The sequence below is a fragment of the Microbacterium oryzae genome (assembly GCF_030406385.1).
GTDB classification, from domain to species: domain Bacteria; phylum Actinomycetota; class Actinomycetes; order Actinomycetales; family Microbacteriaceae; genus Microbacterium; species Microbacterium oryzae_A.
On sequence record NZ_JAUEPM010000003.1, the window covers coordinates 1 to 57,671 of the forward strand.

The 57,671-nt window shown below is 72.0% G+C and carries 51 protein-coding genes; 4 read left to right on the forward strand and 47 right to left on the reverse strand.

All coding sequences use genetic code 11. The annotated features are described in order from the left end of the window. Positions 1-298: 298 nt before the first annotated feature. The 25 genes from rpoZ to QWJ90_RS06100 all read right to left on the reverse strand — a co-directional run bounded on the left by rpoZ (position 299) and on the right by QWJ90_RS06100 (position 27,794). Positions 299-553: a DNA-directed RNA polymerase subunit omega gene (rpoZ, locus tag QWJ90_RS05980; RefSeq protein WP_156241330.1), complete on the reverse strand. Its 255-nt coding sequence runs from the start codon at positions 551-553 to the stop codon at positions 299-301. 67 nt (positions 554-620) lie between these two features. Next, entirely contained in the window at positions 621-1,550 is a 930-nt protein-coding gene (gmk, locus tag QWJ90_RS05985; protein WP_290106785.1) for a guanylate kinase, read from the reverse strand. After that, entirely contained in the window at positions 1,543-2,391 is an 849-nt protein-coding gene (gene pyrF / locus QWJ90_RS05990) for an orotidine-5'-phosphate decarboxylase (RefSeq protein WP_290106786.1), read from the reverse strand. The genes gmk and pyrF overlap by 8 nt, the downstream gene beginning before the upstream one ends. Next, a complete protein-coding gene (gene carB / locus QWJ90_RS05995; protein WP_290106787.1) occupies positions 2,391-5,693 on the reverse strand; it encodes a carbamoyl-phosphate synthase large subunit in 3,303 nt (1,100 codons plus the stop codon). The genes pyrF and carB overlap by 1 nt, the downstream gene beginning before the upstream one ends. Beyond that, positions 5,686-6,867 carry a glutamine-hydrolyzing carbamoyl-phosphate synthase small subunit gene (gene carA, locus QWJ90_RS06000; RefSeq protein ID WP_290106788.1) on the reverse strand — a complete coding sequence of 394 codons (1,182 nt, stop codon included), beginning with the start codon at positions 6,865-6,867 and terminating at the stop codon, positions 5,686-5,688. Before carA ends, carB begins: the two co-directional genes overlap by 8 nt. Next, complete coding sequence (locus QWJ90_RS06005; RefSeq protein WP_290106789.1) at positions 6,864-7,373, reverse strand: PH-like domain-containing protein; 510 nt, start codon at positions 7,371-7,373, stop codon at positions 6,864-6,866. The genes carA and QWJ90_RS06005 overlap by 4 nt, the downstream gene beginning before the upstream one ends. Continuing rightward, on the reverse strand, positions 7,370-8,686 hold the full coding sequence (locus QWJ90_RS06010; protein WP_290106790.1) for a dihydroorotase: 1,317 nt from the start codon (positions 8,684-8,686) through the stop codon (positions 7,370-7,372). The genes QWJ90_RS06005 and QWJ90_RS06010 overlap by 4 nt, the downstream gene beginning before the upstream one ends. After that, positions 8,683-9,642, reverse strand: coding sequence for an aspartate carbamoyltransferase catalytic subunit (locus tag QWJ90_RS06015; RefSeq protein WP_290107079.1), 960 nt, complete (start codon positions 9,640-9,642; stop codon positions 8,683-8,685). The genes QWJ90_RS06010 and QWJ90_RS06015 overlap by 4 nt, the downstream gene beginning before the upstream one ends. After that, positions 9,642-10,178, reverse strand: coding sequence for a bifunctional pyr operon transcriptional regulator/uracil phosphoribosyltransferase PyrR (gene pyrR / locus QWJ90_RS06020; RefSeq protein WP_290106791.1), 537 nt, complete (start codon positions 10,176-10,178; stop codon positions 9,642-9,644). The genes QWJ90_RS06015 and pyrR overlap by 1 nt, the downstream gene beginning before the upstream one ends. A 70-nt stretch (positions 10,179-10,248) precedes the next feature. Next, a complete protein-coding gene (locus QWJ90_RS06025; RefSeq protein ID WP_436836693.1) occupies positions 10,249-13,488 on the reverse strand; it encodes an SNF2-related protein in 3,240 nt (1,079 codons plus the stop codon). A 53-nt stretch (positions 13,489-13,541) separates the two neighbouring features. Then, positions 13,542-13,952, reverse strand: a complete 411-nt coding sequence (gene nusB / locus QWJ90_RS06030) for a transcription antitermination factor NusB (protein ID WP_290106793.1) — start codon at positions 13,950-13,952, stop codon at positions 13,542-13,544. A 9-nt stretch (positions 13,953-13,961) separates the two neighbouring features. Next, positions 13,962-14,522, reverse strand: a complete 561-nt coding sequence (gene efp, locus QWJ90_RS06035) for an elongation factor P (RefSeq protein ID WP_156241345.1) — start codon at positions 14,520-14,522, stop codon at positions 13,962-13,964. A 72-nt stretch (positions 14,523-14,594) separates the two neighbouring features. Beyond that, positions 14,595-15,374, reverse strand: coding sequence for an amino acid ABC transporter ATP-binding protein (locus QWJ90_RS06040; RefSeq protein ID WP_290106794.1), 780 nt, complete (start codon positions 15,372-15,374; stop codon positions 14,595-14,597). Between the two features lie 17 nt (positions 15,375-15,391). Then, entirely contained in the window at positions 15,392-16,186 is a 795-nt protein-coding gene (locus tag QWJ90_RS06045) for an amino acid ABC transporter permease (RefSeq protein ID WP_290106795.1), read from the reverse strand. Positions 16,187-16,196: 10 nt separating this feature from the next. Then, the gene (locus tag QWJ90_RS06050) at positions 16,197-16,988 is read right to left on the reverse strand and encodes an ABC transporter substrate-binding protein (RefSeq protein WP_290106796.1); all 792 of its coding nucleotides are present in this window, start codon (positions 16,986-16,988) and stop codon (positions 16,197-16,199) included. A gap of 38 nt (positions 16,989-17,026) precedes the next feature. Beyond that, positions 17,027-18,142, reverse strand: a complete 1,116-nt coding sequence (gene aroB / locus QWJ90_RS06055; RefSeq protein WP_290106797.1) for a 3-dehydroquinate synthase — start codon at positions 18,140-18,142, stop codon at positions 17,027-17,029. Next, positions 18,139-18,714, reverse strand: coding sequence for a shikimate kinase (locus QWJ90_RS06060; protein WP_290106798.1), 576 nt, complete (start codon positions 18,712-18,714; stop codon positions 18,139-18,141). The genes aroB and QWJ90_RS06060 overlap by 4 nt, the downstream gene beginning before the upstream one ends. Next, positions 18,698-19,909, reverse strand: a complete 1,212-nt coding sequence (gene aroC / locus QWJ90_RS06065; RefSeq protein ID WP_290106799.1) for a chorismate synthase — start codon at positions 19,907-19,909, stop codon at positions 18,698-18,700. Before aroC ends, QWJ90_RS06060 begins: the two co-directional genes overlap by 17 nt. Before the next feature lie 5 nt (positions 19,910-19,914). After that, positions 19,915-20,754 (reverse strand): shikimate dehydrogenase family protein, encoded by an 840-nt coding sequence (locus QWJ90_RS06070; protein ID WP_354670420.1) that lies wholly within the window; start codon positions 20,752-20,754, stop codon positions 19,915-19,917. Continuing rightward, on the reverse strand, positions 20,747-22,069 hold the full coding sequence (mltG, locus tag QWJ90_RS06075; RefSeq protein ID WP_290106801.1) for an endolytic transglycosylase MltG: 1,323 nt from the start codon (positions 22,067-22,069) through the stop codon (positions 20,747-20,749). Before mltG ends, QWJ90_RS06070 begins: the two co-directional genes overlap by 8 nt. 9 nt (positions 22,070-22,078) lie before the next feature. Continuing rightward, positions 22,079-22,546: a Holliday junction resolvase RuvX gene (gene ruvX / locus QWJ90_RS06080; protein ID WP_290106802.1), complete on the reverse strand. Its 468-nt coding sequence runs from the start codon at positions 22,544-22,546 to the stop codon at positions 22,079-22,081. After that, positions 22,543-25,203: an alanine--tRNA ligase gene (alaS, locus tag QWJ90_RS06085; protein ID WP_290106803.1), complete on the reverse strand. Its 2,661-nt coding sequence runs from the start codon at positions 25,201-25,203 to the stop codon at positions 22,543-22,545. Before alaS ends, ruvX begins: the two co-directional genes overlap by 4 nt. Positions 25,204-25,273: 70 nt before the next feature. Further along, positions 25,274-25,462: a hypothetical protein gene (locus QWJ90_RS06090; RefSeq protein WP_290106804.1), complete on the reverse strand. Its 189-nt coding sequence runs from the start codon at positions 25,460-25,462 to the stop codon at positions 25,274-25,276. A 147-nt stretch (positions 25,463-25,609) separates the two neighbouring features. Then, complete coding sequence (gene rpsD, locus QWJ90_RS06095) at positions 25,610-26,239, reverse strand: 30S ribosomal protein S4 (protein WP_156241366.1); 630 nt, start codon at positions 26,237-26,239, stop codon at positions 25,610-25,612. Positions 26,240-26,447: 208 nt separating this feature from the next. Then, the gene (locus QWJ90_RS06100) at positions 26,448-27,794 is read right to left on the reverse strand and encodes a replication-associated recombination protein A (RefSeq protein ID WP_290106805.1); all 1,347 of its coding nucleotides are present in this window, start codon (positions 27,792-27,794) and stop codon (positions 26,448-26,450) included. A gap of 178 nt (positions 27,795-27,972) precedes the next feature. On the opposite strand from QWJ90_RS06100, the gene QWJ90_RS06105 reads away from it, so the two are divergent. Together QWJ90_RS06105 and QWJ90_RS06110 are read left to right on the forward strand one after the other, a co-directional pair. Then, a complete protein-coding gene (locus tag QWJ90_RS06105; RefSeq protein ID WP_290106806.1) occupies positions 27,973-29,619 on the forward strand; it encodes a DUF349 domain-containing protein in 1,647 nt (548 codons plus the stop codon). A 100-nt stretch (positions 29,620-29,719) separates the two neighbouring features. Next, on the forward strand, positions 29,720-30,310 hold the full coding sequence (locus QWJ90_RS06110; RefSeq protein WP_290106807.1) for a hypothetical protein: 591 nt from the start codon (positions 29,720-29,722) through the stop codon (positions 30,308-30,310). Here QWJ90_RS06110 and QWJ90_RS06115 read toward each other — a convergent pair. From QWJ90_RS06115 to gatC, 11 genes are all read right to left on the reverse strand, one after another. Next, positions 30,289-32,520: a RelA/SpoT family protein gene (locus tag QWJ90_RS06115; protein WP_290106808.1), complete on the reverse strand. Its 2,232-nt coding sequence runs from the start codon at positions 32,518-32,520 to the stop codon at positions 30,289-30,291. The two genes, QWJ90_RS06110 and QWJ90_RS06115, sit on opposite strands and share 22 nt — an antisense overlap. Positions 32,521-32,590: 70 nt before the next feature. After that, on the reverse strand, positions 32,591-33,562 hold the full coding sequence (gene secF / locus QWJ90_RS06120; RefSeq protein WP_290106809.1) for a protein translocase subunit SecF: 972 nt from the start codon (positions 33,560-33,562) through the stop codon (positions 32,591-32,593). After that, entirely contained in the window at positions 33,562-35,259 is a 1,698-nt protein-coding gene (secD, locus tag QWJ90_RS06125; protein WP_290106810.1) for a protein translocase subunit SecD, read from the reverse strand. The genes secF and secD overlap by 1 nt, the downstream gene beginning before the upstream one ends. 47 nt (positions 35,260-35,306) lie before the next feature. After that, positions 35,307-35,759 (reverse strand): preprotein translocase subunit YajC, encoded by a 453-nt coding sequence (locus QWJ90_RS06130; protein WP_290106811.1) that lies wholly within the window; start codon positions 35,757-35,759, stop codon positions 35,307-35,309. 84 nt (positions 35,760-35,843) lie between these two features. Then, positions 35,844-36,884: a Holliday junction branch migration DNA helicase RuvB gene (gene ruvB, locus QWJ90_RS06135; RefSeq protein ID WP_290106812.1), complete on the reverse strand. Its 1,041-nt coding sequence runs from the start codon at positions 36,882-36,884 to the stop codon at positions 35,844-35,846. After that, entirely contained in the window at positions 36,877-37,500 is a 624-nt protein-coding gene (gene ruvA / locus QWJ90_RS06140; protein WP_290106813.1) for a Holliday junction branch migration protein RuvA, read from the reverse strand. Before ruvA ends, ruvB begins: the two co-directional genes overlap by 8 nt. A 47-nt stretch (positions 37,501-37,547) precedes the next feature. Further along, positions 37,548-38,117, reverse strand: a complete 570-nt coding sequence (gene ruvC, locus QWJ90_RS06145; RefSeq protein ID WP_290106814.1) for a crossover junction endodeoxyribonuclease RuvC — start codon at positions 38,115-38,117, stop codon at positions 37,548-37,550. Positions 38,118-38,633: 516 nt separating this feature from the next. Further along, positions 38,634-39,611, reverse strand: coding sequence for a hypothetical protein (locus QWJ90_RS06150; RefSeq protein ID WP_290106815.1), 978 nt, complete (start codon positions 39,609-39,611; stop codon positions 38,634-38,636). A 281-nt stretch (positions 39,612-39,892) separates the two neighbouring features. Next, on the reverse strand, positions 39,893-41,407 hold the full coding sequence (gene gatB, locus QWJ90_RS06155; RefSeq protein ID WP_290106816.1) for an Asp-tRNA(Asn)/Glu-tRNA(Gln) amidotransferase subunit GatB: 1,515 nt from the start codon (positions 41,405-41,407) through the stop codon (positions 39,893-39,895). Next, positions 41,407-42,930 carry an Asp-tRNA(Asn)/Glu-tRNA(Gln) amidotransferase subunit GatA gene (gene gatA / locus QWJ90_RS06160; RefSeq protein ID WP_290106817.1) on the reverse strand — a complete coding sequence of 508 codons (1,524 nt, stop codon included), beginning with the start codon at positions 42,928-42,930 and terminating at the stop codon, positions 41,407-41,409. Before gatA ends, gatB begins: the two co-directional genes overlap by 1 nt. After that, a complete protein-coding gene (gatC, locus tag QWJ90_RS06165; RefSeq protein WP_290106818.1) occupies positions 42,927-43,229 on the reverse strand; it encodes an Asp-tRNA(Asn)/Glu-tRNA(Gln) amidotransferase subunit GatC in 303 nt (100 codons plus the stop codon). The genes gatA and gatC overlap by 4 nt, the downstream gene beginning before the upstream one ends. Before the next feature lie 58 nt (positions 43,230-43,287). On the opposite strand from gatC, the gene QWJ90_RS06170 reads away from it, so the two are divergent. Beyond that, positions 43,288-44,985, forward strand: coding sequence for a long-chain-fatty-acid--CoA ligase (locus QWJ90_RS06170; RefSeq protein WP_290106819.1), 1,698 nt, complete (start codon positions 43,288-43,290; stop codon positions 44,983-44,985). 72 nt (positions 44,986-45,057) lie between these two features. Here the strand turns inward: QWJ90_RS06170 and ligA are convergent, their stop codons facing one another. Genes ligA through QWJ90_RS06195 form a run of 5 tightly spaced genes read right to left on the reverse strand, consistent with a single transcriptional unit; the run spans position 45,058 to position 52,470 of the window. Then, positions 45,058-47,364 (reverse strand): NAD-dependent DNA ligase LigA, encoded by a 2,307-nt coding sequence (gene ligA / locus QWJ90_RS06175; RefSeq protein ID WP_290106820.1) that lies wholly within the window; start codon positions 47,362-47,364, stop codon positions 45,058-45,060. 38 nt (positions 47,365-47,402) lie between these two features. Further along, positions 47,403-48,506, reverse strand: coding sequence for a tRNA 2-thiouridine(34) synthase MnmA (gene mnmA / locus QWJ90_RS06180; protein ID WP_290106821.1), 1,104 nt, complete (start codon positions 48,504-48,506; stop codon positions 47,403-47,405). Positions 48,507-48,515: 9 nt separating this feature from the next. Then, positions 48,516-49,706, reverse strand: coding sequence for a cysteine desulfurase family protein (locus QWJ90_RS06185; RefSeq protein WP_290106822.1), 1,191 nt, complete (start codon positions 49,704-49,706; stop codon positions 48,516-48,518). A 5-nt stretch (positions 49,707-49,711) separates the two neighbouring features. Then, positions 49,712-50,653, reverse strand: coding sequence for a tetratricopeptide repeat protein (locus QWJ90_RS06190; RefSeq protein ID WP_290106823.1), 942 nt, complete (start codon positions 50,651-50,653; stop codon positions 49,712-49,714). Between the two features lie 35 nt (positions 50,654-50,688). Further along, a complete protein-coding gene (locus QWJ90_RS06195) occupies positions 50,689-52,470 on the reverse strand; it encodes a glycosyl transferase (RefSeq protein WP_290106824.1) in 1,782 nt (593 codons plus the stop codon). Between the two features lie 176 nt (positions 52,471-52,646). Here QWJ90_RS06195 and QWJ90_RS06200 point away from each other — a divergent pair, with 176 nt between their 5' ends. Then, entirely contained in the window at positions 52,647-53,696 is a 1,050-nt protein-coding gene (locus tag QWJ90_RS06200; RefSeq protein WP_290106825.1) for an AI-2E family transporter, read from the forward strand. On the opposite strand, the gene QWJ90_RS06205 is transcribed toward QWJ90_RS06200, so the two are convergent. The 6 genes from QWJ90_RS06205 to frr all read right to left on the reverse strand — a co-directional run bounded on the left by QWJ90_RS06205 (position 53,697) and on the right by frr (position 57,607). Further along, a complete protein-coding gene (locus tag QWJ90_RS06205; protein WP_290106826.1) occupies positions 53,697-54,410 on the reverse strand; it encodes an alpha/beta hydrolase in 714 nt (237 codons plus the stop codon). Between the two features lie 10 nt (positions 54,411-54,420). Then, positions 54,421-54,705, reverse strand: a complete 285-nt coding sequence (locus QWJ90_RS06210) for a hypothetical protein (RefSeq protein WP_290106827.1) — start codon at positions 54,703-54,705, stop codon at positions 54,421-54,423. A 3-nt stretch (positions 54,706-54,708) separates the two neighbouring features. Beyond that, positions 54,709-55,434, reverse strand: coding sequence for a lytic transglycosylase domain-containing protein (locus QWJ90_RS06215; protein ID WP_290106828.1), 726 nt, complete (start codon positions 55,432-55,434; stop codon positions 54,709-54,711). Between the two features lie 61 nt (positions 55,435-55,495). Next, positions 55,496-56,053, reverse strand: a complete 558-nt coding sequence (locus QWJ90_RS06220) for a DivIVA domain-containing protein (RefSeq protein WP_290106829.1) — start codon at positions 56,051-56,053, stop codon at positions 55,496-55,498. Continuing rightward, a complete protein-coding gene (locus tag QWJ90_RS06225) occupies positions 56,050-57,045 on the reverse strand; it encodes a phosphatidate cytidylyltransferase (protein ID WP_290106830.1) in 996 nt (331 codons plus the stop codon). The genes QWJ90_RS06220 and QWJ90_RS06225 overlap by 4 nt, the downstream gene beginning before the upstream one ends. 7 nt (positions 57,046-57,052) lie before the next feature. Next, entirely contained in the window at positions 57,053-57,607 is a 555-nt protein-coding gene (frr, locus tag QWJ90_RS06230; RefSeq protein ID WP_290106831.1) for a ribosome recycling factor, read from the reverse strand. Positions 57,608-57,671 lie beyond the last annotated feature (64 nt).

Here is a 57,671-nt window from a genome sequence, read left to right on the forward strand (position 1 = left end):
GGTGGGGTCGTTCCCCGCCCCCTGTCTCGCGGCTGCGGTCGCTCCCGGGGTCCCCGGGGGCGCGGGGGTGGGGGGCGAGGCCGGGGGGGCGCCGGGGGTGGTGGCTGCGGTATTTTGTCCGTATTTTTTGGGGGGGTGGCGCTGGGGTGCCGGCGGGTTGTGTCACGGGGGGGGGGGGGGGGGGGGGGCGGGCGCGGGGGGGGGGGGGGGCGCGGGGGGGCCCCCCGCCCCTCAGTATGACGAGGGCCTCCGACACGCGGTGACGGAGGCCCTGTCGGTATGACGAGTTCTTACGCGCTCACTCAGCGGGACGCAGGCGCAGCTTGTCCTGGTGGATCTCGTGCAGCGCGATCGTGAGGGGCTTGTCCTCCACCGACGAGTCCACGAGGGGGCCGACGTTGTCGAACAGGTTCCCCTCGTGCAGATCGGTGTAGTAGTCGTTGATCTGACGGGCACGCTTGGCCCCGTAGATCACGAGCTGGTACTTCGAGTCAACCTTGTCGAGAAGCTCGTCGATGGGCGGGTCGATGATGCCCTTGTGCTCGCTGCTCATAGCAGTCCTCCTGTTCGGCGACGTCCTGTCGCGCGGCGAAACCATGGCTCGAAGGCGCGCCGGTCGGTCAGCGCGCGGACGCCTGCACCAAGTCTACGACCTGCCGCGCGGCGTCGGCGACCGAGTCGTTGACGATGCGGAAGTCGAACTCCGACTGCGCGGCGAGCTCCACCCGCGCGGTGCGCAGGCGCCGCGCGCGCTCCTCCTCGTCCTCCGTGCCGCGCCCTACCAGGCGCGACGTGAGCTCGTCCCAGCTGGGCGGGAGCAGGAACACGAGCGTCGCCGACGGATCTGCGGCGCGCACCTGGCGCGCGCCCTGCAGGTCGATCTCCAAGAGCACCGCCTTGCCGTCGGCCAGCGCCTGCTCGATGGGCGCCCGCGGCGTGCCGTAACGGTGGCGGTTGTGAACGGTCGCGTACTCCAGCAGCTCGCCGTCGGCGATGAGCCGATCGAACTCGGCCTCGTCGACGAAGTAGTAGTGCTGCCCATCGACCTCGCCGGGTCGCGGCGCGCGGGTGGTCGCCGACACCGAGATGAGGATCTCCGGGTAGTTCGCGCGGATGTGCGCCGCGACGGTCCCCTTGCCGACGGCGGTCGGTCCGGCCAGCACGATCAGGCGGCTGCGGCCCGGGCGTGCCTGCGGCTCGGGCATGCGCTGGTCGAGCCAGGCGGCGAGGGCGAGGCGCTGGCGGCTGCCGAGCCCGCCCAGGCGCTTGACGGGCGAGATCGCGAGCTCGGCGAGCACCCGGTCGCGCTTGCCCTCGCCGATCGCAGGCAGCGCCATGAGGAACTCCGGCACGCGCATCGTGCCAGCCGGGGACTGCGGGTCGGCCTCGGCACGGCGCAGCACCTCCTGCGGGGTGACCACGCGCATCGCGAGGTCGCGCTTGAGGCTCGCACGGGCGCGGCGCGCGGCGACCGCCTTCCGCGAGGCCGCCGCGCGGTCCACCGCGGGCGGGGTGGGACGACCGGGAGCCGTCGCGTCGCTCTCAGACAAGGGAGCCTCCCTTCGAGGTCCGGTACGCGGAAGCGGCGCGCGCGACCGCGTCGGCGAGGTCGTCGGGCCCCGCGGCGAGGATGCTGCGGCTCTCGGAGGCGATCACGCTCGCCGCCGCATCTCCGAACACCGCCTCGAGGCGATCCGGTCGCGCACCCTGGAAGCCGAAGCCCGGCGCGAGGATGGGCGCCGGCGGCGTGAACGGGGCCAGGCCCGCGTCCTGCCAGTCCACCGTCGCGCCGACGACGAACCCCAGGCTCCCCCACTCCCCCGCAGGCGTCGACCGGGCGTTGCGAGCCGAGACCTCCGCGATCACCGTGGCGGCGACCGTCGCGCCGCGGGCGGTGGCGCGCTGCAGGCCCGCCGCCTCGGGGTTGCTCGTGGCGGCGAGGACGAACGCGCCCTTGCCGTGGGTCGCGGCCAGCTCGAACGCGCCGTCCAGTGCGCCGACCCCGAGATACGGGCTCATGGTGAGCGCGTCGGCCTCGAGCGGCGACCCGGGCGTCAGCCAGGCGGCGGCGTACGCGTCCATGGTCGAGCCGATGTCGCCGCGCTTGGCGTCGGCGATCACGACGAGATCCGCCGCGCGAGCGGCCGCGAGCACGTCCTCGAGGGCGGCGAAGCCCGCGGAGGCGTATCGCTCGAAGAACGACACCTGCGGCTTCACGATGCCCGCACGACCGGCGACCGCCTCGACGACGCGCAGGCCGAACTCTCGCACGCCCCGGCCATCCGCCCCCAGCCCCCACTGCGCGAGCAGCGAGGGGTGGGGGTCGATGCCCACGCAGAGCGGTCCGCGCGCGCCGATGACGGCGCGGACCCGCTCTCCGAAGGCCGGCACTACGCGCTCACCGCGACCCTGCGCGCGGCGCGGTCAGCCGCGAACTCCTGGAGACTCCGCACGTCGTAGCCACCGGACATCGAGTCCATGGCGCTCACGGCGGCGCCGAGCACCGAGATGGTGGTGAAGAGCGCCTTGTCCGCACCGACCGCGGCCGCACGGATCTCGTAGCCGTCGGCGCGCGCCGACATGCCGCTGGGGGTGTTGACGATGATGTCCACGCGCCCGGCGTTGATGAGGTCGACGATGTTCTCGGCGTGGTCCTCCTGCGTGTCGCTGTACTTGCGCACGACCTCGACCTCGATGCCGTTGCGCGCGAGGATCTCCGCCGTGCCCTCCGTCGCGAGCAGCCGGAAGCCGAGCTGGCGCAGCCGGTGGGCGGGCAGGATGACGTCGCGCTTGTCGCTGTCGGCGACCGAGATGAACACGGTGCCCGAGAGCGGGATGCCGCCGTAGGCCGCCGTCTGGCTCTTCGCGAACGCGGTCGGGAAGTCGCGGTCGATGCCCATGACCTCGCCGGTGGAGCGCATCTCGGGGCCGAGCACGGAGTCGACGACAGCGCCCTCGCGGGTGCGGAAGCGCTTGAACGGGAGGACCGCCTCCTTGACCGCCACCGGAGCGTCGAGCGGGACGCGCGAGCCATCCTGCTCGGGCAGCATGCCCTCGTCCTTCAGCTCGTCGATCGTCGAGCCGGCCATGATGCGGCTCGCGGCCTTCGCCAGCGGGATGCCCAGCGCCTTCGACACGAACGGCACCGTGCGGCTCGCGCGCGGGTTGGCCTCGATGACGTAGAGGACGCCCGCGCTGATCGCGAACTGCACGTTGAGGAGGCCCCGCACGCCGACGCCCTGGGCGATGGCGAGGGTCGCCTCGCGCACCCGGTCGATCTCGGTGCGGCCGAGCGACATCGGCGGCAGCGTGCAGCTGGAGTCGCCGGAGTGGATGCCGGCCTCCTCGAGGTGCTCCATGATCCCGCCCACGTACAGCTCGTGGCCGTCGTAGAGCGCGTCGACGTCGATCTCCACCGCGTCATCGAGGAAGCGGTCCACGAGCAGCGGCAGGCCGGGGCCGATGATGGCCTGGTCGGCGATGCGCACGAAGTAGTCGCGGAGGCTCGCGGTGTCGTAGACGATCTCCATGCCGCGGCCGCCGAGCACGAAGCTGGGGCGGACGAGCACGGGGTAGCCGATGTCCTCGGCGACTGCGACGGCGCCGTCGACGTCGATCGCCGTGCCGTTCCGCGGCGCCACGAGGGCCGCGCGCTCGAGGATCTCGGAGAAGAGCCCGCGCTCCTCCGCGAGGTCGATGGCGGCGGGGCTGGTGCCCAGGATGCGGTAGCCCGCGTCCTCGATGCCCTTCGCGAGGCCGAGCGGTGTCTGCCCGCCGAGCTGGCAGATGACGCCGTGGATCTCGCCCGACTGCGCCTCCGCATGCAGCACCTCGAGCACGTCCTCGAGCGTGAGCGGCTCGAAGTACAGGCGGTCGGAGGTGTCGTAGTCGGTCGAGACGGTCTCCGGGTTGCAGTTGACCATCACGGTCTCGTAGCCGGCGGCGCTCATCGCGAACGAGGCGTGCACGCACGAGTAGTCGAACTCGACGCCCTGGCCGATGCGGTTGGGGCCCGAGCCGATGATGACGACCTTGCGACGGTCGGACGGCGTGACCTCGGTCTCCTGCTCGTAGCTGGAGTAGTGGTACGGCGTCTGCGCGGGGAACTCGCCCGCGCAGGTGTCGACGGTCTTGAAGACCGGGCGGATGCCGAACCCGTGGCGCACGACGCGCACCTCGGCCTCGGTGAGCCCGCGCAGCTGCGCGATCTGGCTGTCCGAGAAGCCGTGGTCCTTGGCGAGGCGGATGGCCCGCTCGTCGAGCTCGGACGCCTGCGCGACCGCGTCGGCGACCTCGTTGATGAGGACCATCTGGTCGAGGAACCACGGGTCGATCGCCGTCGACTCGAACACCTGCTCCACCGTCGCGCCGAGGCGCAGCGCCTGCTGCACCGCGACGATCCGACCGTCGGTCGGGGTCTTGATGACCTCGAGCAGCTCCTCGACCGAGCGCTCCTCGGGGCCCCAGTGGAAGCTCGAGCCGCGCTTCTCCACCGAGCGGAGCGCCTTCTGCAGCGCCGTGGTGTAGTTGCGGCCGATCGCCATCGCCTCGCCGACGGACTTCATGGTGGTCGTGAGCGTCGGGTCGGCGGCCGGGAACTTCTCGAACGCGAACCGCGGCACCTTGACGACGACGTAGTCGAGCGTGGGCTCGAACGACGCGGGCGTCACCTTCGTGATGTCATTGGGCACCTCGTCGAGGCGGTAGCCGAGCGCGAGCTTCGCGGCGAGCTTCGCGATCGGGAAGCCGGTGGCCTTCGAGGCGAGCGCCGAGGAGCGCGAGACGCGCGGGTTCATCTCGATGACGATGATGCGGCCATCCGCCGGGTTGATGGCGAACTGGATGTTGCAGCCGCCGGTGTCGACGCCCACCGCGCGGATGATGTCGATGCCGATGTCACGCAGGCGCTGGTACTCGCGGTCGGTGAGCGTGAGCGACGGGGCCACCGTGATGGAATCGCCGGTGTGCACGCCGACGGGGTCGACGTTCTCGATCGTGCAGACGACGACGGTGTTGTCGGCCGTGTCGCGCATGAGCTCGAGTTCGTACTCCTTCCAGCCGAGGATCGACTCCTCGAGGAGCACCTCGGTGGTGGACGACTCGTGCAGGCCGGCTCCGGCGATGCGGCGGAGGTCGGCCTCGTTGTAGGCGAAGCCGGAGCCGAGGCCGCCCATGGTGAACGACGGGCGCACGACGAGCGGGTAGCCGAGCTTCTCGGCGCCCTCGAGCACCTCGTCCATCGTGTGGGCGATGTGGCTGCGCGCGACCTCGGCGCCGGCCTCGATGACGAGCTCCTTGAAGACCTGGCGGTCCTCGCCCTTGCGGATGGCGTCGGGCTTGGCGCCGATGAGCTCGACGTCGTACTTCTCGAGGATGCCGCGCTCGTGCAGCGCCATGGCCGCGTTCAGGGCGGTCTGCCCGCCGAGGGTCGGCAGGATGGCGTCGGGCTTCTCCTTGGCGATGATCGTCTCGATCACCTCGGGCGTGATCGGCTCGACGTAGGTCGCGTCGGCGAACTCGGGGTCGGTCATGATCGTGGCCGGGTTCGAGTTCACGAGGATGACGCGGACGCCCTCCTCGCGGAGCACGCGGCACGCCTGGGTGCCGGAGTAGTCGAACTCCACGGCCTGCCCGATGACGATCGGGCCGGATCCGATGACGAGGACGGACTGGATGTCGTCGCGCTTAGGCATTGTTCTCCTCGGTCAGGGAGCGAGCGGAGCGATTCGAGATGGTGTCCTGCACCATGTCGACGAACCGGTCGAAGAGGTAGTTGGCGTCGTGGGGGCCGCCGGCGGCCTCCGGGTGGTACTGCACGGAGAACGCGGGGATGTCGAGGGCGCGCAGGCCCTCCACCACGTCGTCGTTGAGGCCGACGTGGCTCACCTCGACGCGGCCGAAGCCGGCCGGGCTCTCGAAGACGCCCTCGATCGGGGCGTCGACGGCGAACCCGTGGTTGTGCGCGGTGATCTCCACGCGGCCCGTGAGCTTGTCGCGCACCGGCTGGTTGATGCCGCGGTGGCCGAAGGGCAGCTTGTAGGTGCCGAGGCCCAGCGCGCGGCCGAGCAGCTGGTTGCCGAAGCAGATGCCGAAGAACGGCACCCCCTCGCGCAGCACGCTCTGCAGCAGCTCGACGTGCGCGTCGCTCGCGGCGGGGTCGCCGGGGCCGTTGGAGTAGAACACCGCGACGGGCGAGACCGCGAGGACCTCGTCGATGGTCGCGCTCTGCGGCAGCACGTGCACCTCGAAGCCGCGGCGGGCGAGGTTCTCGACCGTGGCCTGCTTGATGCCGAGGTCGATGACCGCGACGTTCCCGATCCGCTCGCCCTCGGCGGGTGTCACCTCGGCGACCGCGACCGAGACCTCGGCGGAGAGGTTGAGTCCGGTCATCTCCGGCGCCTCGGCGACGATCCGCAGCTGCTCCTCGGCGGTGAGGCCCGCGGCCTCGCCGGAGAAGACGCCGCCGCGCATCGAGCCGGCCGAGCGGATGTGGCGGGTGACCGCGCGGGTGTCGATCCCGCTGATGCCCACGACGCCGTCGCGCTCGAGGGCGTCGTCGAGGGTCTCCTCGGCGCGCCAGCTCGACACGACGCGGCTGGGGTCGCGCACGATGTAGCCCGACACCCAGATGCGGCGGGATTCCGGGTCCTCGGTGTTCACGCCGGTGTTGCCGATGTGGGGCGCGGTCTGCAGCACGATCTGGCCCGCGTAGGACGGGTCGGTGAGGGTCTCCTGGTAGCCGGTCATGCCGGTGGAGAAGACGACCTCGCCGAGGGTCGTGCCGCGGGCGCCGTAGGCGTACCCGGCGAAGCGGGCGCCGTCTTCGAGGACGAGGACCGCTGGTTCGCGGTCGAGCAGAGAGGTCATCGGTTGGCTCCTGTCGGGTTCGAGGATGTGCGCAGGTCTTCGATCGCCGCGACGAGCGCGTCGGGGTCGTCGCCCTGCAGGCGCACGTAGGAATCGCAGATCGTGCCGTCGGCCGCGCACCACGCGATGAGGACGAGGCCGTCCTGCTCCACCACGCGGTCGATGGTCCAGGTCGCGCGGCCGGAGCCGGCGATCTCCTCGGCACGGAGGAAGACGGTGGGCGCGCCCGAGAGGTCGAGTGCGACGCCGCGGTCGGTCACGGTGATGGCGACCTTCGCGCGGAAGTCGAGGGGCTTCGCGGCGAGGCGGTCGAGTGGCTGGTCGTGCCGCGTCGTGGCGACGTGGATCCCCGCGAAGCGGGCGGCGGCGGTGCCCTCGGCCGGGCGGACCGGAACGACGGTCCCCGCGTCGCGGCGCACGCGTCGCCGCCAGCCCCAGGCCATCCCGGCGAGGATGAGCACGGCGATGACGACCATCAGCATGAGGCCGGGCAGGTATTCGCTCATGCGCGCGCGCCCTCCCGCTCGACGAGCTCGCCGTCGGCGAGGGTGAGGGAGCCGCGGTGGACGGTCCACAGGACCCGCCCCGGCAGCTCACGCCCGAGGTACGGGGAGTTCCCGCTGCGGCCGCGCAGGTCGTCCGCGCCGAACGGCGCCGACGGACGCGGGTCGTAGAGGGTGATCTCGGCGGGCTGCTGCGCCGCGATCGGCGTGCCGTGACCGGCCAGACGCCCGATCCGGGCAGGGGCCTTCGACATCACGCGCGCGACGTCCGACCATCCGATGAGCCCCGTCGCGACCATCGCCTCGTGGACGACGCGGAGCGCGCTCTCGAGGCCGACCATCCCGTTGGCCGCGGCCGCCCACTCGCAGCTCTTGCTCTCGGCGGGGTGCGGTGCGTGGTCGGTGGCGACGATGTCGATCGTCCCGTCGGCGAGACCCTCGCGCACGGCGAGCACGTCCTCCTCGCGACGCAGCGGCGGGTTGACCTTGTAGCGCGCGTCGTAGCCGCGCACGAGCTCGTCGGTCAGCAGCAGGTGATGCGGGGTGACCTCGGCGGTCACGGCGATGCCGCGCTTCTTGGCCCAGCGGATGATGTCCACCGAGCCGGCCGTGGACAGGTGGCAGACGTGCAGGCGCGATCCGACGTGCTCGGCGAGGAGCACGTCGCGCGCGATGATCGACTCCTCGGCGACCGCCGGCCATCCGGCGAGCCCGAGCTCGGCCGACACGACGCCCTCGTTCATCTGAGCGCCCTCGGTGAGCCGCGGGTCCTGCGCGTGCTGGGCGACGACGCCGTCGAACGCCTTCACATACTCCAGGGCGCGGCGCATGATGAGCGGGTCCCACACGCAGAAGCCGTCGTCGCTGAAGACCCGGACGCGGGCGCGGGAGTCGGCCATGGCGCCGAGCTCGGCGAGGCGCTCGCCCTTCTGCCCGACGGTCACGGCGCCGATCGGCTGCACCGTGGCGTACCCGGCCGCCTCGCCGAGCGCGAGCTCCTGCTCGACCACGCCCGCGACATCCGCCACAGGCGACGTGTTCGGCATGGCGAAGACGGCGGTGAAGCCACCGGCCGCCGCCGCGCGCGTGCCGGTGAGGATGGTCTCGCTCGCCTCGTACCCCGGCTCGCGCAGGTGGGTGTGCAGGTCGACGAGCCCCGGCAGCGCGATCAGGCCCGCTGCGTCGATGACCCGGGCGCCGGCGCGGCTGATCCCGCTGCCGACCTCGGCGATGCGGCCATCCTCGACGAGGATGTCGGCTGTCTCGCCGCCCTCGATCGCGGCCCCCTGGATGAGGAGCGGCTTCGTCCCGGTCACTTCGTCTCCTCGCTCCTGCGCTCGCCCGCCAGCAGCAGGTAGAGCACGGCCATCCGCACCGACACACCGGCTCGCACCTGCTCGAGCACAGTGGCCCTGGGCGAGTCGGCGGCGGCTGCGGAGATCTCCAGTCCCCGGTTCATCGGACCGGGGTGCATGACGATGGTATCGCCCGTGAGCCTGGCGAATCGCTCGGGGTCGAGGCCCCAGCGTCGGGAATACTCCCGCTCCGATGGGAAATAGGCGGCGTTCATGCGCTCGGCCTGGATGCGCAGCATCATGAGCGCATCGGGCTGCTCGGCGATCGCGTCGTCGAGGTCGTAGCGCACCGACACCGGCCACTGCGAGACGTCCTGGGGCAGCAGCGTCGGCGGGGCGACGAGGGTCACCTCGGCGCCGAGCGTGGCGAGCAGCCAGACGTTCGAGCGGGCGACGCGGGAGTGGAGGATGTCGCCGACGATCGCGACGCGGTATCCGGCGAGGTCCTTGCCGCGGCTGCCGGCGCCGTAGCGGCGCTTGCGCATGGTGAAGGCGTCGAGGAGCGCCTGCGTGGGGTGCTCGTGCGTGCCGTCGCCGGCGTTGACGACGCCCGCCGAGATCCAGCCGCTCGTGGCGAGCGTGCGCGGCGCGCCCGAGGCGCCGTGGCGGATGACGACCGCGTCGGCGCCCATCGCCTGGAGGGTCTGCGCGGTGTCCTGCAGGCTCTCGCCCTTGGAGACGCTCGAGCCCTTCGCGGAGAAGTTGATGACATCGGCCGAGAGGCGCTTGGCTGCGGCCTCGAACGAGATGCGGGTGCGGGTGGAGTCCTCGAAGAAGAGGTTCACGACCGTCCGGCCGCGGAGAGTCGGGAGCTTCTTGACCTCGCGCTCCTGCGTGCCCTGCATGTCCTCGGCGACGTCGAGGATGCGGATGGCGTCCTCGCGCACCAGGGTGCGGGTGTCGAGCAGGTGGCGCATCACTCGCCCCCCTCGATCGAGACGTGCTCTTCGCCGTCGACCTCGGCGAGGCGCACGTTCACGCGCTCCGAGCGAGCGGACGGCAGGTTCTTGCCGACGAAGTCCGGCCGGATCGGCAGCTCGCGGTGACCGCGGTCGACGAGGATGGCCAGGCGCACGGCGGCGGGGCGGCCGATGTCGTTCAGCGCGTCGAGCGCGGCGCGGATGCTGCGGCCGGAGAACAGCACGTCGTCGACGAGGACGACGGTGCGGCCGTCGATGCCCTCGGTCGGGATGTCGGTCGGGCGCGGCGCGCGGGTCGGATGCTGCGCCAGGTCGTCGCGGTACATCGTCACATCGAGCGATCCCACCGGCACGGGGCGGCCGCCGAAGCGCTCGACGAGCGCTGCGAGGCGGTGCGCGAGGGTGACGCCGCGGGTGGGGATGCCCAGGAGGACCAGTCCCTCCGGGCCTCGGTTCGACTCGAGGATCTCGTGGGCGATCCGCGTCAGCGCGCGGGCGATGTCGGCGTCATGCAGCACGGTTCTCGTGCTCATCTGCCGCTCCCTTCTCCGCCTCACAGGACGGGGTTAAAGGTGCAGGTGCGCTCAGTCTACCGGGTGCCGGTCACGGCTCGAGCAGGCCGCGGATGTCGTCGGCCGTGAGCGCCTGCGAGAACAGCGCGTCGTCGTCCATGACGGCCTTGAACAGGCGCGCCTTGCGCTCCTGCAGCGCCATGACCTTCTCCTCGATGGTGTCGGCGGCGATCATCCGGTACACCATCACCTGCTTGTCCTGGCCGATGCGGTGCGCGCGGTCGACGGCCTGCGCCTCCGCCGCCGGGTTCCACCACGGATCGAGGAGGTAGACGTAGTCCGCCTCGGTCAGGGTGAGACCGAAGCCACCGGCCTTGAGGCTGATGAGGAACACCGGCGCGTCGCCCGAGCGGAACGATTCCACCACCGCCGGGCGATCGCGCGTGCTGCCGTCGAGGTGAGCGTGCGCGATGCCCTCCCGGTCGAGGCGCCCGGCCACGAGGTCGAGGTACGACGTGAACTGGCTGAACACCAGCGCGCGGTGGCCCTCGGCGATGACGGCGTCGAGCTGCTCGACGAGTGCGTCGAGCTTGCTCGACGCGATGTCGGCGTGCTCGGGGTCGACGAGCTCGGGGGCGAGGCTCAGCAGGCGCAGCAGGGTCAGGGACCGGAACACGATGAAGCGGTTGCGGTCGAGGTCGTCCAGCAGACCGAGCACCTTCTGCCGCTCGCGCTGCAGCACGGTGTCGTAGACGGCGCGGTGCGCGGGGCTCAGCTCGACGTGCAGCCGCTGCTCCTGCTTCGGCGGCAGGTCGCCCGCCACGAGCTCCTTCGTGCGGCGCAGCATGAGCGGGCGCAGGCGCCGCCGCAGCCGGGCGAGGCGCTCGGCGCGGTACGCGCTCCCCTCCTGGTCCTCCGGCACCTTCCCCTTCTCGATCGGCCCGACGTACTCCTCGCGGAAACGGCGGGCGGAGGGGAAGAGGCCGGGAGCGGCGAGCGACAGCAGCGCCCACAGCTCCGACAGGCCGTTCTCCAGCGGCGTGCCGGTCACGGCGAACGTCACGTCCGCGCGCAGCTCGGCGGCCGCGCGGTGCACGCCGGTCTGCGGGTTCTTGGCGAACTGGGCCTCGTCGAGCACGAGCCCCGCCCACTCCACCGACGCGTACTCCTCGGCGTCGAGCCGCAGGAGCGCATACGACGTCACCACGACATCGGCGCCCGCCGCGGCGTCCGCCAGCGTCCCCGTGCGCTTCGAGCGGGTCGCCTCGATGCGGCGCACGCGCAGCGACGGGGCGAAGCGCTCGGCCTCGTCGCGCCACGTGGCGGTGACCGACGTCGGAGCGACGACGAGGAACGGCCGCTCCTCCCCCGCCTCGCGGGTGTGCAGGATGAGCGCGAGCATCTGCAGCGTCTTGCCGAGGCCCATATCGTCGGCGAGGATGCCGCCGAGACGGTGACGCCACAAGAAGGCCAGCCAGTCGAGGCCCTCCTGCTGGTAGGGCCGCAGCTGCGCGTGCAGCCCCGCGGGCGGCGAGGTCGGCTCGATGCGCTCCACATCGCGCAGCCCCTCCGCCGTCGCCCGCCATGCCGCCGCCGGCAGCGACTCGTCGGCGAGGTCCTCGAAGTCCGACCAGAGCGCGGTCTGGTACCGGCTGATCCGCGGCCCGGACTCCCACTCCGACAGGGTCGCCGCCTCGTCGACCAGGTCGCGCAGGCGCTGCAGCGCGGGGTGCGCGAGGGAGAAGTACTCGCCGTCGGCGAGCAGCATCTTCTTCCGCCGCTGGCTGATGGCGGTGAACAGCGGCGCGAACGGGATGGTGCGTCCGTCGATGGTCACCACCACGCCGAGGTCGAACCAGTCCGAGTCGGTGGTCTCCACCGTGGACACGGATATCTCGGGGACGCCGGCGAGTTCACGGTACCGCCGCCGGGTGCCCGTCGTCTCCACCTCGACGTCGGCAGCCTCCAGGGCCGGCAGGATCCGGTCGGAGAACTCCGCAGCCTCGACGTCGCGCAGCTCTCCGGATGGCGCGAACGGCACGTCCGCGGAGGCGTTCGCCCATGCCTGCGCGACGACCGCCGCCTGCGTGGCCTCGACCTGGCCGTCCCGTTCGGGGTCGGCGGCGGCGCCGCCGGCCGGCGCGTCGAAGCGATGGCGGCCCAGACCGGCGTACGCCCAGGACAGTGCGTATGTGACGCGGTCGCCGGGGTGGAAGACGACCTCGATCACGGGCCGCGGGGCGGGCCGCTCGGGGATGTCGATGTCGGCGCTCGAGCGGATCTCCGCGCGCCGCGCGATGACGGGCAGGGCGTCGGCCACGAACTCGTCGGTCTCGTCCTCGGGCACCGAGACCGGCCCGGCGAGGAGCGCGGCGACGGGGTCGGTGAGCGCGACAGGCGCGAGGGTGAGCGAGATGCGCCCGTACTCGACGGCGAAGGCGTAGACGCCGGAGCGGGAGATGGGCCGCACGGCCGCGACGTCGACGGGCGCACCGTCGATCTCGACCTCGGCGCGGACCTCGAGCCCGCCGGCGGCGGAATCGTCGATGCGGATGCGGGCAGTCGCGGCCTGCGCGAGGCGCACGTCGAGGAGCTTCTGCGTGGGGATGAGCGGGATGCTCAGCGCGTCCGCCGCGCGCAGGTGCGTCCACAGGAGCGCGGATGGGATCGTGTCGAGCGTCAGCCACTCGGCGCCGTCGCCGAACGAGTCGAGGCGGAAGACGTCGCGGGCGATGCTGTAGAGCTCGGCGAACCAGCGCGACTGCGGCCGCGAGAACCGGCCGCCGGGCCGTCGCACCGCCTCCCACGAGGCGTCGCCCTTGATCCAGGCGCCCGACCGGTCGCTGCGCAGCAGCGGGCGCAGCCCGACGAACAGCTCGCCGGCGGCGCCCTGCTCGAGGTGGCGCGGGTGCGCGGGCTCGGCGCGCCGCGCCTGCCAGGCGCCTCGGGCCGCGCGGTGACGCAGCTCCACGCCGAGCGCGAGCGGAACGGTCTCCGGCGACCCGGCGGCCTCCTCCGGCGAGCCGATGAGGCCGCGCCAGGAGGAGGCTGGGGCGTCATGACGCCCGCTCGCGGCGTTGCGCCGCTGCGCGTTGCCGGCGAGTAGGGCGGCCACCACGTGCTTGCAGCGGCTGCGCATGGGGCAGCTGCACTGCGAGGCGACGATCGCCGACGCCCGCGCGTCGATGCGCACCCGCACGGAGTAGCTGCGCGCGGCGGAGCCGGATACGCGCGCGGTGAGGGTGACGCCGTCGGTCATCCAGCGCGCGTGCTCGACCGCGCCCTCCTGGAAGTACGCGAGCCCGCGCTCGTATGCTCCTTCGTCCGCCATCCTGCGGATGGCGTCGACGGGGACGAACGGCGCGGGCACGCGGAGGGGCGCGCTCAGTTCGAGCGCGCGATGCGCGCGAGGACGCCGTGCACGAAAGCGCCCGACTCCTCGGTGGAGAGCTCCTTGGCGAGCTCCACCGCCTCGTCGATCGCGACCGCCGTCGGCACCTCGTCGTTGTACACGATCTCCCAGACCGCCATGCGCAGCAGCGCACGGTCGACGGCGGGCATCCGCTCCAGCCGCCAGTCGCGGCTGTGGGTGGTGATCTGCTCGTCGATCTCGTCGCGGTGGTCGATGACGCCGTCGACGATCTCGCGGGCATACAGCCACGAGGCCTGCCGCGCGGGCTCGCCGGCGGCGCGCCGCGCCTCGGCCGCGAGCGTCACGTCCAGCCCGTCACCGCGGACGTCGGACGAGAAGAGGATGTCGAGGGCGCGCTTTCGCGCCTTGGTGCGTGCGCTCACTCGCGCGGCTCAGTTGACGCGGCCGAGGTAGTCGCCCGTGCGGGTGTCGACCTTGACCTTCGTGCCGGTCTCGAGGAACAGCGGCACCTGGATCTCGGCGCCGGTCTCCACCGTGGCGGACTTGGTGCCGGCCGACGAGCGGTCTCCCTGCAGGCCGGGCTCGGTGTACGTGATCTCGAGGACGACGGACGCGGGCATCTCGACGTAGAGCGGGAGGCCGTCGTGCAGCGCGATCGTGACGAGCTGGTTCTCCAGGAGGAAGTTCGCGGCGTCGCCGACGACGGTGCCCGGCACGTTGATCTGGTCGTAGTCCGTCGCGTCCATGAACACGAACGACTCTCCGTCGTTGTAGAGGTACGTGAAGTCGCGGCGGTCGACGTTCTGGATGTCGACCTTGGCGCCGGCGTTGAACGTGCGGTCGACGACCTTGCCGGAGACGACGTTCTTGAGCTTGGTGCGCACGAATGCGCCGCCCTTGCCGGGCTTGACGTGCTGGAACTCCACCACGCTCCAGAGCTGTCCGTCGATGGCGAGGACGACGCCGTTCTTGATGTCTGCGGTGGATGCCATGTGCGTATTCGGTCCGTTCGTGTGGATCGTTCGTCGGAAGGGGCGGGGCCCGCGCGGGACCGAGAGAAGATTCTAGTTCAGATCCACGTGCGTCGGATGGATGACCCGCTTGAGGAAGTCCTGCATGCGCGGCGTCTGCGGGGCGGAGATGACCTGCTCGGCCGGTCCTTCCTCCACGACGACGCCGCCGTCCATGAAGACGACGCGATCGGCCACGACCCGGGCGAACTCCATCTCGTGCGTGACGACGAGCATCGTCATGCCGTCGCGGGCGAGCCCGCGCATGATCGCGAGCACGTCGCCGACGGTCTCGGGGTCGAGGGCGGAGGTGGGCTCATCGAAGAGCATGAGGTGGGGATCCATGGAGAGCGACCGCGCGATCGCGACCCGCTGCTGCTGACCGCCGGAGAGCTGGTCGGGGTAGCGCTCGTCGAAGTCGGCGAGCCCCACCTTCGCGAGGTTCTCGCGGGCGACGCGCTGGGCCTCCTCGCGGCCGCGCCGCAGCACCTTGATCTGCGCGACGGTGCAGTTCTCCAGCACCGTGAGGTGCGGGAAGAGGTTGAACTGCTGGAACACCATCCCCACGTGGCGGCGCAGCTCGTCGATGTCGACGTCGGGGTCGGTCACCTCGCGGCCGCCCACCTGCACGGAGCCGCCGCTCGGCGCCTCGAGCAGGTTCACGCAGCGCAGCAGGGTGGACTTCCCGGAGCCGGACGGCCCGATCAGGCAGACGACCTCGCCGGGCCGGACCTCGAGGTCGATGCCCTTGAGGACCTCGTTCGACCCGAAGGCCTTGTGGAGTCCCTGGATCGTCACGCCGAAGTGCGCCTCCGGCTGGGAGCTGTCGGTCATGTCTCCTCCTCGAGGGCTCATCGCGCGGCCTTCGCCGCTCGCGACTCGAACCGGCGGGAGAGCTGGCTGAGCGGCAGGGTGATGATCAGGTACATGGCGCCCGCCACGACGAGCGGCGTGATGCCTGCGCCGTACTGCAGGATGCCGTCGCGCCCGAGCTTGGTGAGCTCGAAGCTCGACGCGGCCAGGCCGATGACGTAGATCAGCGACGTGTCCTTGGTCACGAGGATGAACTCGTTCGTGAGCGGCGGGAGCACGATGCGGAAGGCCTGCGGGATGACGATCGTGAGCATCGCGCGCCAGCCGGGCATGCCGAGCGAGCGAGCGGCCTCGTACTGGCCGCGCGGCACGGCCTGCAGGCCCGCGCGCAGCGTCTCCGCGATGTAGGCCGCCGCCACGATGCCGAGCGACAGCATGACCACGAGCATCGTCGGCCAGCGCGTGCCGGGGAAGGCCGCCGGAACGCCGAAGCCGAACGCGATGAAGACGAGGAGCGCCGGGATGCCGCGGAAGAACTCGATGTAGGCCGTGGCGATCCAGCGGTAGGGCGGGAACGACGCGATCTTCATGAGCGCCAGCAGCAGGCCGAGCGTCAGCCCGAGCGCGAACGACACCAGCGTGTAGAGGATGGTGTTCTTGAGGCCGACGAGGATCACCCCGGGGAACATGCCCGCGACGGCAGGGAAGTCGAAGAACGAGTTCAGCACGCGCGGCCAGTCGACGCTGATCGCCAGGACGACCAGGACGACGACGAAGATGCCGCCCTGGACGTACTGGCTGGTCCGCGCGCGCTGCCGTGCGGTCAGGGCCACCGCGTGCCCCTTACGCGCCGTCGCCGAACCAGGTCGACTTCAGCTCGTCCAGCTCGCCGGAGTCGGTCAGGCGCTGCAGCGTGCCGTTGACGACGTCCATCAGCTCGGTGTCGCCCTTCTCGGCCGCGATGCCCAGCTGCTCGCCGGTCTCGAAGTCGGCGACGCGCGTGAAGCCCTCTTCGTCCTTGATGCCGTAGCCGAGCACGGAGACGTTGCCGAGCACGGCGTCGACGGTGCCGGCCTTGAGCGCCTCCAGCTGCAGGCCCGCGTTCTCGAAGCCGACCGGGGAGATCCCGTTCTCCTGCGCGTACGCCTCACCGGTGGTGCCGGACTGCACGCCGACGACCTTGCCAGCGGCGGACTCGAGGTCCTCGACGCCGGAGCCGTCGGCGGCGATCAGCGTGAGGTCGTCGTCCATGTAGGGCTCGGAGAAGTCCATGTTGCCCTTGCGCTCCTCCGTGATGGAGATGGAGGAGATCGCGAGGTCGCACTTGTCGAACGACAGGCCGGACTGGATCGACTCGAAGGAGTCCACGATGACCTCGAGCTCGACGTCGAGGTCCTCCGCGATGGCGGCCGCGATGTCCATGTCGAAGCCGACGTACTCGCCGTCCTCGTCGATGAACTCGAAGGGCTCGTAGGGGATGTCGGAGCAGACCGTGAGCTTGCCGGACTCGACGAGCTGGACGCCGCCGGCCGAGGCTTCGGGCTCCTCGCCGCCGGATGCGCAGCCGGCCAGGGCGAGCCCGGCGGTGCTGGTGACGATCAGTGCGGTCACCGCACGGGACGAGATGCGCTTCATGGCAGGGGCCTTCCTCGAAGTGATGGGGTTCATCCTAATCACGCACCGCCGGTCGAGATGATGCGACCCGCGCTCTCCTCGGCGATCTCCTGATACGCGGCGAAGAGGAGCGATTCGTCGGGCGCCTGGGCGAGCGTGGGCTTGCCGATGTCGTCCAGGAGCACGAACCGCAGCATCCCGGCTCGCGCCTTCTTGTCGCGCTGCATGGTGGCGAGCAGCTGCTGCCACGCCCCCGCCCGGTAGGTGGTGGGGAGGCCGAGGGACGTGAGGACGGCGCGGTGCCGGTCGACGGCGGCATCCGACAGTCGTCCCGCCAGTCGCGAGAGCTCCGCGGCGTACATCATGCCGATCGACACGGCGGCGCCGTGGCGCCACCGGTAGCGTTCGGCGTGCTCGATCGCGTGCCCCAGCGTGTGGCCGTAGTTGAGCGTCTCGCGCACCCCTGATTCGCGGAAGTCCTCCCCCACGACGTCGGCCTTCATCCGGATGGCCAGCTCGATGCAGCGGCGGAACTCCGGGGTGGTCGGGTCGGTCGCCCGGGTCGGGTCTGCCTCGACGATGTCGAGGATCTCCGGGTACCGGATGAACCCCGCCTTCACGACCTCGGCGAAGCCCGCGACCGCCTCGTTCTCAGGCAGCGTGGCCAGCAGGTCGAAGTCGCAGAGCACGGCACGCGGCGCCCAGAAGGCGCCGACGAGGTTCTTCCCCTCCGCCGTGTTGATGGCGGTCTTCCCGCCGACCGCGGCGTCGACCATCCCGAGGACGGTGGTGGGGATCTGCACGACGTCGACGCCGCGCAGCCAGGTCGCCGCGACGAAACCGGCCAGGTCGGTCACGGCGCCGCCGCCGAGTCCCACGACGGCGTCGCTGCGGGTGAAGTCGGCCTGGCCCATGATCTGCCAGCAGAAGGCCGCCACCTCGACGCGCTTGGCCTGCTCGGCATCGGGCACCTCGGCGAGGAGGATCTCGCGCCCGCCGGCCTCGACGAGCTCCGCGCGCAGCTGCTCGGCACGCGCGCCGAGCGACGGCTGGTGCACGATGAGCACCTTCGTCGCCGCGGGCGGCAGCGCGTCGCCGAGACGCGCCAGGACGCCGCTGCCGACGATGACGTCGTAGCCGGGTGTTCCCGTCACGCTGATGACGGTGTCGCTCATGTGTCCTCCTCGGTGCGCGCGGTGCGCGCGCTCGGCTGGCGGTCTGCCGGCCCTTCGCCGCGCACCCACGCGACGATGCGGTCGACGGCGCCCTGGGTGGGTCCGTGTGACGTGTCGAAGACGGCGTCCGCGACCTCCGCGTACAGCGGTGCTCGCGCGTCGCGGATGCGCTTCCAGTCCGCGACCGGGTCGCCGCCGCCGTTCAGCAGCGGCCGCTTCTGACCGCGGATGCGGTGGGCGATGGCGGCCTCGTCGACGTCCAGCAGCACCACGCGGTGCGCGCGCAGCAGTGCGCGCGTCTCCGCGGCGAGGACGGCGCCGCCGCCCAGCGCGACGACGCCCGATCGCTCGAGCGCGGTCCGCACCGCGTCGCGCTCGAGCGCGCGGAAGCGCTCCTCGCCGTCCTGGGCGAAGATGGCGGCGATGGGCCCGTGCGCGCGGACGATCTCCGCGTCGGTGTCGATGAAGGGCAGGGCGAGGGCGCGCGCGACGCGGCGGCCGATGCTGGTCTTGCCGGCGCCCATCGGCCCGACGAGAACGATCGCGCCGCGGGGGTCAGCGGGCGAGGTCATGCGCGAGCGCTGCGGTCCGCTGCGTCTCGGGGATGGCCGCGAGGTAGCTCTCGAGGTTGCGGCGGGTCTCCGCGACGCTGTCGCCGCCGAACTTCTCCAGGACCACCTCGGCCAGGACGATCGCCACCATGGCCTCGGCGACGACCCCCGCCGCCGGCACCGCGCACACGTCGGAGCGCTGGTGGTGGGCGGAGGCGGTGTCGCCGGTGGCGACGTCGACGGTCTGCAGGGCGCGGGGCACGGTCGCGATGGGCTTCATCCCCGCGCGCACGCGCAGGACGGTTCCCGTGGACATCCCACCCTCGGTGCCGCCCGCGCGGTCCGACCCGCGCGCGATGCCGTCATCGCCCGCGAAGAGCTCGTCGTGGGCGGCGGAGCCGCGGCGCCGGGTGGTCTCGAAGCCGTCGCCGACCTCGACCCCCTTGATGGCCTGGATGCTCATGAGCGCCTGCGCGAGCTTCGCGTCGAGACGGCGGTCCCACTGCACGTGCGATCCGAGCCCCGGCGGCAGGCCGTACGCGAGCACCTCGACGATGCCGCCGAGGGTGTCGCCGTCCTTCTTGGCCGCGTCGACCTCCGCCACCATGCGCTCGCTCGTGGCCGGGTGGAAGCACCGCAGGGGATCGGCGTCGAGCGCGGCGACGTCGGCGGGTGCGGGCAGCGCGGCCTCATCGGGGACCCGGACGGGCCCGATGGAGAGCGTGTGGCTCACGAGCCCGATGCCGAGCTCGGCGAGGAAGCAGCGGGCGACGGCGCCGAGCGCGACGCGCGCGGCGGTCTCCCGCGCGCTCGCGCGCTCGAGGATCGGACGGGCCTCGTCGAAGCCGTACTTCTGCATGCCCACCAGATCGGCGTGCCCCGGGCGCGGCCGGGTCAGCGGGGCGCCGCGGCCGCGTGATCTGTCGCTGAGCTCGACCGGTTCGGCGCTCATCACCTCGGTCCACTTCGGCCACTCGGTGTTGCCGATCCGCAGCGCGATGGGGCTGCCCATGCTGAGGCCGTGGCGGATGCCGCCGGAGATCGACAGCTCGTCCTGCTCGAACTTCATCCGCGACCCGCGCCCGTAGCCGAGCTTGCGACGCTGCAGGTCGGCCTGGATGGCCGCAGCCGTGACGGGGACGCCTGCGGGCAGTCCCTCCATGATGGCGATGAGTTCGGGGCCGTGGGATTCGCCGGCCGTGAGCACGCGGAGCATGGCCACTAGTCTCCCATGAGCGCGGAGCGCATCGCGGCCACCACCGCCGCCTCGTCGGGCAGCTCGGCCTCGACGTCGCCCGCGACGAACACGCGCACCTGCAGCACCGCCTGGTGCAGCAGCATCCCGAGACCCGAGTGCGCGGCGCCCGCCGGCCACGCCGCGGCGAGGGCCGAGGGCCAGGGCGCGTACGCGGCGTCGAACAGCGTCCCGCCCGCCGCCGCCAGAGCCTCGCCGTGCGCGGCCGGAAGCGCGGTCCCGCCGGGCAGGGTGGCCACGGTGAGGTCGACGGCCGCGTGCGGGGCATCGAAGGGCGCTGCCACGACCACCATGCCTGCGCGCTCTCCGATCGCGGCGAGCGGAGCGACGGCCTCGGGCCGACGCGCGACGACCTCCACCCGCTCTGCGCCCATCTCGCCGAGCGCGACGAGGGCCGACGCAGCGGTGGCACCGGCGCCGACGATCCGGGCGGTCGCGGCCGCGGCGATGCCGAGCTCTTCCAGCGCGCGGACGATGCCGCCGACGTCGGTGTTGTGCCCGTCCGGCGACGAGAGCCGCTCGCCACTCGCGCCGAACGACAGCGTGTTCACCGCTCCGGTGAGCTCCGCCCGACGGCACCGCCTGCCCGCCGCGCGAAAGGCCTGCGCCTTGAGCGGCATGGTGACCGCGAGACCGCGCCAGCGGGCGTCGAGGGACGCGAGCGCGTCGGCGAACCCGCCCTCGTCGACGCGCCGCCGTTCGAAGGCCCAGTCGAGGCCCAGAGCGCGATAGGCGGCGCCGTGCAGCTGCGGCGACCGACTGTGCGCGATGGGGTCGCCCCACACCTCGAGGCGGATGTCACTCACAGTAGACGGCATTCTCCTCGCTCGCGCGGCACCATTCCTGAAGGCGGGCGACGGCGGCCTCATGCTCCTGGAGGGTGCTGGAGAAGACGGTCTCCCCCGTCTCGAGGTTCACCGGCACGAAATAGAGCCAGTCGCCGTCGGCGGGCGAGATCGCCGCGGCGATGGCCGCCTCACCGGGCAGGCCGATCGGGCCCGCCGGCATGCCCTCGTGCACGTACGTGTTGTACGGGTTGGAGGCGTCGGCGCGCTGCTCGTCGGTCGTCCACACCGTGTGCGTGCTGTCCGCGCCGTAGGCGACGGTCGCATCCGACTGCAGGAGCATCCCCTCGTCCACGCGGTTGGCGAACACGCGCGCGATCTTCGGCATGTCGGCCTCGCCGCCGGACTCGCGCTGCACGAGAGCGGCCATCGTGAGGATCTCGAAGCGGTTCTCCGGCGCCACGCCCTGCGCGTCGAGGCGCTCGAACATCTCGTCCACGAGCTGCTGGATCACGTCGTCGGCGGTCGCGTCCGGGTCGAACGTGTAGGTGGCCGGGAACAGGAAGCCCTCGATGCTCGGCGCCTCCGCCGGCACGCCGAAGCGCGTGTAGTCGTCCGCGGCGGCCTGCAGGTCCTCGAGCGGGATGTCGGTGGCTTCGGCGATGTTCGCGAGTGCGTCGGCGGCGAAGCTGCCCTCCGTGATGAGCACGGTGTTCTCGAGGCGCGACGCCGGGTCCTGCAGCGCGGCCAGAGCGGCCGCCGAGGTCATCTTCTGCTGCAGCTGGTAGACGCCCGGCTGCAGCGCGCCGTCGTCGCCGATCTCGATGAGGTGACGGTAGAAGGAGTCCTCCTCGAGGGTGACGCCCGCGTCGTGCAGCGTCTTCGAGATCACCTGCCCGGTGTCCCCCTCGGCGATGGTCACCGTCGCCTCCCCGGTGGCCTCGCCTTCCTCGTAGTCATGCGGGCCGTCCCAGCCCATCGCCTCGGCGATCCGCTCGCCGTACGTGTTCCACGCCCACAGGGCGCCGGCGCCGGCGCCGGCCAGAAGCGCGAGCACGATGACCGCGGCGATCAGGCAGCCGGCGCGGCTCGCCCGGCGCTTCACGGGCCGATGCTCGTTCTCCGGAGTGAAGAGATCCTCCAGGCCGGCGGGGCGGTGCTCGGGAAGGGCCTGCGCCGCGGCCCGCTCGGCCGCAGGCGGCTCGGGTCGGGCCGCGCTCGCCACCTCGTGAGCAGCGGCGCTCGGCAGCTTCCGTCGGGCCTCCGCGGCGAGCTCCTGCTCGCGGCGCTCGCGGCGGGTGAGCTCGCGCTCGTCGGGATTCGAGGGATCGGACATGCGTCTGCCTTACTCCAAATCGGTGCCGACGAGGATGCCGGGCGCGGCCCCCGTCTGCTTCTCCGTGTCGACGGCGTGCTGCAGCAGCACGACAGCGGCGACCTGGTCGACGATTCCGCGCGACCCCTTCTGCGACCGCCCGGACTGGCGCAGCGCCGCGTGCGCGCTCACTGTGCTGAGTCGCTCGTCGACCATCCGCACGGGCGCGGACTGCGCGCGCGAGAGCTCGGCGGCGAAGTCGCGCGCGTCCTGCGTCGACGGCGTGTCGTCGCCGCGCATGTTGAGCGGCAGGCCCACCACGAGCTCGAGCGGACCGTGCTCGGCGGCCAGCTCGACGATGCGCGCGATCGATCGCTCGCCGCGCGGCACCGTCTCCACCGGGACGGCGAGCATGCCGTCGGCGTCGCACCGCGCGACGCCGACGCGGGCCTTGCCCACGTCGACGCCGAGGCGCACCCCGCGGCGGAAGCCGGTCATGCAGCCGCCAGGCCCGTGCGGATGGCCGCGAGCGCGGTGGGCACGGCGGTCGCGTCGGTGCCGCCGCCCTGCGCCATGTCGTCGCGACCGCCGCCGCCGCCGCCCAGGGCCGACGCCGCGGCCTTGGCGAGGGCGCCGGCCTTCGCACCGGCGCCGCGCGCGGCCTCGTTCGTGGCGACGATGACCACGGGCCGCCCCGCGACCTCGCCCGCGAGGGCGACGACCGCGGCGTCGGACCCGAGCCGCTCGCGCACCTGAGTGACGAGCGCGCGGACGTCGTCCTGCGATCCGACCGCGCCGAGCGACTCCGCGACGAGGCGCACCGAGCCGACACGGGCTGCGCTGTCGGCGAGGGCCGGCACGCGCTCGGCCAGCGCCTTGGCCTCGTACTGCGCGATGCGCTTCTCGGCGGCCTTGAGGCTCGCCGCGAGCTCGGCGACGCGGGTGGGCAGCTGCTCGCGCGGGGTCTTCAGCGCCGCGGTGAGCTCGTTCACGAGCGCGCGCTCCGCGGTCAGCTCGCGGAAGGCGTCGAGACCCACGAGGGCTTCGACGCGGCGGTTCGACGCGCCCACCGACGACTCGCCGGTGATGGAGACGAGACCGATCTCCGCAGAGGTCGACACGTGAGTGCCGCCGCAGAGCTCGCGCGACCACGGCCCGCCGATGTCGACCATCCGCACGCGGTCGCCGTACTTCTCGCCGAACAGGGCCATGGCGCCGGCTGCCTTCGCCTCCTCCAGCGTCAGCACGCGCGTGGTGACCTCGAGGTTGTCGCGCACGGCGTTGTTGGCGATCTCCTCGATCTCGCTGCGCGTGGCCGGGCTGAGCGGCTGTCCCCAGGTGAAGTCGAAGCGCAGGTAGCCGGCGCGGTTGAGCGACCCGGCCTGCGTCGCGCCCTTGCCCAGCGTGTCGCGGAGGGCGGCGTGCACGAGGTGGGTGGCGGAGTGCGCCTGCGTCGCAGCACGACGGTTCGCAGCGTCGACGACCGTGGTCGCCGGCTGGCCGACGCCCACCTCGCCGCGCGTGACCTCGACGGTGTGGCTCACGAGGCCGGGCACGGGGCGCTGCACGTCGAGGACCTCGAGCTCGAACCCGGGTCCGACGATGGCGCCCTTGTCGGCCACCTGACCGCCCGACTCCGCGTACAGCGACGTCTCGGCGAGGATGACCTCGGCGATCTGCCCCTGCGTGGCGCTCCCCCGGCTCTCGCCGTCGACGAGCACGCCGAGCACGCTCGACTGCGTCTCGAGGTCGGTGTACCCCGTGAACTCCGTCTCGCCGAGCGCGCGGAACTCGCGGTACACGCCGACGTCGGCGATGGCCCGCTTGCGCGAACGGGCGTCGGCCTTCGCGCGCTGCTTCTGCTCCTGCATGAGGCCGTCGAACGCGTCGCGGTCGACGCCGAGGCCCGCCTCCTCCGCGATCTCGAGCGTGAGGTCGATGGGGAAGCCGTACGTGTCGTGCAGGAGGAACGCCTCGGGGCCGGCGAGCGTGGCGCCGCCCGAGGCCTTGGTCCTGGCCACGGCGGTGTCGAGGATGGTCGAGCCCGCAGTGAGCGTGCGCAGGAACGTCTCCTCCTCCGCGAACGCGTAGGAGGAGATCCGCTGCCAGTCCTGCTCGACGACCGGGTAGCCGTCCTTCATGGCGTCGCGCGATGCCTCGAACAGGGCGGGGAACGTCGCCTCCTCGACCCCGAGCAGGCGCATCGAGCGCACGGTGCGGCGCATGAGGCGGCGCAGGATGTAGCCGCGGCCCTCGTTGGAGGGGGTGACGCCGTCGCTGAGCAGCATGAGGGACGAGCGCACGTGGTCCGCGATCACGCGGAAGCGCACGTCGTCGCCCTGGTCGGCGCCGTAGCGGCGACCCGAGAGCTCCACGGCGCGGTCGAGGACCGGGCGGACCTGGTCGGTCTCGTACATGTTCTCGACGCCCTGCTTGAGGAACGCCACGCGCTCGAGGCCCATGCCGGTGTCGATGTTCTTCTTCGGCAACTCGCCGACGATGTCGAACTCCGTCTTCGAGCGCACGTTGGTGATGGAGTTCTGCATGAACACGAGGTTCCAGATCTCCAGGAAGCGCCCGTCGTCGACGGCGGGTCCGCCGTCGCGGCCGTACGCGGGGCCGCGGTCGACGTAGATCTCCGAGCAGGGGCCGGCGGGGCCGGGCTGGCCCGTGGTCCAGAAGTTGTCGGCGCGGCCGAGCCGTTGGATGCGCTCCGCGGGGATCCCGGCGATCTTGCGCCACAGCGCGGCGGCCTCATCGTCGTCCTCGTAGACCGTCACCCACAGGTCGCGCTCGTCGAACCCGAGGCCGCCATCCGCCTCGTTCGAGGTGAGCAGCTCCCAGGCGTAGGAGATCGCGCCCTCCTTGAAGTAGTCGCCGAACGACCAGTTGCCCAGCATCTGGAAGAACGTGCCGTGACGGGCCGTCTTCCCGACCTCCTCGATGTCGTTCGTGCGGATGCACTTCTGCACGTCGGCGGCGCGCGCATACGGCGCGGGCACCACGCCGGTGAGGTACGGGATGAACGGCACCATGCCGGCGATCGTGAACATGATCGACGGGTCGTCGCTCACGAGCGATGCCGAGGGAACGATGGTGTGGTCGTTCTTCTCGAAGTAGTCGAGGTAGCGCTGCGCGATCTCCGCGGTCTTCATGAGGAGGGAAACGTCCTTCGGTGTACGTGCGAAAGCGGCCGCCGGTCGGGCGGCCGCAGGAGTGTGAGGGTCAGGCGGGCTCGTCGCCGTCGCGCCGGGCGGCCTCGGCGTAGTACGCGTCGGACATGCGGTCGGCGAACTCGTCGATCCGGCGGTCGATGGATCCCAGCAGCTCGTGTCCGCGCGGGTCCTTGTTCAGGAGGTGCCCGACGACCAGGCCTCCGGCGAGCCCCAGCAGGAACCACAGCAGCTTCTTCATGTCATCCGTCCTCGCGCCCGTCGCGTGTGTCGGCGCCGCACGCGACGCGCAGCGCCATCCCATCCTAGGGCGCAACGTCGGGCGGGAAGCGAGAGGGCGCCAGGGCACGAAGCCCCGGCGCCCTCCCGCGCTCATCGCGATGTGCGATCAGCGCGCCGCGTAGTACTCGACCACGAGCTGGACCTCACAGGTGACCGGCACCTCGACGCGCTTCGGGCGACGCACGAGCTTCGCCTGGAGCTTGTCGAGGTCGACCTCGAGGTAGCCGGGGACGTTCGGCAGGACCTCGGCGTGACCGCCGGCGGCCGCGACCTGGAACGGCTCGAGCGCCTCGCTCTTGGCCTTGACCTCGATCGTCTGACCCGGCTTCACCCGGAACGACGGACGGTCGACGATGTTGCCGTCGACGGTGATGTGACGGTGCACGACGAACTGGCGAGCCTGCGCGGTGGTGCGGGCGAAGCCCGAACGCAGCACGAGCGCGTCCAGACGCATCTCGAGGAGCTCGACGAGGTTCTCACCCGTCAGGCCGTCCTGGCGACGCGCCTCGTTGAAGGCGATGCGGAGCTGCTTCTCGCGGATGCCGTACTGCTCGCGGAGACGCTGCTTCTCACGCAGACGGACGGCGTAGTCGCTGTCAGCCTTGCGCTTGGTGCGGCCGTGCTGGCCGGGGCCGTAGGGGCGCTTCTCGAGGTAGCGCGCGGCCTTCGGGGTGAGCGCGACGCCGAGCGCGCGCGACAGGCGGACCTTGCGGCGGTCCTGGGACTTGGTGACCATGGTTTCCTTTCACGTGGCCGCGGATGTCGCGGACACACGGACGTACATCGCTCTTCTCCCGTTGGGGGCGTACGCCGGACTGCCCGAAGGAACTGCGAAGAGGGATGTGCTCGGATTTCGAGCCGATTCAGCCTATCAGACGAGGACTCTCCGGCCGCCGAGGCCGCTCCCAGCAGCGGAGGGCGCCCGACGCCCATCGGGATCGCCGTCAGCCCTCGAGGATGCGGCGGATCCGCTCGAGGCGGGCGGACACCTCGCGCTCGCCGCCGTGCTGCGTGGGCTCGTAGTACCGCGTGCCGACGAGCTCGTCGGGCAGGTACTGCTGCGGCACCACGCCGACGTCGCTGTCGTGCGGGTAGCGGTAGCCCTTGCCGTGCCCCAGTCGCTTCGCCCCCGCATAGTGCGCATCACGCAGGTGCTTGGGGACCGGCCCCATCCGCCCGGCCTTCACGTCGGCGATGGCGGCCCCGATCGCACGGTAGGCCGCGTTCGACTTGGCAGCGGTCGCGAGGTAGATCGTGGCCTCGGCGAGCGGGATGCGCCCCTCCGGCATGCCGATGAACGCGACGGCGTCGGCGGCGGCCACCGCGATCTGCAGGGCCTGCGGGTCGGCGAGGCCGATGTCCTCGGCTGCGTGCACGACCAGGCGCCGTGCGATGAAGCGCGGGTCCTCGCCGGCCTCGATCATGCGGGCGAGGTAGTGCACGGCGGCGTCGGGGTCGGAGCCGCGGATGGACTTGATGAACGCGCTGATGACGTCGTAGTGCTCGTCGCCCTGCCGGTCGTAGCGCAGGAGCGCGCGGTCCACCGCCTGGGCGACGTGATCCGCCGTCACCAGGGCCGGCTCGCTCACGGTGTCCTTCTCGACGTCGCCCGCGCTCTCGGATGCCGCGACGCCCGCGCTCGCCTCGAGGGCGGTCAGTGCGCGCCGGGCGTCGCCGGAGGCGAGCTGGATGAGAGCCGCGCGGGCCTCCGGTGCGAGCGCCACCGCGCCCGCGAGGCCGCGCGCGTCGGACACCGCGCGATCGATGAGGTCGCCGAGATCGTCGTCGGTGAGCGGCTGCAGGGTGAGCAGGAGCGACCGCGAGAGCAGCGGCGAGATGACCGAGAACGAGGGGTTCTCGGTGGTGGCCGCGATGAGGATGACCCAGCCGTTCTCCACGCCGGGCAGCAGCGCGTCCTGCTGGGCCTTCGTGAAGCGGTGGATCTCGTCGAGGAAGAGAATGGTCGACTGGCCGTAGAGGTCCCGCTGATTCAGCGCCTCCTGCATGACCTCGCGCACGTCCTTCACCCCCGCGGTGATCGCGGACAGCTCGACGAAGCGTCGTCCCGACGAGCGCGCGATCGCCTGGGCGAGCGTGGTCTTGCCGGTGCCCGGCGGGCCCCACAGGATCACGGAGACCGTGCCCGGCTTGGTGCCGTTGGGATCGGCCAGCGCGACGATGGGCGAGCCCGGGCGCAGCAGATGCGCCTGACCGGCGACCTCGTCCAGCGACGTCGGGCGCATCCGCACGGCGAGCGGCGTCTGCCCCTGGAAGAGCGCGGCGGAGGTCATCCCTCCAGGCTAGTCGGCGCCTCCGACGCCGCGCTGGATGGCCGTGCCGGCTCCGCGAGCTCGTCACGCGTCCGCGCGGCGGAATGATTCGCACTCTCCCGCTGACCTGAGCGACCGCGCGTACTAGGCTGGGCGCGTCCTGTTCCCCTCCCGCGGACCCCCGCGCAAGGAGATTCCCGTGTCGATTCCCGACCACACCACCCCGTCCGACTCCGCGCCCGAGGAGACTCCCGCCGCGGCGACCGCGTCTGCGGACGACGCAGCCTCGTCGGCCTCTCCCGCTGATGCGCTCACGCTTCAGGCGGTGGCCGACAGCGCTCTGATCGAGGCCGGCGCCATCCCCGCGCCGACCGGAGCGGAGTCCGCCGACGAGCAGACCCCCGCCGGGGCGCCCGAGCCGGGGTCCGCGCCGGAGCCGACGACCGCGGCGGGCACCGAGCTGCCGGCGGACGGCGCCGCGGCTGCTGAGGCGACCGAGGGTGCAGGCGCCGAGCCCGCGCCTGGTGCCGGTTGGACGACGTCCGAGCAGGGCGACGCCGCACCCGCCGCGGCCGACGCCGCACCGGCCGAGGCGCCCGCCGAGCCCGGCGAGGTCGTCATCGAGGAGACCTGGGGCCGCGTGACGGAGAACGGCGTCGTGTCGGTCCGCGAGGGCGACCAGTGGCGCGTCGTGGGCGAGTTCCCCGACGGCACGCCGCAGGAGGCGCTGGACTACTTCGTGCGGAAGTTCGCCGACCTGGAGTTCAAGGTGTCGACGCTCGAGCAGCGCCGCACTCGCGGCGGCGCATCGGCGAGCGACCTGCGCGGACAGGCCACGCGCCTGCAGAAGGACGTCGCCGGCGCCACCGCCGTGGGCGACCTCGCCGGGCTGGAGCAGCGTCTGACCGCTCTCATCGAGGCCCTCGCCGAGGCGACGGCCGAGGAGGCCGCCGCCGCGCGGGCCGCTGTGGACGCTGCCATCGTCGAACGGACCGGCATCGTCGAGAAGGCGGAGGCGCTCGCCGCCCGCGACCCGAAGACCGTGCAGTGGAAGCAGGCGACCGCCGACCTCGCCGACCTCTTCGCCGCGTGGCAGAGCCACCAGCAGAACGGCCCGCGTCTGCCGAAGGCGCAGGCTCAGGCCCTCTGGAAGCGCTTCCGCGACGCGCGCTCGACGGTCGAGCGGCAGCGCCGCGCCTTCTTCGCCGAGCTCGACGAAGTGCACAAGTCGGCGCGCGACGCGAAGAACCGGCTCATCGAGCGCGCCGAGGCCCTCGCTCCGCGCGGTGAGGACGGGATCCCCGCCTACCGCACGCTGCTGGACGAGTGGAAGCGCTCGGGCCGCGCCGGCCGCAAGGCCGACGACGCGCTCTGGGCTCGCTTCAAGGCGGCGGGCGACGCGCTGTACCAGGCGCGCACGGAGCGCGACCAGGCGGAGCAGGCCGAGTCCGCCCCGCGCATCGAGGCGCGCCGCGCGCTCCTCGAGGAGGCCAAGGTCGTCGCCGACACGAAGGATCTGACCGAGGCGCGTCGCATCCTCACCGGCATCCAGCGCCGCTGGGACGAGGTCGGCCGCATCTTCCCGCGCGACGTGGAGCGCGGCCTCGACGACCAGATGCGCCGCATCGAGCAGGAGCTCAAGCAGCGCGAGGACCTGGACTGGAAGCGCAACAACCCCGAGACGAAGGCGCGTGCCAACGATCTCGGCGGTCAGCTGCGCGACGCGATCGAGAAGCTGCAGGAGGAGCTCGCCGCCGCGGAGGCGCAGGGCGACCCGCGTGCGATCGCCGACGCCAAGGAGGCCCTGGAGGCCCGTCAGGCCTGGCTGCGCGCCATCGGCGGCTGATCCCCCGACGCGAGAAGCGGCCCCGTCCATCCGGACGGGGCCGCTTCGTCCGTCCACAGGCATCCGCGCCACCCCGACCAGCCGCGGCACACTGGCGAGCATGACCGTGTCGGGCGTCCTCTTCCCGGGCGGGCGCTTCAGCGTCGCCGAGCTGCAGGCGTCCTGCCTCGACGGCGAGCTCGTGCCGCTCGGCGTCGGGTATCTGCCGGCCGATGCCCCGACGCCGCCGGCGGTGCGGGCCGCCGCCCTCGCCCCGCTGCTCAGCACGAGCTGCGCGTACGTCGGGATGGCCGCGGCCTGGATCCACGGAGCCGCCTGCCGACTGCCGCAGCCCCTCGACGTGCAGCGGGCGGTGCCGTGGCGCACCACCCGCACCCTCGACCGCAGGGTGCGCTTCCACGACCAGGAGCTCGCTCCCGCCGACGTCGAGCTCCTCGGCGCGACCGCGGTGTCGACCAGGGCCCGCACGCTCGCCGACCTCGCCCGTGACGCCGTGCGACCCGACCCGCTTCACACCGACGCCGGACGTGCCGCCCTCGTGCTCGCGCGCGACGCGACCACGCGGGCGACGGCGATCGCCTGGTTCGCCGCGCACCCGCGGCGCACTCACGCCGTCGCGGCGGTCGCGCTTCTGCGCTCGCTCGACGAGGGCACCCCCGCCGAGCCAGCTCAGGAGGAGGTCACGCGGTAGACGTCGTAGACGCCGTCGATGCGGCGCACCGCGTTGAGCACGCGGTCGAGATGCACGGTGTCGCCCATCTCGAACACGTAGCGCGAGATCGCGAGGCGTTCGCGCGTGGTGGACACGTTCGCCGAGAGGATGTTGACGTGATGCTCGGTGAGCACGCGCGTGATGTCGGAGAGCAGCCCGCCGCGATCGAGGGCCTCGACCTGGATCTGCACGAGGAAGACGCTCTTGGTCGTCGGCGCCCACTCCACGTCGATCATGCGCTCGGGGTTGTCCTTCAGCGCCCGCACGTTGGTGCAGTCCGCACGGTGCACCGAGACGCCCTGACCGCGGGTGATGAACCCGACGATCTCGTCGCCGGGCACCGGCGTGCAGCACTTCGCGAGCTTGACGAGGATGTCGTCGGCGCCGCGCACGAGCACGCCCGAGTCGCCGCCGCGCGACTTGCTGCGCGAGGGGCTCGACGGCAGGTCGATGAGGCCGGTCGCCGGCTCCGACGTCTGGTGCAGCGCCGTGACCTTCTCGAGCACCGACTGCGTCGAGGTGTGCCCCTCGCCCACGGCCGCGTAGAGCGCCGAGACGTCCTCGAGCCGCAGCTGGTGCGCGACCTCGGCCAGCGAGTCCTTGAGGTTCTGCAGCGGCATGTTCTGGCGGCGCATCGCGCGGGCGATGGCCTCCTTGCCCTGCTCGATCGCCTCGTCACGGCGCTCCTTGGTGAACCAGCCGCGGATCTTGTTGCGCGCGCGCGAGCTCTTGACGAACTCGAGCCAGTCGTGGCTCGGGCCCGCGTCGGGGTTCTTCGACGTGAAGACCTCGACGATATCGCCCGAGCTCAGCTGCGAATCCAGCGGCACGAGACGGCCGTTGACCTTCGCGCCCATCGTGCGATGGCCGATCTCTGTGTGCACCGCGTACGCGAAGTCGACCGGCGTCGCACCGGCGGGGAGCCCGATCACGCGCCCCTTGGGCGTGAAGACGTAGACCTCCTTCGCGCCGATCTCGTAGCGCAGCGAGTCCAGGAACTCGCCGGGGTCCTTCGTCTCGGCCTGCCAGTCGCTGAGGCGGGCGACCCACGCCATGTCGGTGTCGGAGAGACGCCCGTCCTCCTGGCCCGAGGCCATCCGCTCCTTGTACTTCCAGTGCGCGGCGACGCCGTACTCGGCCTGCTGATGCATCTCCTGCGTGCGGATCTGGATCTCGACCGTGCGGCCGCCAGGGCCGATCACGGTCGTGTGCAGCGACCGATAGAGGTTGAACTTCGGAGTGGCGATGTAGTCCTTGAAGCGCCCCGGAAGCGGCGTCCAGCGGGCGTGGATCGCGCCGAGCACGGCGTAGCAGTCGCGCACGCTGCTCACGATGACCCGGATGCCGATGAGGTCGTAGATGTCGTCGAACTCGCGTCCGCGGACGATCATTTTCTGGTACACGGAGTACAGCTGCTTGGGCCGGCCCACAACGGCGCCGCGGATCCGCAGCTCGTGCAGGTCGATGCTGACGTCGTCGATGACCCGCTGCACGTACTGTTCGCGCTGCGGGGTGCGCTGCTTCACGAGGCTGTCGATCTCGTTGTAGATCTTCGGGTACAGCACCGCGAACGACAGGTCCTCGAGCTCGGACTTGATCGCCTGGATGCCCAGGCGGTGCGCGAGCGGCGCGTAGATCTCGAGGGTCTCGGTGGCCTTCTTCTTCGCCTTCTCCGGCGGGACGAAGCCCCAGGTGCGGGCGTTGTGCAGGCGGTCGGCGAGCTTGATGACGAGCACCCGGATGTCCTTCGACATCGCGACGATCATCTTGCGGACGGTCTCGGCCTGCGCGCTCTCGCCGTACTTGACCTTGTCGAGCTTCGTGACGCCGTCGACGAGGAGCGCGACCTCGTCGCCGAACTCCGAGCGGAGGTCCTCGAGCGGGTAGCCGGTGTCCTCCACGGTGTCGTGCAGGAGCGCAGCGGCGATGGCCTTCGGGCCGAGGCCCAGCTCGGCGAGGATCTCCGCGACCGCCAGCGGATGGGTGATGTAGGGCTCGCCGCTCTGACGCTTCTGGCCACGGTGCCGCTCGGCGGCCACCTGGTACGCCTTCTCGATGATGGCGACGTCGCCGCGCGGGTGGTTCGAGCGCACCGAGGCCAGCAGCTTCGAGAGATCCGCGTAGCGAGGCGCCCGCGAGAAGATCCGCGGCACGAGCCGTCGCAGGCTCGTGGGGCTGCTGTCGGGCATCGTCCTCCTCCCCCGGCCGCCGGGCGTGGACATCATCCTAAGCCCGCCTCACGGCGCACGAGGGCCGCGGTCAAGCGCGGGCTCCGAGCACGCGCTGGTCGCGCTGGGCGATCGCCGGCTCCTTCTCGCGCATCAGCGAGTAGAGCGGCGCCGACACGAACAGCGTCGAGTAGGTCGCGACGAGGATGCCGACGAAGATCGACAGCGAGATGTCGGAGAGCGTCTCGGCGCCGAGCCAGATCACGCCGATGAAGAGGATGGCCGCGACCGGCAGCGCGGCCACGATCGACGTGTTGATGGAGCGGACGAGGGTCTGGTTGACGCCGAGGTTGACCGACTCCCCGAACGTCCGCCCGGAGATCTCGCCGTCCTCCGCGGTGTTCTCGCGGATCTTGTCGAAGACCACCGTGGTGTCGTAGAGCGAGTAGCCGAGGATCGTGAGGAATCCGATCACCGCCGCAGGCGAGATCGCGAAGCCCGCCAGCGCGTAGACGCCGATCGTGATCACGAGCACGTCGACGAGGCCGATGATCGCCGCAACCGACATCTTCCAGGTGCGGAAGTAGATCGCGAGGATGACGAACGTCAGCACGAGGAAGACGACGAGGCCCCACAGCGACTGGCGCGTGACATCCGCACCCCAGGTCGGGCCGATGAACGAGTCGGTCACCTCGGTCGCGTCGACGCCGTAGCCCTCGGCGAGGGCCGCCGAGACCTCACGGGTCTCGTCCTGCGACAGCTGCGTGGTCTGCACGCGGATGTCCGTGCCGCCGACCACGGTGACCTTGGCCTCGGCCTCTCCGTCGACCGAGTGCACGGCGTCGGTCGCGATGGCCTGGTCCGTGGAGTCGGGTGCCGAGACGGTGAACTGCGAGCCGCCGGTGAACTCGATCGAGAGATCGACACCCCGCACGAACGGCGCGAGCACCGAGATCGCCACGAGCACGATGGCGATGATGAACCAGAGCTTCCGGCGGGCGACGAACGGAACCGACGCCTTGCCGGTGTAGAGGTCGTTGCCCCACTGTCCCATCGAGCCCATCAGACGTTCTCCTCCGTGCCGAGGCGCTCGCCTGCGCGGCGCTCGGCTTCCTTGCGTTCTGCGATGGTCTGACGTCGCTCGGCTTCACCGCGCGCGCGGGTGCTGCGCGGCGAGGTGACCGCCGGCGTGCGGAACTGCGCGCGCCCGCGGAAGACGGCGCCGAGCGAATCGGGGTCGAGCCCCGACAGCGGATGGCCGCCGCCGAAGAAGCGGGTGCGCGCGAGCAGCTGCATGACCGGGTGGGTGAAGATGATGAAGATCAGGATGTCGAGCACGGTGGTGAGACCGAGCGTGAACGCGAATCCCTTCACGGTCGCGTCGGCGAGGATGTACAGCACCACGGCCGCGAGGATGTTGATCGACTTCGAGATGTAGATCGTGCGCTTGGCGCGTGCCCAGCCGTCTTCGACCGCCCCGGTGATCGTCTTGCCGTCGCGCAGCTCGTCTCGGATGCGCTCGAAGTAGACGATGAACGAGTCGGCGGTGAAGCCGATCGTGACGATGAGCCCCGCGACGCCCGCGAGCGACAGGCGGTACCCCACGCGCCACGACAGGATGCACAGCAGGATGTAGGTCAGCACCGCCATCACCGCGAGCGAGGCGATGATCACGAAGCCGAGTGCGCGGTAGCTGATCGCCACGACGTACAGCGCGACGAGGCCGAGGCCGATGAGGCCGGCGATGAGGCCGATCTGCAGCTGCTGCGAGCCGAGCGTCGCGGAGATGGTGTCGGAGGAGACGACCTCGAAGCTGATCGGCAGGGCGCCGAACTTCAGCTGGTCGGCCAGGACCTGCGCGGTCTCCTGCGTGATGCCCTGACCGGAGATGCTGGGGCGGCCGTTCGTGATGACCGCGTCCATGGTGGGCGCGGAGATGACCTGGCCGTCGAGCACGAACGCGAACATGTTCGCGGGCTGCGCCTGGCCGTAGAGCTGCTGGCTGATCTCGCCGAACGTCTTCGTGCCCTCGCCGTCGAAGCGAAGCTGCACGGCCCACTGGCCGTTCTGCTGATCGACGACGGCCTGCGCGTCGGAGATCGACGAGCCGTCCATCTCGAGCGGGCCGAGGAGGTACTTCGCGGACCCGGTCTCGTCGCACGCGATGAGCGGCTGGTCGTCGGCGGCCTCAGCCGGGTCGGACGGCTGCGCGCAGTCGTACGCGAAGAACTGCGCCTGCAGAGCGGGCGTGATCCAGTTCGGGTCGTTGCCCGCCGTCGGCTCGACCGTCGGCGTGGCCGCGAGGGACGGGTCGGGCGTCGGGTACGGCGTGCTCTCGCCGTCCTCGCCGACGAAGGTGTTGGCGGCCACGTCGGCGTAGAGCACCTTACGGAGCTGCATCTGCGCGCTCGCCTCGATGCGCTCGCGCGTCGCCTCATCGGCGACGCCGGGGATCTGCACGACGATGTTGTTCGCGCCCTGCGTGGTCACCTCGGCCTCGGAGACGCCGGAGGCGTCCACGCGCTGTCGGATGATCGTCACCGCCTGGCGCATCTGCTCGTCGGACGGGGTCTCGTCCGCGGTCTGCGCCTCGAGCACGATCTGCGTGCCGCCCTGCAGGTCGAGCGCGAGCTCGGGAACCCAGGCGCTCTCCTTGAACACGTGCACGCCGAGCGCGTTCACGCCGAAGAGCACCGCCGTGAGGACGAGGAGGCCGGTGAGGGTGCGCACAGCTCTGCGCACGGGTGAGGATGTCGCCACGAGACGTCAGCTTTCCGGTCGGCCCGAGGGCCCGAGATGAGGGGGTGTCAGTTCTGCGGCTTGTCGTCACCGGGGCGGCGGCCGCCCTCGATGTCGTCCAGGCCGTCCACGCGCGGCGCGTCGTCGACCGGGCGCTCCACGTCTGCCCCGCTGAGGTTCAGCAGCTCGTCCTGCTGCGTTGCGGGCTCGACGTCCGCGACCTCGCCATCGGCCGCGTCGGCCGCGACAGCGGACGTCTCCGGAGCCAGGTCGAGCGCCTGCGCGTGCACCTCGATGACGACACCGGGTGCGACCTCGATCTCGGCGGCCTGCGTGAGGTCGTCCGCGTCGAAGGAGACGATGGTGCCGAAGATGCCGCTGCGCGTCATCACCCGGGCGCCCGGGACCATCTGAGCCTGACGGCGCTCCTGCTCCTCCTTCATCTTCTTGGTGCGGCGGCGGGAGCTGGTGAACATGAACACCAGCAGCGCGGCCAGGACGACGAGGAGGAGAAGATCCATGGAGGATGCGCCTTTCAGACGTGCGTGAGCCGTCTTCGGCTCGAGGGGAACGACGCCGGAGAGCCCGGCGGAAGTCTCCAGCGATTATAGGTCATCGAGTTTCAGCGCCGTCTGACCGTGCGCGGCGTGCGCCACGCCGAGGTGCGCATAGGCCTCGGGGGTGGCGACGCGGCCGCGCGGCGTGCGCCCCATGAAGCCGATGCGCACGAGGTAGGGCTCCACGACGCTCTCGACCGTGTCGGCCTCCTCGCCCACGGAGACCGCCAGCGTGCCGAGTCCCACGGGGCCGCCGCGGAACCGCCGCACGAGGGCGTCCAGCACGGCCCGGTCGAGCCGGTCCAGTCCGATCGCGTCGACGTCGTACAGCTCGAGCGCCGCCCGGACGTCCTCGAGCGACGCCGCCCGGCCACCGCCGCGCACGAGCGCGTAGTCGCGCACGCGGCGCAGCAGCCGGTTCGCGATGCGGGGCGTGCCGCGCGAGCGGCGCGCGATCTCGTCGCGCTGCGGGCCCGCCAGGTGCATCCCGATGACGCGCGCGGAGCGGGCGATGACCTGCTCGAGCTCCTCGGGCTCGTAGTACTCGAGGTGCGCGGTGAACCCGAACCGGTCGCGCAGCGGGTTCGGCAGCATGCCCGATCGGGTCGTCGCGCCGACGAGGGTGAACGGAGCGAGGTCCAGCGGGATGCTCGTCGCGCCGGCGCCCTTTCCCACCATGATGTCGATGCGGAAGTCCTCCATGGCGAGATACAGCATCTCCTCGGCCGTGCGGGCCATCCGATGGATCTCGTCGATGAAGAGCACCTCCCCGGGCACGAGACTCGACAGCAGCGCGGCGAGGTCGCCGGCGTGCTGGATGGCCGGGCCGCTCGACATGCGCAGGGGCCGCTCGCTCTCGTGGGCGATGATCATCGCCAGGGTGGTCTTGCCGAGGCCGGGAGGGCCTGCGAGGAGGATGTGGTCTGCGGGCCGCTCCTGGATGCGCGCGGCGTCGAGGAGGAGCTGGAGCTGCCCGCGCACCTTGTGCTGGCCGACGAACTCGTTCAGGCTCGCCGGGCGCAGCGCCCCCTCGATGGCGAGCTCGGTGTCGTCAGCGGGCTCCGGCGAGATGGCGTCGCGCTCAGCCACGAGCGCCTCCCGGCTGCGCGGGGCCGAGCGCGGCGAGCGTCAGGCGCAGGAGGGCGGGCACCGACGCGCGGTCGGCGTCGGAGGCCGACTCCGCGGCCGACGCGACCGCGTCCACCGCGACGCGCTCGGGCCATCCGAGACCGGCGACGGCCTGGGTGACCTGCGCGATCACCGCGTCGGGCGCTGCCGCCCCGCCCGCCGCGGCGGCCGGTGACGGCGGCGCGAGCCGCCCCTGCAGCTGCAGGGCGATGAGCTTGGCGGTCTTCGGGCCGATGCCGGAGACCTTGCGGAACGGCTTGTCGTCCTCGTTCGCGACCGCCTCGGCGATCTGATCGATGGTGAGACCGGACAGCACGCCGAGGGCGGACTTCGGACCGACGCCGGTGACGCCGAGGAGGATCGCGAACACCTCGAGCTCCTCGCGCTCGGCGAAGCCGAACAGCGCGAGCTGGTCCTCGCGCACGATGAGGTGCGTATGGAGGAAGAGCTCCTCCCCCTGCCTCGCGATGCGCGCGACGTCGACCGGCACGGCCACCGAGAAGCCGACGCCGCCCACCTCGACGATCACGCTGTCGGATCCGGTGTGCAGCACGGTTCCGCGCAGTGTCGAGATCATGACAGCCAGCCTACGGTGCGATCGTACCTATGTTCGATGCGACACGCTCAGCGTGCGAGGGCGCCGCGGTTGCGCGTGCGCTTCTCGGCTTCGGCCCATGCGCGCTGGGCGGGCGTGAGCGCCTCGCCCGCTGTGGCCTCCGCCGGCGCGCCGCGCCACGCGTGGCACAGCGCGAGAGCGAGCGCGTCCGCCGCATCCGCGGGGCGAGGGAGCTCCTCGAGCCGCAGCACGCGGGCGACCATGGTCTGCACCTGCAGCTTGTCCGCGGACCCGTATCCGGTGATCGCGGCCTTCACCTCGCTCGGGGTGTGCGTCGCGGTCGGAAGGCCGGCCTCGGCCGCGAGCAGCAGGGCGACGCCCGCGGCCTGCGCGGTGCCCATGACCGTGGAGCGGTTCTGCTGCGCGAAGACGCGCTCGACGGCAACGACCTCCGGACGGTGCTCCTCGAGGACGACGCGGATGCCGGCGGCGATGATCGCGAGCCGTTCGGCGACCGACGCGTCCACCGGCGAGCGGACGACCGCCACGTGCACGAGGGTCGCCGTGCGGTCCCGCCGCACGTCGACGACGCCGACACCGCAGCGGGTGAGACCGGGGTCGATGCCGAGCACGCGCATGCCGCCAGCCTACGCCGGGGGTCTCACGCGCCCCGGCGGCGCGCGGCGGCGCGTGGGTGTGGGGCGGTGTGCTCGCGCGGTGCCCGGGCCGGGGGACGCGGAATCCTCCGAGACTGCGCGATCGCTCACGCGCATCGTCAGCGCTCCGGCACCGCGCGTAGCGCACGCGGTCTCGGAGGATCGACAGGGGCATGCTCGGCGAGACAGCCCCATCGCTCCGGGACGTCGCCATTGCGCGGGGCGAGCCTTGGCGGCCCGAGACTGCGCAAACGCTCGCCGACAGGCCCGCGGCTCCCACGGCTCGTGCGAAGCACGCGGTCTCGGAGCATCGGCGTGTGCGCCCGCGCGATGCCGCCCGATTCCGCTGCCAGGAACGCGGTGCTCCGAACCCGCTCCGCCGCTTCGACACCGCGCGTCCGCTCGCGCCCGCCGGCGCTGCTCCCGCACCGGGCGTGAGGCACGCAGTCTCCGAGCATCAGCGAGGGCATCGCCTGCGCGACAGCCGCGTCGGGCGAGTCAGCGCTCGGCGGCGGGTGCCGCGGCTGGCGCCGCGGGAAGCGTCGCGAGCAGCGCGTATCGGGGCAGCCTTCGCCGCACCAGGCCGGCGGCGCGGAGAGCCTCGTCGAGCTCACGCGGGTCGCGCACCTCCCGCCATCCCCACCGCGCCACGTTCGCATGCTCGCGCAGCAGCCGGTCGCGCTGCTTCTCTGCGAGCACGACCTCCGCCGGCGCGCCGTATGTGCCGTCGTACTTGACCGCGCCATCCGCCTCGCCGATCACGCGCGCGTGCGGCCACCACATGTCCACCCGCTGCGTGCGGCCATCCCTCGTCGTGATCTGCCTCTGAAGAAGGGGCTCGTCATAGCCCAGCCAGGTCGCCGCGCATCGGCTCACCGACTCGAGCGGCGTCTCGGCCAGCGGATTCGCGGACGCGATCGCCTCCGATGCCCTGCCACAGCCGCGACCGACGGGCCGGTCCCCGTTCATCTTCACGAGGTCGTCGCGAGTGGGAGCATCCGAACGGCGCAGCAGCGCGTCGAAGATCGCGACGCCGGCGGCGAGATGACGGGAACGAGCGATGTCGATGGCGGTGTCGGTCGGCGAGACGACGCGCAGACCGTCGACCTCCACGACCTCGCGCGGGTACCGACTCTGGTGGATGCGCACGCCGCCCGACGCCCGCGCGGTGCCGGTCTCGGTGAGCAGGTGAACCTCCTCCGGCTCGGCGAGCACGGGCAGCCCCAGCACGGCGGCCGCCGACTCGAGGAACAGCGTGGCGCCGGGATGGGTGAGCGCCGCCGCGTGCACGCGCACCAGGTACCGGCCCCAGGGAGGCAGCGCGCTCCAGCCGGCATCGTCCACGTACACGCCGCGAGCGACGCGGCGCACCTCGCCGCGACGCTCGGCGAGATCGAGGCGGATGGCCGCATCTCGCGGCGTGAGCAGCGGCAGCGGCGACGGGACGAGTCGGGGCGGGACGAGAAGAGCCGGCATGCGCCCATGCTCTGACGGCCGAAGGCGCCGGTGCCGGGAGCGTCCGGATCTGTGGAGCGCCACTCCGCGTCGCCGCCCCTGTGCACGAAACGTGCGGCCGGCGGGCCCCGGCGTCCCGGCCCACCGCCGCCCGCTCCGGCAGGACCGCCGCACCGCCGGCGGCGGGAGCGCACCGTCAGCGCTCGGAGACAGCATCGACGCTCGCGCACAGCGCCCCCGCTCCGAGACCACGTGCGGAGCACGTGGTCTCGGAGCGGGGGCGCGGGAGAGCACCGAAGGCGCTACTGCTGTGCGCGCTCCAGGACCAGCTCGCGCACGCGTGCGGCGTCCGCCTGGCCCTTCATGGCCTTCATGACGGCGCCGATCACGGCGCCTGCGGCCTGGACCTTGCCGTCCTTGATCTTCGCGAGCACATCGGGCTGCGCGGCGAGGGCGTCGTCGATCGCGGCGATGAGCGCCCCGTCGTCCGAGACGACGGCGAGGCCGCGCCCGTCCACGACCTCCTGCGGGGTCCCCTCGCCGGCGATGACGCCCTCGAGCACCTGGCGGGCGAGCTTGTCCGTCAGCGTGCCGGCCTCGACGAGACCCTGCAGGGCCGCGACGTCGGCGGGCGACACGAGAGCGGAGGGCTCGCGGCCCTCGGCGTTCGCGACGCGGGTGATCTCACCCGTCCACCACTTGCGGGCGGAGGCAGGCGACGCACCGGCGGCGACCGTGGCCTCGACCTCGGCCAGCAGCCCGCCGTTGGCGACGTCCTGGAACTCGAGGTCGGTGAACCCCCACTGCTCCTTGAGCCGGCGACGACGCGCAGACGGCGACTCGGGCAGCGCGGCGCGCAGCTCCTCGATCAGCTCGAGCGAGGGCTCGACGGGGAGGAGGTCCGGCTCGGGGAAGTAGCGGTAGTCGTCGGCGTCCGACTTCGGACGACCGGGCGACGTGGTGCCGGTGTCCTCATGCCAGTGCCGCGTCTCCTGCGTGATCGTGCCGCCGGCGGCGAGGATGGCCGCCTGACGGCGGATCTCGTAGCGGACGGCGCGCTCGACCGAGCGCATGGAGTTGACGTTCTTCGTCTCCGTGCGCGTGCCGAGCTTCTCCGCGCCCCGCGGACGCAGCGAGACGTTCGCGTCGCATCGGATGTTCCCGCGCTCCATGCGGGCCTCGGAGATGCCGAGTCCGCGCGCGATCTCCCGTATGGTCGCGAGATACGCCTTCGCGAGCTCGGGTGCGCGGTGCTCGGCGCCGAAGATCGGCTTCGTGACGATCTCGACGAGCGGCACGCCCGCGCGGTTGTAGTCGACGAGTGAGTACTCGGCGCCCTGGATGCGGCCGGACGAGCCGCCGAGGTGCGTGAGCTTGCCGGCGTCCTCCTCCATGTGCGCGCGCTCGATCGGGATGCGGAAGACGTCGCCGCCCTCGAGCTCCACCTCGACCTCGCCCTCGAACGCGATCGGCTCGTCGTACTGGCTGATCTGGTAGTTCTTCCCGAGGTCGGGGTAGAAGTAGTTCTTGCGCGCGAACCGGCTCGACGGCGCGATCGAGCAGCCGAGCGCGAGGCCGAGGCTGATCGACGAGCGGATGGCCTCGGCGTTGACCGTGGGCATGGAGCCGGGCAGGCCCATGTCGACGGGTGCGATCAGCGTGTTGGGTGCCGCGTCGTGGAACTCCTCGTTGGCGGGGTTCCCCGCCTCGGAGAACATCTTCGTGCGCGTGTTGAGCTCGACGTGCACCTCGAGGCCGATGACGGGCTCGAACATCTCGAGCGCGGCATCGAAGTCCATCAGCTTGTCCTTGGCCATCAGCGGGCCCCTCCTTCCGTCGCGCCCAGCACCGGCGCGCGATCCAGCAGCGGTCCGCCCCACGAGTCGACGAGCAGCGTCTCGAGGGCGGCGCCGACGCGGTACAGGCGCGCATCCTCACGGGCGGGCGCCAGGAACTGGATGCCGGTGGGCAGTCCGTCGTCCGACGCGAGCCCCGACGGGATCGAGATCCCGGGGACGCCGGCGAGGTTCGCCGGGATGGTGGTGAGGTCGTTGAGGTACATCGACAGCGGATCGTCGATCTTCTCGCCCAGACGGAACGCCGTGGTCGGCGCGGTCGGCGTCGCGATGACGTCGACGTCCGCGAACGCGCGGGCGAAGTCCTGCTGGATGAGGGTGCGGACCTTCTGCGCGCTGCCGTAGTAGGCGTCGTAGTAGCCCGCAGAGAGCGCATACGTGCCGAGGATGATGCGGCGCTTCACCTCGGGGCCGAAGCCGGCGTCTCGCGTGGCGGACATGACGTCCTCCACGGTGCCGCCGGGCACGTCGACGCGCATGCCGAAGCGCACCGAGTCGAACTTCGCGAGGTTGCTCGACGCCTCCGCCGGGAGGATCAGGTAGTAGGCCGCGACGGCGTACTCGAAGTGCGGCGCGCTGATCTCGACGATCTCGGCGCCCTGCGCCTCGAGCATCGCGACGGCGGCGCGGAACGACTCCGCCACACCGGTCTGGAAGCCGCTGGCGGGCAGTTCCTTCACGATGCCGACGCGGAGGCCCTTCAGCACATCTCCCCTGGCGCCCTCGCGGGCGGCGGCGGCGAAGGACGGCCACGCATCGGTGAGCGAGGTGGCGTCGTGCGGGTCGTGCCCGCCGATCACGTCGTGCAGGAGCGCGGAGTCGAGGACCGTGCGGGTGACGGGGCCGACCTGGTCGAGCGACGAGGCGAGGGCGATGGCGCCATAGCGGCTCACGCCGCCGTAGGTCGGCTTCATGCCCACCGTGCCGGTGACGTGCGCGGGCTGGCGGATGGAGCCGCCGGTGTCGGAGCCGAGGGCGAGCGGCGCCTCGAAGGCGGCGACCGCGGCCGCCGAGCCGCCGCCCGAGCCGCCGGGGACGCGGTCGAGGTCCCAGGGGTTGCGCGTGGGACCGTATGCCGAGTGCTCGGTGGAGGAGCCCATGGCGAATTCGTCCATATTGGTCTTGCCGAGCGGCACGAGGTCGGCGGCGCGCGCACGCGCGACGACCGTGGCGTCGTAGGGCGACATGTAGCCCTCGAGGATGCGCGATCCCGAGGTGGAGGGCATGTCGGTCGTGACGAGCACGTCCTTGATGGCGAGCGGCACGCCCGCGAGCGGGCCGAGCTTCTCGCCGGCCGCACGGCGGCGGTCGACGTCCTCCGCGACCTCGACGGCGTGATCGCTGACGTGGAGGTAGGCGTTCACCTGCCGGTCGACGTCGGCGATGCGGTCGAGGTGCGCACGTGTGGCCTCGACGCTGGAGATCTCGCCCGCCGCGAGGCGCTCGGCGAGATCGGCGGCGGTCAGTCGGATGATGTCGCTCACTGCTCCTCCTCCGCGAGGATCGCGGTCACGCGGAACCGGCCGCCGTCGGCGTCCGGCGCGTTCTGCAGCGCCTGCTCGGTGGTGAGCATGGTGCCCACCTCGTCGGGACGGAAGACGTTCTGCAGGGCGATCGGATGGCTCGTCGCCGGCACATCGTCGCGCGCGACCTGGCCGACCTTGGCGATGTTGTCGACGATCGCGTCGAGCTCGCCGGTCAGGCGGGTCACCTCCGCGTCGTCGAGCTGGATCCGGGCGAGCACACCGAGATGGCGCACGAGATCAGGAGTGATTTCTGACACCCGTCGATTCTAGGCGGTGCCTGCCGGGCCATCCGCCGGTCGCCCCTAGGCTGGACGCGTGACGCAGCCGTTCGACCCGCCTCGCCCGTGGGTGTCCTCCTACGCCGACGGGGTCCCGCACGACCTCCCGCCCGTCTCCGGCTCCCTGCTCGACCTCGTCGACGCCTCGGCCCGCGACTACCCGAGCGCTCCGGCACTCGAGTTCTTCGGGCGCGTCGTCGACTACGCGACGCTCCGCGCAGACATCGACCGCGCCGCCGCGGGCCTTCTTGCCCGCGGAGTGCGCAGCGGCGACCGTGTGGCGATCATCCTTCCGAACTGCCCCCAGCACATCGTCGCGTTCTACGCGGTGCTGCGGATCGGGGCGGTCGTCGTCGAGCACAACCCCCTCTACACGCCGCGCGAGCTGCGCAAGCAGTTCGAGGATCACGGCGCGCAGCACGCCATCGTATGGAGCACGGTCGTCGAGACCGTGCGGTCCTTCCCCGCGGACCTCGCCCTCGCCACGATCATCTCCGTGGACATCACCCGGGCCATGCCCCCGCTGATGCGCCTGGCCCTGCACCTGCCGGTGCCGAAGCTGCGCGCCACCCGCACGCAGCTGACAGCACGGGTGCGCGACGCCGTCAGCTGGGAAGACGTGGTCGGGCACGCGCCGATCGCCGCGGACCATCCGCGACCGGCGACATCCGACATCGCCATCATCCAGTACACGAGCGGCACGACCGGCGACCCGAAGGGGGCCGCGCTCACGCACGGGAACCTCCTCGCCAACGCGGAGCAGGCGCACGCCTGGACGCCGGGCGTGGCCCGTGGCGAGGGCACGGTGGTCTATGCCGTGCTGCCGATGTTCCACGCCTACGGACTCACGCTGTGCCTCACCTTCGCGATGTCGCAGGCCGCGCGCCTCGTGCTCTTCCCGAAGTTCGACCCCGACATGGTGCTGGCGGTCGCGCGCCGTCATCCCGCGACGGTGCTGCCCCTCGTGCCGCCGATCGCCGAGCGGCTCCTGCGTCGGGCGAAGGAGAAGGGCGTGTCGCTCGCGGGCACGCAGATCGGCGTCTCGGGCGCGATGGCGCTCCACGACAGCCTCGTGGTGCCGTGGGAGGAGGAGACGGGCGGCTATCTCGTCGAGGGCTACGGCCTGTCGGAGTGCTCCCCCGTGCTCATCGTGAATCCGGTCTCGGAGAACCGCCGTGCCGGCACCATCGGACTTCCCCTGCCCGGGACCGAGGTGCGCGTCGCAGATCCGGACGACCCGTCGCGCGACGTCGCGTCGGGTGAGCCCGGTGAGCTGCTCGTGCGGGGCCCGCAGGTGTTCGGCGGGTACTACGGGCGCCCGGAGGCCACGGCGAAGGTCTTCCACGAGGGCTGGTTCCGCACCGGCGACATCGTCACGATGGACGCGGACGGCTTCGTGAAGGTGGTCGACCGGATCAAGGAGCTCATCATCACGGGCGGCTTCAACGTCTCGCCGACCGAGGTGGAGATCGCCCTCCGGCAGCATCCCGCGGTGGCGGACGCCGCGGTCGTCGGCCTGCCGAGCATGCGCAGCGGCGAGGACGTCGTCGCGGCGGTGGTCCTCGACGGCGGGTCGCGCGCCGACGAGCAGGAGCTGCGCGCCTTCGTCCGCGGCATCCTCACGCCCTACAAGGTGCCGCGTCGGATCGTGTTCGTCGACGAGCTGCCCACGTCGATGATCGGGAAGGTCCTGCGCCGCGAGGTGCGCGAGCGCCTCCTCCGCGCGGACGCCTGACGGCGGAAGCCACCAGCCGCGCGAGCGCGGCGCTCGCGAGGATCAGAGTCGTCCATCCCCGCCGCTGCCTGGTCACTCCAGCGCGTCGGGTCCCTTCGTCACGAGCAGGTGGAACTGCGCCGCGTCGATGATCCGCACGCCGAGCTGCTCGGCCTTCGCGAGCTTGGAGCCGGCGCCGGGCCCTGCCGCTACGAAGTCGGTCTTCTTGCTGACGCTCGACGCGGCCTTGCCGCCGGCCTGCATGATCGCCTCCTGCGCGCCCTCGCGGCTGTACCCCTCGAGAGTGCCGGTGGCGACCACCGTGATCCCCGCCAGCACGCCGCCCTGGGCAGCCGCGGCGCCCGGTCCGGGGTGGCCGGGCGTGTGGAACCGCACGCCGGCGGCCGTCCAGCGCTCGATGATCTCCCGGTGCCAGTCGACCTCGAACCAGTCCAGCAGCGAGTCGGCGATGATGCCGCCCACGCCCTCGACGGCCGCCAGCTCCTCGCGGCTCGCCGCGCGGATCGCGTCGAGCGACCCGAACCATCCGGCCAGCGCCCGCGCGGCGACGGGACCGACGTGACGGATGTTGAGGGAGACGAGCAGGCGCCACAGCTCCTTCGTCTTCGCCTTCTCGAGCTCTTCGAGGAGCTTCACGGCCTGCGACGACGGCTGCGGCCCGGTCAGCCCCTCCCGGCGCTCCGCCGCGCTGGGGTTGCGCCGGAAGGGCGAGCGCCGGCGCACCTCGCCCTTGTCGTCCTCCTTGGGAAGCCCCGTCTCGCCGTCCCGCACGATGAGCTCGATGGGGACGAGCTGCGCCATCGTGAGGTCGAACAGGCCTGCCTCCGTCCGCAGCGGCGGGTCGGCGGGCACCTCCGGCTGCGTGAGCGCCGCGGCGGTGACCTCCCCCAGCGCCTCGATGTCGAGTGCGCCGCGCGAGCCGATGTGCTCCACGCGGCCGCGCACCTGCGCGGGGCAGTCCTTCGCGTTGGGGCAGCGGAGGTCAACGTCGCCCTCCTTCATGGGGCGCAGCGGCGTGCCGCACTCGGGGCAGTTCGCCGGCATCACGAAAGCGCGCTCCGACCCGTCTCGCAGCTCGGCTACCGGCCCCAGGACCTCAGGGATGACGTCACCGGCTTTCCTGAGCACGACCGTGTCGCCGATGAGCACGCCCTTGGCCTTGACCACATCCTGGTTGTGCAGCGTCGCCTGCCGCACCACGCTGCCCGCGACGAGGACCGGCTTCATGTTGGCGAACGGAGTCGCGCGGCCCGTCCGTCCTACCGAGACGACGATGTCGAGCAGCTTCGTGTTCACCTGCTCCGGCGGGTACTTGTACGCGATCGCCCACCGCGGCGCGCGGCTGGTGGCCCCCAGCTCATCGTGAAGCGCGAGCTCGTCGACCTTGATCACGATGCCGTCGAGCTCGTGCTCGACGGAGTGCCGGTGCTCGCCGTAGTGCGTGACGAACGACAGCACACCGTCGAGATCGTCGGACGTCCGCAGGTACGGGCTCGTCGGAAGGCCCCATTCCGCGAGCAGCTCGTAGACCTCGCTCTGCGAACCCACCGGCGGGTCGGGCCACGCGCCGATGCCGTGCACGTAGAGGCGAAGCGAGTCCAGGCGCGCCTGCCCGGCCTCCAGCTCCATCCCGCTCTTCTTGTCCAGCTGCTGCCGGAGCCCACCGCTGGCGGCGTTGCGGGGGTTCGCGAACGCGGGGAAGCGGCGGTCGGCGCTGCGCTGCGCGCGCTCCTCGTCCATCCCGCGGGCCGTCGCCTCGGCGAACACCCGGTCGCGCAGCCGCGCCTGCAGCGCATTCAGCTCCTCGAACGCCGCGACCGGGATGAAGACCTCGCCGCGCACCTCCACGAGGGGCGGATGGCCGCTGCCGGTGAGGCGCTCCGGGATGCCCGCCACGCGGAGGGCGTTCACGGTGACGTCCTCGCCGACCCGGCCGTCGCCGCGGGTGGCGGCGGTGACGAGCACCCCGTTCTCGTACCGCAGCGCGATGGCGAGGCCATCGATCTTCAGCTCGGTCAGCCAGCGCACCGACCGCCCGGCGGACGCCTCGGTCTTCGCGCACCACTCCGAGAGCTCCTCGAGGGAGAAGACGTTGTCGAGGCTGAGCATGCGCTCGGCGTGCTCGACCGGCGCGAGCATGCTGGCATCCGCCGCCCCGACGGTCTGCGTGGGCGAGTCCTGACCCTGCAGCTCGGGGTGGCGACGCTCGATCGCCTCCAGCCGGTGCAGCCATCCGTCGTAGGTCGCGTCGTCGACGAGCGCGGCGTCCTCGCCGTAGTACGCGTCGCGGGCGCGGAGGATCTGCTCGGTGAGGGTCGCGGCCTCGGCCCGCGCCTCGTCGAGGGTCAGGTCGGGCAGCTCGGTATCGGCGTCGGTCACGCCCTCAGTCTAGAAAGGACGAGCGACATCGGGGCGGCTCAGGCGTCGACGGGCACCGCGCTGACGGTCCTGTCGATCGTGCACTGACCCAGTACGCGGGTGCCGACGTAGAGCACGGCCGTCTGACCGGGTGCGACGCCGTCGAGAGGAGCGTCGGGCGTCACCACGAGCTCGCCGTCGCGGACGAGCGCGACGGCGGGCACGGGATCGGCGTGCGCGCGGATCTGCACGTCGCACGTGAACGCGCGCTCGGGGGCGTCGGGAGCGGCTCCCGCCCAGGTGTAGCGGGAGCCGGCGATCTCCGCCGTCGCGAGAGCCTCCTTGGGCCCCACCACCACGGTGTTGGTCACGGGTCGCACCTCGAGCACGAAGCGCGGCTTGCCGTCGTCCGCCGGCACGCCGAGCCGCAGACCGCGGCGTTGACCCACGGTGAACGCGTGCGCGCCGTCGTGGTCGCCGACGACAGCACCCGAGCGGTCGACGATCGCGCCGCGCTCGGCGCCGACCCGCTCGGCGAGGTAGCCGCGCGTGTCGCCGTCGGGGATGAAGCAGATGTCGTAGCTGTCGGGCTTGGCGGCCACGGCGAAGCCGCGCTCTTCGGCCTCCGCGCGGACGAGGGCCTTCGACGGCGTGTCGCCGAGGGGGAAGTACGTGTGCGCGAGCTGCTCGGCGGTGAGGACGCCGAGCACGTAGGACTGGTCCTTCGCCTCCTCGCTCGACCGATGCAGCTCGAGCCCTCCCGGGCCTTCGCGCAGGATGGCGTAGTGGCCGGTGCAGACGGCGTCGAAGCCGAGCTCCAGCGCGCGCTCGAGGAGCGCGGCGAACTTGATCCGCTCGTTGCAGCGCATGCAGGGGTTGGGGGTGCGCCCGGCGCGGTACTCGCTGAGGAAGTCGTCGATGACGTCGTCGCGGAAGCGCTCGGAGAAGTCCCACACATAGAACGGGATGCCCAGGCGGTCCGCGACGCGGCGCGCGTCCATCGCGTCCTCGATCGTGCAGCAGCCGCGGCTGCCGGTGCGCAGGGTCCCGCCCGCGCGCGACAGCGCGAGGTGCACGCCCACCACCTCGTGCCCGGCGTCGACCGCGCGCGCGGCGGCGACCGCGGAGTCCACTCCCCCGCTCATGGCGGCCAGAATACGCATGCGGCCAGTCTACGAGCGCGCCCCTGAGCGCACTCCGGACGCCGTCAGTCGCCGGTACGCCTCGGGCAGCGCGGCGACGAGCACGTCGGCGTCGGCGTCGGTGGTCGTGCGGCCGAGCGAGATGCGCAGCACCTGTCGCGCCTCCGCCTCGCTCCGGCCCATCGCGAGCACGACGTGCGACGGCTCGCTCACCCCCGCCTGGCATGCCGATCCGGTGGAGACGGAGATCCCGTGCTGGTCGAGGAGGAACAGCATCGACTCGCCTGCCGCCCCGGGCAGGTGCAGGTGGACCGTGCCGGGCAGCGTGCGCTCCGGGTCCCCCAGAACCTCCATCTCGGGGACGGCCGCGCGCAGCCGCTCGATGAGACGGTCGCGGATGGCCGTGAGCCGGGACGCCTCGCGCTCGCGTTCGCGGTCGGCCAGGTCGAGCGCGGTCGCGAGCGCCGCGGCCCCGGCGACGTCCTGCGTGCCGGAGCGGAGCCCGCGCTGCTGACCGCCGCCGTGCAGCAGCGCCTGCGGCGCGACCGTGCGAGACACGACGAGCGCGCCGGTGCCGACCGGAGCCCCCACCTTGTGACCGGACACGCTGAGCGCGACCAGACCCGCGCCATCCGGAGCGTCGTCACGCCAGCGCCGGAAGCCCACCGCGACGTGCCCGACCGCCGCGACTGCATCGAGGTGCAGGGGCACGCCCGCGCGGGCGGCGGCCGCGGCGAGGGCGGGTGCATCGTGCACCGTGCCGGTCTCGTTGTTGGCGACGAGCGCGGTGGCCACCGCGATCCGCGGGTCGGCCAGTGCCGCGCAGAACGCGGCGGGGGCGATCCGCGACCGCTCGTCGAGGGCGATCGGCCTCACGCGCGCACCCTCCGCGCGCCGCAGCCACTCCACGGCGTCGAGGGTGGCGTGGTGCTCGCCGTCGGGCATCGCGATGGCGTCGCGCCCGGCCGGTCGCGACCACCACAGCCCCTTGAGGGCGAGGTTCACCGCCTCGGTCCCGCCGGAGGTGAGCACCACCTCGATCGGCTCGCAGCCGAGAGCCGCCGCGATCCGCTCGCGGGCATCCTCGAGCGCGCGCCGCGCGCCCTGCCCCGCCCCGTGCACCGACGAGGCGTTCCCGACGAGCGAGCCCGCCGCGAGCCACGCCTCGCGCGCCTCCGGCCGCAACGGGGTGGTCGCGGCGTGATCGAGGTACGCGCCCACGGCGCTCAGAACAGCAGAGAGGTGAGGCGCCCGCGGGCTCGGAGCACACGCGGATCGTTCGCGCCGATCACGCCGAACAGCTCCACGAGGCGCTCCTGCACAGGACGACGGGCGTCGCTCGGCAGCTGCGCGAAGAGGTCGAGCAGGCGCTCGAATGCGTCCTCGACGTGGCCGCCGGCCACGTCGAGGTCGGCGACGAGCAGCTGCGCGTCGACGTCCTGCGGGTCGGCGGCCGCCGCCGCGCGGGCGGCATGGAGGTCGGCGCCCTGCACGCGGCCGAGAAGTCGCACCTGGCCGAGGCCGGCGGCGGCCTCCTCGTCGCGGGGGTTCTCCTTGAGCGCGCGCTCGTAGGCGTCGGCGGCACGCGCGTAGTCGCCGTCCTCGATCGCGTCGAACGCCTCCTGGTGCAGCGGCGGCAGCGCGGGCGCCTCCGGCTCCTCGGTCGACTGCTCCTCGCCCTGCCCGACCGGGACCGCGCCGGTCACCCCGTTCTGGGCGGCGAGCTGCAGGAGCTGCGCGAAGACCTGCCGCACCTGCTCCTCGGGCACGGCGCCCGTGAACAGCGGCACCGGCTGACCGGCGACGAGCGCCACGACCATGGGGATGGACTGCGCGCGGAACGCCTGCGAGAGCTGCGGGTTCGCGTCGACGTCGACCTTGGCGAGCACGAGGCGCCCGCCGTGCTCGACGACGACCTTCTCGAGGATCGGGCTCAGCTGCTTGCAGGGGCCGCACCATTCCGCCCACAGGTCGACGACGACCGGCACGCGCTTGGAGAGCTCGAGGGCGTCGCCGAAGGTGGCGTCGGTGACGTCGAACACGAGGCTCGGCGCTCCGGCGTCCCCACCCGCGGGCGCTGCGGGAGCGGCAGGGGTCGCGGGACGGTTCTTCAGGGCCGACAGATCGACGGCGCCGCGCGGAACGGCACCGGGGGCGACGTCACTCATAATCACCTTCCGTGTGAAGTGGGGATGGGTCGAGCCTATTCGTCCGCCTCGGGCTCCGGCAGCAGCTCGGCACCCTGGATGGCCGAGGTGTAGCCGAGCAGGCGCACCTTCTCGTCGGAGCCCTGAGCGGGCACGAAGAAGAACAGCTGGTCGGTGTAGGTGGTCTCCACGCCCGTGGCGGACTCCTTCTCGCCCGTGAGCAGCGCCAGAGCCGCGTCGTCCTCGAAGCGGATGACGGCATCCTCGTCGGTCGGGCGCACGGTCTCGGTCTCGTCGACGCCGACCGAGACGATCGCCCCGCTGTCGAGCGTCGCGAGCGCCGTCGGCGGGGCCTCGTTGGCGCGCTGCGCGTACTCGATTCGCCCGGTCTCGGCGCCGGTCTCGTTGAAGGCGTCGATGGTCGCCTTGCGCTTCTCCGCCACGGCGGTGAGGAAGCCGTCGCCCTCGATGTCGAAGAGGTCGGCGTACTCGCTCTCGTCGCCCTTGCCGATGATGTCAGCGTACGCGGTCGCCACCTGGTCGGGTGCGAGCGCGAGGAACGGCGAGTCGGGCGCGACGAGCGCGGCTCCGAGCCAGACCGGGGCGAGCTGCGGCGTCTCCGCGGCGGCCTCGAGGTTCGCCAGGTAGCTCACCCGGTAGCGCGACCACGGGTCTGCCTGCGTCATCGAGAGAATGCTCGGCGCCACGGTGGCGTCATCGGGGTCGGCCACGATGACCAGCGCGGTTCGCGGCCATCCCTCGGCCGCCTGCGGCAGGACGACGCTCGCGGGACCCTGCGGAATCGATACCGCCGCGGGGTGGTCCTCGATCTCCCTCCGCAGCCGGTAGTTCACCTCGCGCGCCTGAAGCGCGAGGCCGGAGAGCCGCTGTGCCGCGATCTCGTCGTCCAGGTCGGCGTCGGCGCGCGCGACGGTGTCCGAGATCTCGTTGACGATCCGGTCGGCCTGCGCCTGCGTGAGCGTCGACGGCTTCTGATCGGGAGCGGCGGTGGCGGTGGCGGTCGGGGTCGGGGTGGGCGTCTGCCCGCCGCCGAACTCCGGCCAGTCGTCGGCCGTGCAGCCCGCGAGGAGCGCGGTGGAGACTCCGAGCGCGGGGATGGCGAGGAGCGCGCGGCGCCCCTTCCCCCGGCGCGAGCGGGAGATGACGCCCTTGGATGCGGCCTCGTCGCCGGCGGCCGGGCCCGACGGCCCCTTGCGGATGGGGCCGCGACGTCGCCGCGCCTGGCGCAGCGCGAGGATGTAGAGCACGAGGCCGGCGGCGAGGAAGATGCCGCCGAGCACCATCAGCGGACCGAACCACGGCGTGCGCCGGTCCAGCGGCCACACGATCGAGATGTCGGATGGCGCGGGCTGGGTGCCGTCGACGGCGACGAGCATGCTCATCCCCTCGGGCAGCTGGTCGCGGCGGACGATCTCGTCCTCGGCGGTCTGCTCTTCGATCCACAGGTCGCTTCCGGCCGGGTTGCGCCCCTCGGTCGCCTCGCCCGGCTCCACGCTCGGCTCGACGACGTCGGTCTCCAGCTGGTCGTCGTCCCCCGCGCTCACCCGGCTGTACCGCTGGTCGGAGAGCCAGGCCTCGACGTCGCTCGTGCGGCCGTAGGCGGTGTAAAGAGGACCGTCGCCGCGCACCGTCAGGGTCTGCGCACCGGGCCGCAGCGCGAAGGCGTCGCCGTCGATGACGAGATAGGGCAGGTCCTCGTCGACGGACACCGACTGCTCGGCGGAGTCGGGTCCGAGGAACACCGTGCGCTGCGCGAGACCCGCGCCGAACGACGCCGCCGCGAGCACAAAGGCCAGTACTGCCCACACGAAACGCACGAATCGACTCCTCGCCGACCCGCGCGGGTGTCGCGGGTCTGGATATCCGACTGCACAGGATAGCGAGTGCAACTGAAAGGCGCCCAGAAGCAGGTCGCGTCCGGGCGCGGCGCCGACGGCGATCTATCCTGACGGGAGTCGTGCGGCAGGGCGCCCGCGGCGGCAGAAGGGCGCACATGAAGATCCACAACCCGTTCCGGGTCGCACTGGTGGCGACGCTGGGCGTCGGGCTGGGCATCCTGCTCATCGAGGGGCTGCAGTCGCTCTCGACGATCCTCGTGTACGTGGGGACCGCGCTGTTCATCTCGCTGGGCCTCGACCCCGTGGTGACGTGGCTCGAGCACCGGCGTCTCCCGCGCTGGCTCGCCGTGACCCTGGCCATCCTCGCCGTCCTGGGGCTGTTCACGGGGATCGTGCTCATCATCCTGCCCGTGCTCGTGGGGCAGATCGGCCAGCTCGTCGAGCAGATCTCGCTCCTCGTCACGCGAGGCACCCTGCTCGACGATCTGCGGGAGTGGTCCCTGGCGACCTTCCCGACGCTGCAGATCGATCAGGTCCTCGACTTCGTCAACGCCTGGCTGACCGACAACATCGATCTCATCAGCCAGGGGGTCGTGGGCGTGACGCTGAACGTGGCGCAGGGGCTGTTCGGCGCGTTCATCGTGCTCATCCTCACGATCTACCTCACGGCGTCCACGCCGTCGCTCAAGTCCGCGCTGTACCAGATGGTGCCGGCGTCGCGACGCGAGGGCTTCACGAACATCGCCGAGCAGATCACCGACTCCGTCGGCTACTACGTCATGGGGCAGATCACGCTGGCTGCCATCAACGGGCTGCTGAGCGCGATCTTCCTCACGATCATCGATGCGCCCTACCCCACCGTGCTGGCGGTGGTCGCCTTCCTCGGGTCCATGATCCCGCTCGTCGGCACCATCTCCGGCTCGACGATCATCGCCCTCACCTGCCTGATTCCGGGGCTCGGTTCGCCGACCACCGCCATCATCGCCGCGGTGTACTACCTCGTCTACATGCAGATCGAGGCCTACGTGCTCGCGCCGCGCATCATGAGCAGGGCGGTGTCGGTCCCCGGCGGCGTGGTCGTGATCGCCGCACTCGCAGGCGGCGCGCTGCTGGGGCTCCTGGGAGCGCTCATCGCCATCCCCGTCGCGGCGAGCATCCTCATCATCTACCGACAGGTGCTCATCCCGCGCATGAACGCACGGTGATCAGGCGTCGGGCCACTCCGTCGGCAGCGGGACGGCGGCGGGATTCACCACGCCGACGATCTCGTTGAGCACGCGGGCGGTCTGCTTCTCCCCCACCCACAGGTGCCGGCCATCCTCGACGGCCACGACGCGCAGCTGCGGGACGAGGGAGAAGCGCTCCACCGCCTCCGCGGGGCGCAGGTAGTCGTCGAACTCGGGGACGACCGCGACGAGCGGCCGCGGGTCGCCCTGCCAGGCGCGCAGGTCGTCGTCGGTCGCCCGGTGCAGGGGTGGCGAGAGCAGGATGGCCCCCTCGATCGGGTGCGGACGGCCGTGCTTGAGCGCCACCTCGGTCCCGAACGACCACCCCACCAGCCAGGGATGCGGCAGTGCGCGCTCGGCCACGAACTGCATCGCGGCCGCGAGGTCCTCCGCCTCCGCGACGCCGTCGCCGAACGCCCCGTCGCTCGTCCCCCGCGGCGATGTCGTGCCCCGGGTGTTGAAGCGCAGCACGGCGAGGTCGGCGAGAGCGGGGAGGCGAGCGGCGGCCTTCCGGATGATGTGCGAGTCCATGAATCCGCCCGCCGTCGGCAGCGGATGGAGCGTCACGAGCGTGGCCAGCGGCTCGCGTTCGAGGGGCAGCGCGAGCTCGCCGACGAGCGTGAGGCCGTCCGCCGTGTGCAGCTCGACGTCCTCGCGGCGGGCGGGCAGCAGGGCGGCTCCGCGGATCTCCATTCGGTCCTCCTCAGTAGAGCTTCCAGCAGTGGCTGTGCCAGTGGCGACGGGCGGCCAGATCGGCCTGCGCGCCGAGGACGCCGTCCTCGCGCCATACGACGACATGCGCTGCCCCGGCCGCGATCTCGCTGCCGCAGCCGGGGCACGAGTAGGTCTTCTCCGAGCGACCCTGGCCGATCGGCTGCACCGACCACTCCCGGCCGCGTCGGGTCTCGGTGCGACGCCACCCGGCGATGAGGCGATCGAGCGACTCGTCATCGCGACCGTCGCGGCGGCGGCGGTTCGACCGCGGCATGGCTCAGTACCAGCCGGACGCCTCGGAATGGCCCCATGCACCGCAGGGCGTCCCGTAGCGTCCGGCGATGTAGTCGAGGCCCCAGGCGATCTGCGTCGCGGGGTTGGTCTGCCAGTCGGCGCCGTGGCTGGCCATCTTGCTGCCCGGCAGCGACTGGGGGATGCCGTACGCACCGCTCGAGGCGTTGTAGGCGTTCACGTTCCAGCCCGACTCGCGGTTCCACAGCGCGACGAGGCACGAGAAGTCGCCCTCACCCCAGCCGCGCTGCGTCACCATCTGATACGCCACCGCCTGCGCCGACCCCGGGTCGGGCGCGGCGAACGGCGCGGCCCACGTCTCGGCCTGCATCGGCGCCGACTCGTCGTCGCTCGCCTCGGCGGGCTGCGGCGTCGGCGTGGGCGTGGGCGTGGGCTTCACGTACACGGAGTAATTGCCGAACTCGAGGCTGCCGGCGTGCGCGAGGTCGGCGGCGGCGACGTAGACTTGCGCCTCGCCGGCGGCCGTGGCGAATGTGGACTCCGCCTCGCGCTGCTCGGCCTGCGCCATGGAGGCCCCGGTCGTGACGAGGGTGCCGCCGAGGAGCCCGAACGCCGCGAGACCGGCGAGCACCGACCTGACGCGTCGCCGTGGCGACGGCCGGTCCGTCGTCAGCAGCGCCGCGTGCTGGGTCGCGATGGCGCGCGCCTCGCGGCGCGTGAGGGCTCGGGTCTCGGGAGGTCCGTCAGTCACAGTCGGGCCAGTCTATCGGCTGTTACGCGACCGTGATATCGCGTGTCGTCGGAAGCGGTGCTCACCGGACGGCGAGCATCACCTCGATGACCGCGTCCAGCACCGCATCGACCTGCTCCTCGCGGTAGCCGTCGCGCGTCATGCGGAACGCCGTCTGGCGCACCTGCTCGACCGACAGCGGATCTCCGTGCGAGAGGTAGGCGACGATCCGGTCGGCGACGAGATCGACCTCCGAGCGGGCGTAGCCGAAGCGCAGCAGGCCCACGCGGTCGAACCGCTCGCCGGCCGGGCGCTGCAGACGGTCGAGAACGACCTGCGCGTCCTCCCGCACGCGCGCGACCCACGCGCCCGCGCCATCCGCTCGGACCGCCTGGTCTCGCTCGCGCGCGGCGAAGGCGTCCTCCACTCGCGCGAGGGCTGCGTCGACGGAGGCGACCCGGTAGCCGCCGCGCACGAGCGGGAAGGCGGCGGCGCGCACCTGCTCGGCGTCGACGTCGTCGCTCTGCTCCTCGAAGGCCGCACGAGCGCGGGCGAGGAAGGCGTCGACGGCGGCGCGGTCGTAGCCCTTGTCGCGACCCTCCGTGAGCGGAAACGGCAGGTCGGTGGACGAGTCGGTCACGATACCGCCAGCGGGGTGAGAAGCAGGTGCAGGGCGAGCGCGGCCACGGCGGACGGCAGCATGCTGTCCAGTCGGTCGAGGACTCCCCCGTGCCCGGGCAGCATGGAGGACATGTCCTTGATGCCGAGGTCGCGCTTGATCATCGACTCGCCGAGGTCTCCCGCGGTCGCCGTGCAGAGGATCACGACGCCGAAGATCAGTCCCGTCCACCACGGGATCGCGAGCATGAACTGCGCGAGCAGGGCACCGGCGATGACAGCGGCCAGCGCAGCTCCCGCGAAGCCCTCCCAGGTCTTCTTGGGGCTGATCCGCGGCGCCATCGGGTGCTTGCCGAACGCGAGCCCCGATGCGTATGCGGCGGTGTCGGCGACGACCGCGACGATGAGGAAGGCGAGGACCCACCATTCGCCGTTCTCCGCGCGCAGCAGGACGAGGGCGAGGCTCGCGAGCAGGGGGACGTAGAGGGGAACGAAGGCGCCGACGACCACGTCGGCGAGCACCTCGCGATGCGCTCGGCCATCCTCCGCCATCATCTGCGCCATCAGCCGCCACACCACGATGATCGTCAGCGAGACGAACAGCGAGACCGCGTGCAGCCAGGAGTCGGCGAAGTAGCCGGCGCTCAGCAGGAGGACGACGGCGATCAGCTGGGGAGCCAGATCCACGCGCCGACCCCCGGTCCGCAGCGCGCGCCACAGCTCGTGCACCCCGAGCACCGAGACCAGCAGTGCGACGAGCACGAACAGCGTCTTCACGACCAGCAGCGACACCAGCAGCACGGCACCCGCCACGACGCCGATGACGACGGCCGCGATGAGGTCGCGTCCGGTCCGCTGCTTGAGACGCTGGTTGCGCTGCTCGAACTTCTCGCGCGCGTAGGCGACCTGGTGCTCGAACTCGCCGCGCGCGGCGCTCACGCGCTCCTGGAAGGAGCCCTGCTCGGCGCGCGGCTCGCTCGAGGGCGTGTCCTCCGGTTCCGGAACGTCGGTCATCCCCGCCTCAGACCTCGAGGAGCTCTGCCTCTTTGTGCTTCAGCGCCTCGTCGATCTTCTCCACGTGCGCCTTGGTGATCGCGTCGAGCTCCTTCTCCCCGCGCACGATATCGTCCTCGCCGACCTCGTCGCGCAGCGAATCGAGGTCGTCCTTCACCTGACGGCGGATGCCGCGCAGGCGGACCTTCGCGTCCTCGCCCTTGGTGCGGACGATCTTCACGTACTCCTTGCGACGCTCCTGCGTCAGCTCGGGCATCGTGATGCGCACGAGGGTGCCGTCGTTCGTCGGGTTCGCCCCGAGGTTCGGCATCTCGCGGATGGCCTCCTCGATGGCCTTGAGGGCCGACTTGTCGTAGGGCGTGACGATGAGCGTGCGCGCCTCGGGGTTCGCGAGCGACGCGAGCTGCTGCAACGGCGTGGGCGTGCCGTAGTAGTCCACGAGAAGGCGCTGGAAGAGCTGCGGGTTCGCGCGTCCGGTGCGGACGGTGGCGAAGTCCTCCTTCGCCGCCTCGACGGCTCGGCCCATCCGGTCAGTGGCATCGGCCAGAACGTCCGCGATCACGGTGACTCCATTCGTCGGTGGTGCTGAGGGAAAGTCTACTGGGAGCTGTCGCGGCTCCCTGCGC

Bases quoted from the DNA above. Each gene is read 5' to 3' on its own strand.
- rpoZ (WP_156241330.1), bottom strand. From the start codon at position 553: ATGAGCAGCGAGCACAAGGGCATCATCGACCCGCCCATCGACGAGCTT.
- carB (WP_290106787.1), bottom strand. From the start codon at position 5,693: ATGCCTAAGCGCGACGACATCCAGTCCGTCCTCGTCATCGGATCCGGC.
- carA (WP_290106788.1), bottom strand. From the start codon at position 6,867: ATGACCTCTCTGCTCGACCGCGAACCAGCGGTCCTCGTCCTCGAAGAC.
- QWJ90_RS06005 (WP_290106789.1), bottom strand. From the start codon at position 7,373: ATGAGCGAATACCTGCCCGGCCTCATGCTGATGGTCGTCATCGCCGTG.
- QWJ90_RS06015 (WP_290107079.1), bottom strand. From the start codon at position 9,642: ATGCGCCACCTGCTCGACACCCGCACCCTGGTGCGCGAGGACGCCATC.
- pyrR (WP_290106791.1), bottom strand. From the start codon at position 10,178: ATGAGCACGAGAACCGTGCTGCATGACGCCGACATCGCCCGCGCGCTG.
- QWJ90_RS06025 (WP_436836693.1), bottom strand. From the start codon at position 13,488: ATGGCGGACGAAGGAGCATACGAGCGCGGGCTCGCGTACTTCCAGGAG.
- efp (WP_156241345.1), bottom strand. From the start codon at position 14,522: ATGGCATCCACCGCAGACATCAAGAACGGCGTCGTCCTCGCCATCGAC.
- QWJ90_RS06040 (WP_290106794.1), bottom strand. From the start codon at position 15,374: ATGACCGACAGCTCCCAGCCGGAGGCGCACTTCGGCGTGACGATCCAG.
- QWJ90_RS06050 (WP_290106796.1), bottom strand. From the start codon at position 16,988: ATGAAGCGCATCTCGTCCCGTGCGGTGACCGCACTGATCGTCACCAGC.
- aroB (WP_290106797.1), bottom strand. From the start codon at position 18,142: ATGAGCGACACCGTCATCAGCGTGACGGGAACACCCGGCTACGACGTC.
- QWJ90_RS06060 (WP_290106798.1), bottom strand. From the start codon at position 18,714: ATGACCTCGCCCGCTGACCCCCGCGGCGCGATCGTTCTCGTCGGGCCG.
- aroC (WP_290106799.1), bottom strand. From the start codon at position 19,909: ATGCTCCGCGTGCTCACGGCCGGCGAATCCCACGGCCCCGAACTCATC.
- mltG (WP_290106801.1), bottom strand. From the start codon at position 22,069: ATGTCCGATCCCTCGAATCCCGACGAGCGCGAGCTCACCCGCCGCGAG.
- ruvX (WP_290106802.1), bottom strand. From the start codon at position 22,546: ATGACCGGCTTCCGCCGCGGGGTGCGCCTCGGCGTCGACGTGGGCAAG.
- alaS (WP_290106803.1), bottom strand. From the start codon at position 25,203: ATGAAGACCGCGGAGATCGCGCAGCGCTACCTCGACTACTTCGAGAAG.
- QWJ90_RS06090 (WP_290106804.1), bottom strand. From the start codon at position 25,462: ATGAAGAAGCTGCTGTGGTTCCTGCTGGGGCTCGCCGGAGGCCTGGTC.
- rpsD (WP_156241366.1), bottom strand. From the start codon at position 26,239: ATGGTCACCAAGTCCCAGGACCGCCGCAAGGTCCGCCTGTCGCGCGCG.
- QWJ90_RS06100 (WP_290106805.1), bottom strand. From the start codon at position 27,794: ATGACCTCCGCCGCGCTCTTCCAGGGGCAGACGCCGCTCGCCGTGCGG.
- QWJ90_RS06110 (WP_290106807.1), top strand. From the start codon at position 29,720: ATGACCGTGTCGGGCGTCCTCTTCCCGGGCGGGCGCTTCAGCGTCGCC.
- QWJ90_RS06115 (WP_290106808.1), bottom strand. From the start codon at position 32,520: ATGCCCGACAGCAGCCCCACGAGCCTGCGACGGCTCGTGCCGCGGATC.
- secF (WP_290106809.1), bottom strand. From the start codon at position 33,562: ATGGGCTCGATGGGACAGTGGGGCAACGACCTCTACACCGGCAAGGCG.
- QWJ90_RS06130 (WP_290106811.1), bottom strand. From the start codon at position 35,759: ATGGATCTTCTCCTCCTCGTCGTCCTGGCCGCGCTGCTGGTGTTCATG.
- ruvA (WP_290106813.1), bottom strand. From the start codon at position 37,500: ATGATCTCGACACTGCGCGGAACCGTGCTGCACACCGGATCCGACAGC.
- ruvC (WP_290106814.1), bottom strand. From the start codon at position 38,117: ATGCGCGTGCTCGGCATCGACCCCGGTCTCACCCGCTGCGGTGTCGGC.
- QWJ90_RS06150 (WP_290106815.1), bottom strand. From the start codon at position 39,611: ATGCCGGCTCTTCTCGTCCCGCCCCGACTCGTCCCGTCGCCGCTGCCG.
- gatB (WP_290106816.1), bottom strand. From the start codon at position 41,407: ATGGCCAAGGACAAGCTGATGGACTTCGATGCCGCGCTCGAGATGTTC.
- mnmA (WP_290106821.1), bottom strand. From the start codon at position 48,506: ATGCGTATTCTGGCCGCCATGAGCGGGGGAGTGGACTCCGCGGTCGCC.
- QWJ90_RS06190 (WP_290106823.1), bottom strand. From the start codon at position 50,653: ATGAGTGACGTCGCCCCCGGTGCCGTTCCGCGCGGCGCCGTCGATCTG.
- QWJ90_RS06200 (WP_290106825.1), top strand. From the start codon at position 52,647: ATGAAGATCCACAACCCGTTCCGGGTCGCACTGGTGGCGACGCTGGGC.
- QWJ90_RS06205 (WP_290106826.1), bottom strand. From the start codon at position 54,410: ATGGAGATCCGCGGAGCCGCCCTGCTGCCCGCCCGCCGCGAGGACGTC.
- QWJ90_RS06210 (WP_290106827.1), bottom strand. From the start codon at position 54,705: ATGCCGCGGTCGAACCGCCGCCGCCGCGACGGTCGCGATGACGAGTCG.
- QWJ90_RS06225 (WP_290106830.1), bottom strand. From the start codon at position 57,045: ATGACCGACGTTCCGGAACCGGAGGACACGCCCTCGAGCGAGCCGCGC.